This window comes from Hoyosella subflava DQS3-9A1 (assembly GCF_000214175.1).
Classification (GTDB): Bacteria; Actinomycetota; Actinomycetes; order Mycobacteriales; family Mycobacteriaceae; genus Hoyosella; species Hoyosella subflava.
This window is the reverse complement of sequence record NC_015564.1, coordinates 2,015,408-2,071,280: the sequence shown is the minus strand read 5'-3', so window position 1 is coordinate 2,071,280 and position 55,873 is coordinate 2,015,408. Positions and strand designations below refer to the sequence as shown.

61 protein-coding genes and 1 tRNA gene (2 of these 62 cut by a window edge) are annotated in these 55,873 nt (G+C 62.2%); 17 read left to right on the top strand and 45 right to left on the bottom strand.

Annotated features, from left to right (window positions below):
- The 3 genes in view from AS9A_RS22680 to AS9A_RS09685 are tightly spaced (at most 34 nt apart) and all read right to left on the bottom strand, a layout consistent with a single transcriptional unit that may run on beyond the window.
- Positions 1–101, bottom strand: partial view of a hypothetical protein gene (locus tag AS9A_RS22680; RefSeq protein ID WP_013806799.1) — the 5' portion only. It extends 604 nt beyond the left edge of the window; only the first 101 of its 705 coding nucleotides appear in the window; the start codon lies at positions 99–101; its stop codon lies off the left edge, out of view.
- 2 nt (positions 102–103) lie between these two features.
- Positions 104–826, bottom strand: a complete 723-nt coding sequence (locus tag AS9A_RS09690; RefSeq protein WP_013806798.1) for a PP2C family protein-serine/threonine phosphatase — start codon at positions 824–826, stop codon at positions 104–106.
- Between the two features lie 34 nt (positions 827–860).
- A complete protein-coding gene (locus tag AS9A_RS09685; protein ID WP_148262436.1) occupies positions 861–3,071 on the bottom strand; it encodes a DEAD/DEAH box helicase in 2,211 nt (736 codons plus the stop codon).
- An 82-nt stretch (positions 3,072–3,153) separates the two neighbouring features.
- On the opposite strand from AS9A_RS09685, the gene AS9A_RS09680 reads away from it, so the two are divergent.
- On the top strand, positions 3,154–3,843 hold the full coding sequence (locus tag AS9A_RS09680) for an arsenate reductase/protein-tyrosine-phosphatase family protein (RefSeq protein WP_041450998.1): 690 nt from the start codon (positions 3,154–3,156) through the stop codon (positions 3,841–3,843).
- 8 nt (positions 3,844–3,851) lie between these two features.
- Positions 3,852–4,523: an arsenate reductase ArsC gene (locus AS9A_RS09675; protein ID WP_013806795.1), complete on the top strand. Its 672-nt coding sequence runs from the start codon at positions 3,852–3,854 to the stop codon at positions 4,521–4,523.
- 89 nt (positions 4,524–4,612) lie between these two features.
- Here AS9A_RS09675 and AS9A_RS09670 read toward each other — a convergent pair whose 3' ends face one another.
- Genes AS9A_RS09670 through AS9A_RS09660 form a run of 3 tightly spaced genes read right to left on the bottom strand, consistent with a single transcriptional unit; the run spans position 4,613 to position 7,697 of the window.
- The gene (locus AS9A_RS09670; protein WP_041450997.1) at positions 4,613–5,863 is read right to left on the bottom strand and encodes an APC family permease; all 1,251 of its coding nucleotides are present in this window, start codon (positions 5,861–5,863) and stop codon (positions 4,613–4,615) included.
- A 38-nt stretch (positions 5,864–5,901) separates the two neighbouring features.
- Positions 5,902–6,858 (bottom strand): patatin-like phospholipase family protein, encoded by a 957-nt coding sequence (locus tag AS9A_RS09665; RefSeq protein ID WP_013806793.1) that lies wholly within the window; start codon positions 6,856–6,858, stop codon positions 5,902–5,904.
- 11 nt (positions 6,859–6,869) lie between these two features.
- Complete coding sequence (locus AS9A_RS09660; protein WP_013806792.1) at positions 6,870–7,697, bottom strand: tRNA (adenine-N1)-methyltransferase; 828 nt, start codon at positions 7,695–7,697, stop codon at positions 6,870–6,872.
- Between the two features lie 186 nt (positions 7,698–7,883).
- Between AS9A_RS09660 and AS9A_RS09655 the strand changes: the two genes are divergently transcribed.
- Positions 7,884–8,711 carry a RecB family exonuclease gene (locus AS9A_RS09655; RefSeq protein ID WP_049793877.1) on the top strand — a complete coding sequence of 276 codons (828 nt, stop codon included), beginning with the start codon at positions 7,884–7,886 and terminating at the stop codon, positions 8,709–8,711.
- Positions 8,712–8,738: 27 nt separating this feature from the next.
- On the top strand, positions 8,739–9,560 hold the full coding sequence (locus AS9A_RS09650; RefSeq protein WP_041451761.1) for a thioesterase family protein: 822 nt from the start codon (positions 8,739–8,741) through the stop codon (positions 9,558–9,560).
- On the opposite strand, the gene AS9A_RS09645 is transcribed toward AS9A_RS09650, so the two are convergent.
- Positions 9,547–9,981: a VOC family protein gene (locus AS9A_RS09645; RefSeq protein WP_013806789.1), complete on the bottom strand. Its 435-nt coding sequence runs from the start codon at positions 9,979–9,981 to the stop codon at positions 9,547–9,549. The genes AS9A_RS09650 and AS9A_RS09645 overlap by 14 nt on opposite strands.
- 171 nt (positions 9,982–10,152) lie before the next feature.
- On the opposite strand from AS9A_RS09645, the gene AS9A_RS09640 reads away from it, so the two are divergent.
- Positions 10,153–10,797 (top strand): TetR/AcrR family transcriptional regulator, encoded by a 645-nt coding sequence (locus tag AS9A_RS09640; protein WP_013806788.1) that lies wholly within the window; start codon positions 10,153–10,155, stop codon positions 10,795–10,797.
- A 4-nt stretch (positions 10,798–10,801) separates the two neighbouring features.
- On the opposite strand, the gene hisG is transcribed toward AS9A_RS09640, so the two are convergent.
- Together hisG and AS9A_RS09630 are read right to left on the bottom strand one after the other, a co-directional pair.
- Entirely contained in the window at positions 10,802–11,650 is an 849-nt protein-coding gene (gene hisG, locus AS9A_RS09635) for an ATP phosphoribosyltransferase (RefSeq protein ID WP_041451760.1), read from the bottom strand.
- Positions 11,651–11,712: 62 nt separating this feature from the next.
- Positions 11,713–11,976, bottom strand: coding sequence for a phosphoribosyl-ATP diphosphatase (locus tag AS9A_RS09630; RefSeq protein ID WP_041451759.1), 264 nt, complete (start codon positions 11,974–11,976; stop codon positions 11,713–11,715).
- Positions 11,977–12,116: 140 nt separating this feature from the next.
- On the opposite strand from AS9A_RS09630, the gene AS9A_RS09625 reads away from it, so the two are divergent.
- Both AS9A_RS09625 and AS9A_RS24090 read left to right on the top strand, forming a co-directional pair.
- Positions 12,117–12,713 (top strand): TetR family transcriptional regulator, encoded by a 597-nt coding sequence (locus AS9A_RS09625; RefSeq protein WP_013806785.1) that lies wholly within the window; start codon positions 12,117–12,119, stop codon positions 12,711–12,713.
- Between the two features lie 169 nt (positions 12,714–12,882).
- The gene (locus AS9A_RS24090; protein WP_013806784.1) at positions 12,883–13,047 is read left to right on the top strand and encodes a hypothetical protein; all 165 of its coding nucleotides are present in this window, start codon (positions 12,883–12,885) and stop codon (positions 13,045–13,047) included.
- Between the two features lie 6 nt (positions 13,048–13,053).
- On the opposite strand, the gene AS9A_RS09620 is transcribed toward AS9A_RS24090, so the two are convergent.
- From AS9A_RS09620 to AS9A_RS09540, 17 genes are all read right to left on the bottom strand, one after another.
- The gene (locus AS9A_RS09620) at positions 13,054–13,791 is read right to left on the bottom strand and encodes a DUF6390 family protein (RefSeq protein WP_013806783.1); all 738 of its coding nucleotides are present in this window, start codon (positions 13,789–13,791) and stop codon (positions 13,054–13,056) included.
- Positions 13,792–13,798: 7 nt separating this feature from the next.
- Positions 13,799–14,839 (bottom strand): hydrogenase expression/formation protein HypE, encoded by a 1,041-nt coding sequence (hypE, locus tag AS9A_RS09615; protein WP_041451757.1) that lies wholly within the window; start codon positions 14,837–14,839, stop codon positions 13,799–13,801.
- A gap of 31 nt (positions 14,840–14,870) precedes the next feature.
- Complete coding sequence (gene hypD / locus AS9A_RS09610; RefSeq protein WP_013806781.1) at positions 14,871–15,980, bottom strand: hydrogenase formation protein HypD; 1,110 nt, start codon at positions 15,978–15,980, stop codon at positions 14,871–14,873.
- A complete protein-coding gene (locus tag AS9A_RS09605) occupies positions 15,977–16,276 on the bottom strand; it encodes a HypC/HybG/HupF family hydrogenase formation chaperone (RefSeq protein WP_041450996.1) in 300 nt (99 codons plus the stop codon). The genes hypD and AS9A_RS09605 overlap by 4 nt, the downstream gene beginning before the upstream one ends.
- A gap of 63 nt (positions 16,277–16,339) precedes the next feature.
- Positions 16,340–18,616, bottom strand: coding sequence for a carbamoyltransferase HypF (gene hypF / locus AS9A_RS09600; RefSeq protein WP_013806779.1), 2,277 nt, complete (start codon positions 18,614–18,616; stop codon positions 16,340–16,342).
- A complete protein-coding gene (locus AS9A_RS09595; protein WP_013806778.1) occupies positions 18,613–18,891 on the bottom strand; it encodes a HypC/HybG/HupF family hydrogenase formation chaperone in 279 nt (92 codons plus the stop codon). Before AS9A_RS09595 ends, hypF begins: the two co-directional genes overlap by 4 nt.
- A gap of 3 nt (positions 18,892–18,894) precedes the next feature.
- Positions 18,895–19,476, bottom strand: coding sequence for a hydrogenase maturation protease (locus AS9A_RS09590; RefSeq protein ID WP_013806777.1), 582 nt, complete (start codon positions 19,474–19,476; stop codon positions 18,895–18,897).
- A 9-nt stretch (positions 19,477–19,485) separates the two neighbouring features.
- Positions 19,486–19,605, bottom strand: a complete 120-nt coding sequence (locus tag AS9A_RS24965) for a DUF6893 family small protein (protein ID WP_013806776.1) — start codon at positions 19,603–19,605, stop codon at positions 19,486–19,488.
- Positions 19,602–21,029: a hypothetical protein gene (locus tag AS9A_RS09580; protein ID WP_013806775.1), complete on the bottom strand. Its 1,428-nt coding sequence runs from the start codon at positions 21,027–21,029 to the stop codon at positions 19,602–19,604. Before AS9A_RS09580 ends, AS9A_RS24965 begins: the two co-directional genes overlap by 4 nt.
- Positions 21,026–21,703, bottom strand: coding sequence for a DUF6084 family protein (locus AS9A_RS09575; protein WP_013806774.1), 678 nt, complete (start codon positions 21,701–21,703; stop codon positions 21,026–21,028). Before AS9A_RS09575 ends, AS9A_RS09580 begins: the two co-directional genes overlap by 4 nt.
- Entirely contained in the window at positions 21,700–22,278 is a 579-nt protein-coding gene (locus AS9A_RS09570) for a DUF5947 family protein (protein WP_013806773.1), read from the bottom strand. The genes AS9A_RS09575 and AS9A_RS09570 overlap by 4 nt, the downstream gene beginning before the upstream one ends.
- Positions 22,279–22,376: 98 nt before the next feature.
- Positions 22,377–23,285 carry a NifU family protein gene (locus tag AS9A_RS09565; protein ID WP_013806772.1) on the bottom strand — a complete coding sequence of 303 codons (909 nt, stop codon included), beginning with the start codon at positions 23,283–23,285 and terminating at the stop codon, positions 22,377–22,379.
- An 8-nt stretch (positions 23,286–23,293) separates the two neighbouring features.
- Positions 23,294–25,030 carry a nickel-dependent hydrogenase large subunit gene (locus AS9A_RS09560; RefSeq protein WP_085930614.1) on the bottom strand — a complete coding sequence of 579 codons (1,737 nt, stop codon included), beginning with the start codon at positions 25,028–25,030 and terminating at the stop codon, positions 23,294–23,296.
- Between the two features lie 94 nt (positions 25,031–25,124).
- Positions 25,125–26,177: an NADH-quinone oxidoreductase subunit B family protein gene (locus tag AS9A_RS09555; protein WP_013806770.1), complete on the bottom strand. Its 1,053-nt coding sequence runs from the start codon at positions 26,175–26,177 to the stop codon at positions 25,125–25,127.
- A 182-nt stretch (positions 26,178–26,359) separates the two neighbouring features.
- Positions 26,360–26,809 (bottom strand): cupin domain-containing protein, encoded by a 450-nt coding sequence (locus AS9A_RS09550; protein ID WP_013806769.1) that lies wholly within the window; start codon positions 26,807–26,809, stop codon positions 26,360–26,362.
- A 19-nt stretch (positions 26,810–26,828) separates the two neighbouring features.
- Positions 26,829–27,668, bottom strand: coding sequence for a hydrogenase nickel incorporation protein HypB (hypB, locus tag AS9A_RS09545; protein ID WP_013806768.1), 840 nt, complete (start codon positions 27,666–27,668; stop codon positions 26,829–26,831).
- Positions 27,669–27,672: 4 nt separating this feature from the next.
- Positions 27,673–28,002 carry a hydrogenase maturation nickel metallochaperone HypA/HybF gene (locus AS9A_RS09540; RefSeq protein ID WP_013806767.1) on the bottom strand — a complete coding sequence of 110 codons (330 nt, stop codon included), beginning with the start codon at positions 28,000–28,002 and terminating at the stop codon, positions 27,673–27,675.
- A 169-nt stretch (positions 28,003–28,171) separates the two neighbouring features.
- On the opposite strand from AS9A_RS09540, the gene AS9A_RS09535 reads away from it, so the two are divergent.
- Positions 28,172–29,296, top strand: coding sequence for a glycosyltransferase (locus AS9A_RS09535; RefSeq protein ID WP_041450995.1), 1,125 nt, complete (start codon positions 28,172–28,174; stop codon positions 29,294–29,296).
- A gap of 32 nt (positions 29,297–29,328) precedes the next feature.
- Positions 29,329–30,147: a (2Fe-2S)-binding protein gene (locus AS9A_RS09530; protein WP_083826507.1), complete on the top strand. Its 819-nt coding sequence runs from the start codon at positions 29,329–29,331 to the stop codon at positions 30,145–30,147.
- 4 nt (positions 30,148–30,151) lie between these two features.
- On the opposite strand, the gene AS9A_RS09525 is transcribed toward AS9A_RS09530, so the two are convergent.
- From AS9A_RS09525 to metH, 4 genes are read right to left on the bottom strand one after another with little or no spacing between them, the layout of a single operon-like run.
- On the bottom strand, positions 30,152–30,805 hold the full coding sequence (locus tag AS9A_RS09525; RefSeq protein WP_041450994.1) for a pentapeptide repeat-containing protein: 654 nt from the start codon (positions 30,803–30,805) through the stop codon (positions 30,152–30,154).
- The gene (locus AS9A_RS09520) at positions 30,795–31,169 is read right to left on the bottom strand and encodes an MmcQ/YjbR family DNA-binding protein (protein ID WP_083826677.1); all 375 of its coding nucleotides are present in this window, start codon (positions 31,167–31,169) and stop codon (positions 30,795–30,797) included. The genes AS9A_RS09525 and AS9A_RS09520 overlap by 11 nt, the downstream gene beginning before the upstream one ends.
- A 13-nt stretch (positions 31,170–31,182) precedes the next feature.
- Positions 31,183–31,851, bottom strand: coding sequence for an HAD family hydrolase (locus tag AS9A_RS09515; protein ID WP_041450992.1), 669 nt, complete (start codon positions 31,849–31,851; stop codon positions 31,183–31,185).
- Positions 31,844–35,413, bottom strand: a complete 3,570-nt coding sequence (metH, locus tag AS9A_RS09510) for a methionine synthase (protein WP_041451753.1) — start codon at positions 35,411–35,413, stop codon at positions 31,844–31,846. Before metH ends, AS9A_RS09515 begins: the two co-directional genes overlap by 8 nt.
- 149 nt (positions 35,414–35,562) lie before the next feature.
- Between metH and AS9A_RS09505 the strand changes: the two genes are divergently transcribed.
- Positions 35,563–36,477 carry a PAC2 family protein gene (locus tag AS9A_RS09505; RefSeq protein ID WP_013806760.1) on the top strand — a complete coding sequence of 305 codons (915 nt, stop codon included), beginning with the start codon at positions 35,563–35,565 and terminating at the stop codon, positions 36,475–36,477.
- A gap of 3 nt (positions 36,478–36,480) precedes the next feature.
- On the opposite strand, the gene AS9A_RS09500 is transcribed toward AS9A_RS09505, so the two are convergent.
- The 7 genes from AS9A_RS09500 to AS9A_RS09470 form a co-directional block, all read right to left on the bottom strand.
- Complete coding sequence (locus AS9A_RS09500; RefSeq protein WP_148262435.1) at positions 36,481–36,813, bottom strand: hypothetical protein; 333 nt, start codon at positions 36,811–36,813, stop codon at positions 36,481–36,483.
- Between the two features lie 140 nt (positions 36,814–36,953).
- Positions 36,954–38,216, bottom strand: coding sequence for a cysteine--1-D-myo-inosityl 2-amino-2-deoxy-alpha-D-glucopyranoside ligase (mshC, locus tag AS9A_RS09495; protein ID WP_041450991.1), 1,263 nt, complete (start codon positions 38,214–38,216; stop codon positions 36,954–36,956).
- Between the two features lie 18 nt (positions 38,217–38,234).
- Entirely contained in the window at positions 38,235–39,056 is an 822-nt protein-coding gene (locus AS9A_RS09490; protein WP_407636573.1) for an SCO1664 family protein, read from the bottom strand.
- A gap of 21 nt (positions 39,057–39,077) precedes the next feature.
- Positions 39,078–39,725: a DUF3090 domain-containing protein gene (locus AS9A_RS09485; protein ID WP_013806756.1), complete on the bottom strand. Its 648-nt coding sequence runs from the start codon at positions 39,723–39,725 to the stop codon at positions 39,078–39,080.
- Between the two features lie 87 nt (positions 39,726–39,812).
- Positions 39,813–40,496, bottom strand: a complete 684-nt coding sequence (locus AS9A_RS09480) for a histidine phosphatase family protein (protein ID WP_041450989.1) — start codon at positions 40,494–40,496, stop codon at positions 39,813–39,815.
- Positions 40,497–40,514: 18 nt separating this feature from the next.
- The gene (locus AS9A_RS09475; RefSeq protein ID WP_041451751.1) at positions 40,515–41,348 is read right to left on the bottom strand and encodes an undecaprenyl-diphosphate phosphatase; all 834 of its coding nucleotides are present in this window, start codon (positions 41,346–41,348) and stop codon (positions 40,515–40,517) included.
- 176 nt (positions 41,349–41,524) lie between these two features.
- A complete protein-coding gene (locus AS9A_RS09470) occupies positions 41,525–42,187 on the bottom strand; it encodes a neocarzinostatin apoprotein domain-containing protein (RefSeq protein ID WP_013806753.1) in 663 nt (220 codons plus the stop codon).
- Positions 42,188–42,278: 91 nt separating this feature from the next.
- On the opposite strand from AS9A_RS09470, the gene AS9A_RS09465 reads away from it, so the two are divergent.
- Positions 42,279–42,923 (top strand): biliverdin-producing heme oxygenase, encoded by a 645-nt coding sequence (locus AS9A_RS09465; protein WP_013806752.1) that lies wholly within the window; start codon positions 42,279–42,281, stop codon positions 42,921–42,923.
- On the opposite strand, the gene AS9A_RS09460 is transcribed toward AS9A_RS09465, so the two are convergent.
- Positions 42,916–43,278, bottom strand: coding sequence for a hypothetical protein (locus tag AS9A_RS09460; protein WP_041451750.1), 363 nt, complete (start codon positions 43,276–43,278; stop codon positions 42,916–42,918). The two genes, AS9A_RS09465 and AS9A_RS09460, sit on opposite strands and share 8 nt — an antisense overlap.
- Before the next feature lie 172 nt (positions 43,279–43,450).
- Here AS9A_RS09460 and AS9A_RS09455 point away from each other — a divergent pair, with 172 nt between their 5' ends.
- Both AS9A_RS09455 and AS9A_RS09450 read left to right on the top strand, forming a co-directional pair.
- Positions 43,451–44,485: a YncE family protein gene (locus AS9A_RS09455; RefSeq protein ID WP_013806750.1), complete on the top strand. Its 1,035-nt coding sequence runs from the start codon at positions 43,451–43,453 to the stop codon at positions 44,483–44,485.
- Between the two features lie 20 nt (positions 44,486–44,505).
- On the top strand, positions 44,506–45,591 hold the full coding sequence (locus tag AS9A_RS09450; RefSeq protein WP_013806749.1) for a quinone-dependent dihydroorotate dehydrogenase: 1,086 nt from the start codon (positions 44,506–44,508) through the stop codon (positions 45,589–45,591).
- A gap of 52 nt (positions 45,592–45,643) precedes the next feature.
- Here the strand turns inward: AS9A_RS09450 and AS9A_RS09445 are convergent, their stop codons facing one another.
- Together AS9A_RS09445 and AS9A_RS09440 are read right to left on the bottom strand one after the other, a co-directional pair.
- Positions 45,644–46,174, bottom strand: a complete 531-nt coding sequence (locus tag AS9A_RS09445) for a YbhB/YbcL family Raf kinase inhibitor-like protein (RefSeq protein WP_013806748.1) — start codon at positions 46,172–46,174, stop codon at positions 45,644–45,646.
- A gap of 33 nt (positions 46,175–46,207) precedes the next feature.
- Entirely contained in the window at positions 46,208–47,536 is a 1,329-nt protein-coding gene (locus AS9A_RS09440) for a M20/M25/M40 family metallo-hydrolase (RefSeq protein WP_041451749.1), read from the bottom strand.
- Positions 47,537–47,784: 248 nt separating this feature from the next.
- Here AS9A_RS09440 and AS9A_RS09435 point away from each other — a divergent pair.
- A tRNA-Leu gene (locus tag AS9A_RS09435) sits at positions 47,785–47,869 on the top strand.
- A 58-nt stretch (positions 47,870–47,927) separates the two neighbouring features.
- On the opposite strand, the gene AS9A_RS09430 is transcribed toward AS9A_RS09435, so the two are convergent.
- Positions 47,928–48,269: a hypothetical protein gene (locus AS9A_RS09430; RefSeq protein ID WP_013806746.1), complete on the bottom strand. Its 342-nt coding sequence runs from the start codon at positions 48,267–48,269 to the stop codon at positions 47,928–47,930.
- Between the two features lie 98 nt (positions 48,270–48,367).
- Here AS9A_RS09430 and AS9A_RS09425 point away from each other — a divergent pair, with 98 nt between their 5' ends.
- The 3 genes from AS9A_RS09425 to AS9A_RS09415 all read left to right on the top strand — a co-directional run bounded on the left by AS9A_RS09425 (position 48,368) and on the right by AS9A_RS09415 (position 51,549).
- A complete protein-coding gene (locus AS9A_RS09425) occupies positions 48,368–49,804 on the top strand; it encodes an SDR family NAD(P)-dependent oxidoreductase (protein WP_041450987.1) in 1,437 nt (478 codons plus the stop codon).
- 87 nt (positions 49,805–49,891) lie between these two features.
- Positions 49,892–50,302, top strand: coding sequence for a DUF2784 domain-containing protein (locus tag AS9A_RS09420; protein WP_013806744.1), 411 nt, complete (start codon positions 49,892–49,894; stop codon positions 50,300–50,302).
- Entirely contained in the window at positions 50,299–51,549 is a 1,251-nt protein-coding gene (locus AS9A_RS09415) for a CoA transferase (RefSeq protein WP_013806743.1), read from the top strand. The genes AS9A_RS09420 and AS9A_RS09415 overlap by 4 nt, the downstream gene beginning before the upstream one ends.
- Here AS9A_RS09415 and AS9A_RS09410 read toward each other — a convergent pair.
- The 4 genes from AS9A_RS09410 to AS9A_RS09395 form a co-directional block, all read right to left on the bottom strand.
- Positions 51,530–52,150: an FHA domain-containing protein gene (locus AS9A_RS09410; protein WP_013806742.1), complete on the bottom strand. Its 621-nt coding sequence runs from the start codon at positions 52,148–52,150 to the stop codon at positions 51,530–51,532. The genes AS9A_RS09415 and AS9A_RS09410 overlap by 20 nt on opposite strands.
- Before the next feature lie 70 nt (positions 52,151–52,220).
- A complete protein-coding gene (locus AS9A_RS22675; protein ID WP_013806741.1) occupies positions 52,221–52,724 on the bottom strand; it encodes a DUF4333 domain-containing protein in 504 nt (167 codons plus the stop codon).
- A 93-nt stretch (positions 52,725–52,817) separates the two neighbouring features.
- Positions 52,818–55,229, bottom strand: coding sequence for a serine/threonine-protein kinase (locus AS9A_RS09400; protein ID WP_013806740.1), 2,412 nt, complete (start codon positions 55,227–55,229; stop codon positions 52,818–52,820).
- A 97-nt stretch (positions 55,230–55,326) separates the two neighbouring features.
- Positions 55,327–55,873: the 3' portion of a nitroreductase family protein gene (locus AS9A_RS09395; RefSeq protein WP_013806739.1), read on the bottom strand. Its footprint extends 377 nt past the window's final position; 547 of the gene's 924 nt are visible here — the last part of the coding sequence; its start codon lies off the right edge, out of view; it ends in the stop codon at positions 55,327–55,329.

The window sequence follows — 55,873 nt, the reverse complement described above, 5'->3', positions numbered from 1 at the left end:
AATGGACGCACCGTCGCTGGTGCCTCGAACACGAAGGAACCGGCGGGCCGTTCGTAGGGGTAACCGAACGCCCGCGCCACGATAGATTCTTCGTGCAGCAAAGTCACTCCATGATGTCGACAAGAAGCGCTGAGTAATTGTCCGGAGCGCCACTGCTGAGCACGAGGGCGATGATCCCGCTGAGTGCATCAGCGGGCGAGCTTTCCCGGCAAACTTGGACGATGTCGGCTGGATTCGTGAAGCCCGACACACCATCTGAGCAGATCAGGTATCGCCCTATCGCTGGCTGCACCTCTGAAATGTGCGGCACCGGAGGCTGGCTGCTCCCCACGACTTGCGTGATTGCATGGGTCGGTCGCCCCGCCGCATCCAGCGCCGCATCGTCTATTGACACTAACGTCAGGTCATCCTGCTCGATCTTGAAGATTGGGCTATCACCGACGTTGACGCAGTAGACGGTGTTCTGGGTGATAACAAGCGCGGCGAACGTGGTGCCCATTCCGCGGAACTCGGCCGATGTGCTCGCTGCCCGCCGCACCGCAGTGTGCAGCATTGCGACCCCTTTGCTGATGTCGCCCGGCGTTTCCCACGCTGCTGACGACTCCACCAGTTCGGTGACTGTCAGCCAGCTTGCGACGTTCCCAGCTGGGTGACCGCCAAGCCCGTCAGCGACTGCGAGCACCACCGGCCGGTCGAGCGGAAGCCCGACAGTTGCGATAGTCCCCGATTCCACCTGACTGACGAGCGGCCCGACGGCGATCGCGTCTTCGTTGCGTGCGCGCAGCAGACCGCGATCAGTAATCGCACTGACCTGAAGAGACCTCATGCCACCATCGTGGCACTTCCGGCGGCGACTTCGTCTATTTGATGCCGAGCCGCTGCCGCTCCGCCTCGACAATCCGCTGCTCATCGTCTGCGACGTCTACATCGACTGATCGAGCATCCGCTTCCTTTGAGGCACTCTTGCGGGCGTATTCATCAAACAGCTCCCGCTTACGTGCAACGATCTGACGCATATGGTCATCGACTGTATCTTTCGCGAGCAGGCGGTGAACCTGGACGGCGCGGACCTGGCCCATCCGGTGCGCTCGAGCGATGGCTTGTTCCTCGGTGCTCGGCTTCCACTGCGGCTCCGTGAGAATAACGATTGACGCCGCCTGAATGTTGAGACCCACTCCCCCTGCCTGGATCTGACTCAGCAGCACCGTCGGCCCCTGGTATGCGGTAAATGCATCTACGAGACGCTGGCGCTCCGGCGCAGGCACCGACCCTGTAATCGTGCCTGCCACCTTACTTCCCAGCGCGCTTCCGATTCTCTCGAGCACGTCGAGGAAGTAGGAGAAGATGAGCACTTTGAAACCGTCCTCATTCGCCTCGTCAACGATTTCCAGCAGTCGTTCCAGCTTCGCTGACTCCGACGAACTGTAGGCTGCGCGACGCATCCACATGAAGTTGCCGCTCCGGACCGCGTCTCGGTATTCACGGGTGTCGCCAGGGCTGAGATACACCCATTCTTCGATGTCGATGCGCTCAGGAAGCTCAGTCAGCACGTCCTCCTGATTTCGCCGAAGATACACGGGAGCAACCGTTCTGCGGAACTTCCGGGCGCCAGCAAGGGCATCGGCTGCCGTCACCCGATCCGCAACATCTGGCCGCAGGTAAGCGACGAGGTTGCGAAATTCGCTGACGCGGTTCTCCATCGGGGTTCCGGTGAGGAAGAGCGCGCGCTCTGCCTGGCCGATCATCCGCCCGACGAACCAGGCGCGCTGTGTCTCAGGGTTCTTCACATAGTGCGCTTCATCAACGATGAGCATCGACAGCGCGATGGTCTCGGGCAGCGAGACGCCACCCACCGTTCCGAAGGTCGTCACAGCAACGCCCCCGGACCTTTGCCACGCGAACAGCGCTTCGTCACGATCTCTGCCGTGCACGCTGTGGGCATCGAGGACGGTATGCCGCTGAATCTCGTTAAGCCAGTTCACCTGCACGCTAGCTGGACAGATGACGAGAAACCACCGGTGGCCAGCGGCTGCAAGGTGCGCCACCGCGGCGAGGGCCTGCACCGTCTTCCCGAGTCCCATCTCGTCGCCGAGGATGGCATACCGGCGCTGCAGCGCGAACTGCGCGCCGAACTTCTGGTAGCCGCGCAGCGTCGCGGTAAGCAAGCTGGTGTCGAGTTCAGTTTCGGCGACGCTGCGCGCGTCGTCGTCACCCAGGAACCCGCGTGCGGCCTCTCCGTCCAGCTCTCGGCCGACACCGAGAGACTCGAGAATGGCGTAGAACGCTGCGGCATTGTGTTCAAAGTCCCGCCAAAGTTGGTCTGGCAGATATGCGCCTGGGTCCAGCCCGGGTCCCGTTGACGTCAGCGTCTGCTGAAGCGCGAGCACCTCCGGATCGACGAGAAGCGTTTCAAGTTCCCGCAACGCTGAAAGCGTCGCATGTTTTGTGGCGCGGGACGCGAAAAACATCCGGAACCGGCTCGTTGCACGGGCAGCGGCATCGGCCGTGGGAACGATGTGGGCAGCCAGGTCACTCAGCACGGGCCCCACCGCAGCTACCGTGGCGTCGGCGTGTCGCAGCGCAGCGAGCAGTGCCAGCAGCTCTGTCTGCAGGTGCGGACGCATGACGGTGTCGAAACGTATTTGTGTCTGGCTGGTGAGCCGATCTGCGACGCTGCGTGCAGCTGCGCACACCTGGCCAGCAGTGTGTGCCCCGACGCCAGGCAGGCGAGTAAGTTGGGCCGCCGGTTTATCCGCTACATCGGCGACTGTCTGGTACCCGGCGTTCTCCAATGCTGCGAGCCGCGTCCGCGAGTCCACGAGCGGTTTGAGCTCGCTCAGCGCAGTCCGCCGCAACTGTTCACCGACGGTATCGCCAGTCACGATCTCAATCTGGTTCAGTGCCGCTGCACGGAGCGTCTCCGGAGCAGCGAGCAGCACTGCTGAGCTATCGACGATCCACCGGGCGAGTTCGAGCATCTGCTGCGCTGGCGGGCCGATGCGAGATTTCGCCGCTGCGTACTCGTCTGGGCCCAGCGCCGCAGGAGTTGGCGACGGCGACTGGATACGCATGCTGGGATCGTAGCGCTGCCGCTCTGGCGTGCGTCGAAACCGGACTAGCCATTCACAGATCAGGTCAGTATTATTTGAGTCAATGTCCACTGACTTACCTCCCCCAGTGCGAGCGGCCATCCACGCCGCTCTCGGCGACCCTGCCCGCGTGGAACTCGCAGACCTCGTCGCCGAGGGTGACCGGTCGCCATCCGAACTGCAGACCGCGCTCGAAATGAAGTCAAACCTGCTCGCCCACCATCTCGGCGTGCTCGAACGCGCCAATATCGTGCGGAAACGGCGCTCTGAAGCAGATCGCCGACGGACCTACTGGACACTGGTACCCGGCACCTTGGAAGCACTGCTCCCGCGAACCGTCCGGACTGTCCCCCGTGTGGTCTTCGTCTGCACGCACAACTCGGCGCGATCGCAACTCGCTACGGCGCTCTGGTCGCAGAACAGCACTGTGCCCGCGACCTCAGCGGGAACAGATCCAGCCCGCACAATTCATCCCCGGGCTCTCGCTGCGGCGCGACGGCATGCCCTGCCCCTCACCCCAATGACTCCGCGGCGACTCGACGAAGTGCGTGCGCCTGGCGACGTCCTTATCGCCGTGTGCGACAACGCGCACGAGCAACTCAGCCCCAACGAGCAGCGGCTGCACTGGTCAGTGCCTGATCCCGCTCGGGACGACACCGACGCGGCGTTCGACCAGGCCGTCGATGAGCTGTCTCGCCGTATCGCGCGCGTCGCGCCCACATTCCAGCAACCGATCGACCCATCTACGAAATAGGAGTCTCCATGTCAGCCCCGTCTTTCGGCGCCACTGAATTCGGCCGCAATGACCTTTCCATCGACCACCAGATTGCCCTCAGGACCGCATCAACCCGTCTCGCAGAAGCCTTTACGGGAGTCTTCGGTCCGGAGACGATCGAACGCTTCCTGCACTCGTCGTACGACCAGTTCGCAAGCACCGCAACAGTGCCCAACTTTATTCCGCTCCTCGCTGAACGTTTCGCCAGGCAGCGGCTGAAAGCCCTCGCACGCGTGGAGGGTCTGCATCACGATGGCAAACCGACCGTGTTGTTTCTTTGCACCCACAACGCGGGGCGCTCTCAGATGGCGCTTGGCTTCTTCGAACAACTCGCCGGCGAGAACGCCGTTGCGTGGTCGGGAGGCTCGGAACCCGGAAACGCAATCAACCAAGCCGCCATCCACGCGATGGCGGAACGCGGCATCGATATCTCAGGCGAGTATCCGAAACCGTGGACCGATGAAATTGTCCAAGCAGCAGATGTGGTCATCACAATGGGATGTGGCGACGCCTGCCCAATCTTCCCCGGCCGCCGGTACGAAGAATGGTCTCTCGACGACCCGGCAGGACGCACGATCGACGATATTCGGCCAATTCGCGACGAAATAGAACGGCGCGTTCGCTCCCTGCTCGACGACCTCGGCGTAGCAACGGCCTGATTGCGGCCGCCGCCACTCGCAAATCCATCTGCGGGTGTCAAAGAAAACCTGGCCTTTGCGGGTGTTTCTTTTGACCTGCACGGATGGATTTAGCTGAGTGGCTGGCGCTCACCGGCTATTCGCCTGCGCCCCGCATAGAGCGTCGCCCCAGCCAGGAGTACGACTGCCCCAGCTACAACGGAGGCAGTGGGCAGCGTGCACGCCAAGACAACGCACCCGATCGCACCCAGTGCGGGCACGATCCGCGACCGGACGCGACGGGAGAGAGTCCATGCCGACAGGTTCGCGATGAGGTAATACGTCAGGACAGCGAATGACGAGAAGCCGATCGCGCCGCGCAAGTCCGTCGCCAGGACCAGGACAATCACGATGGCCCCTACGGCCAGTTCCACACGATGCGGCACGCGGAACCGCGGGTGCACGACCGCCAGCGGCTGGGGCAGGTGACCGTCGCGCGCCATTGCGAACGTCGTTCGTGACACGCCGAGTACAAGCGAGAGCAGGGCTCCTGTGGCGGCGACAACGGCACCCACACGCACGACTTGTTCCGCGCCGGTGACTGCAGCGACTGCACGGGCGAGCGGGTCTGTCGCGTCAGCGAGCCCGTCTGCGCCCAGAACTGACAGCACCGCGAACGCGACGACGGCGTACACACCGAGCGCAATACCCAGCGCGATACCGATGGCCCTGGGAATCGTCGTTTCTGGGTTGCGGACTTCTTCGCCTAATGTTGCGATCCGCGCGTACCCAGCGAATGCAAAAAATAGCAGGCCCGCAGCCTGCAGGACTCCCGCGACTCCGATCGTCGCCGTGCTCGCGGGCAGGTGCGGTCCTCCCGCTTCGAGGAAGGCGATGACGACCACTCCAAGGAGCACGAGGAGCACCAGCGCAACAATGATCCGCGCAGCACGGGCGGACTTCTGAACACCCGCATAGTTGACCCCGGTGACAGCGAGGACGGTTACCACTGCGATGGGCTTTTCGTGGCCGGGCCACGCGTACGTGCCGACAGTCAGTGCCATCGCCGCGCACGACGCGGTTTTTCCGACTACGAAACCCCATCCGGCGAGGTAGCCCCAGAACTCACCGAGCCGTTCGCGGCCGTAGACGTAGGTTCCGCCGGAGCTCGGGTAGATCGCTGCTAGCCGCGCCGAGGAGTTGGCGTTGCAGTACGCGACCGCCGCGGCGATCGCGAGTGCGGCGAGGAGGTACTGTCCGGCGGCTTGCGCGGCGGGCGCAAGCGCTGCGAAAATACCTGCACCGATCATCGCGGCGAGGCCGATTACCACTGAATCGCTGAGGCTCAGACTTCTGCTTAATGGCGCATCGGACCGCGTCACGGTTGCACGCTATCTCACTCGGCCCCACCGCGCGCGACTTAACTATCTGGAAGCGATCCCACAGCATTCAGCACCGCGCGATGCCCAATGTCGACTGCCGCCCGCATCCCGGCTAGATCGCGGAAGCCACGTATTCCGCCCGCGGCGCCGTCAGGAGGCCGGATCTGCAGTATTGCGGGGCAAGCACCGTTCGCCTCATGCCTCTCGATCACGTCCTCGTCTGCCGTCTCCCGCTCGTAGCGAGCGAGCCAGGTATCGACGGTGCCGGGTGCGCGCCTTTGCAGCCACGCACGCATGAACCAACGCTGGTGCCGGGGTATCGGTTCGGGCCGGACTGTAGCCGGATTTGTTCGCAGCACAAGGACGTGTGTGGCCTGCCATTGAAGAGCACGGTGGACAGGCACCGGTTCGCTGACTCCGGCGTCGACGAACCGTCTTCCGCCGAGTTTCACCGGTGGGCCGCCGAGTAGCGGCAGCGTGGAGGTTGCCTCGAGCGCCAGTTTCAACGACTCGACGTCGGAGACCAGTGGGCACAGGTCCACGCTTTCACCAGTGTCTGCGTCGGTGGCGACGGGGTGAAATGAAATGGGGTGGTCAAGTACAGCTTGGAAGTTCATCCGCACCTGACGGGTGTACACAGTGCGGACCAAATGGGTGGAGTCGACAATGGGTCGGCCGCGCAACACATTACGCCCACGGAAGGTTTGGGAGGTGACAGCCGGATCTGACCATAGGGAGGCGCCCAGCGCGGATTGGCCTGCAAGCACCCAGGCCGCGTTGAATGCTCCCGCAGATACACCGAACAGCGCATCTGCAGCATCGATCAATCCGAGTGCTTTAAGTGCTGTGAGCATCCCGGCGGAGTAGGCGCCGCGCGGCCCACCACCTTCAACGACAAAGGCCACGCGGTGGCCGTCACGCCGCTCCCCTGGTGAGCTCTGCGCTGATCGCCGCGCACGCAGGACATCCACTACCGGATGTTCGGAGAATGTCATTCAGCGGATCATCATCCCTTCGAAGGGCGCCGCTGGGGCTTTGGCGCGATCACACCTTCGGCGAGTCGCCGCGCGGACACCAGGAACGCGGTGTGGCCTTGCATCCGGTGCCCAGGACGGACGGCGAGCCCGACGACGTTCCAGTCCCGCACCAGAGACTCCCAGGCACGGGGTTCAGTCCAGCATTGCAATTCCCGCAGTCCTTCGACGACGCGTGACAGCTGTGTTGTCGTGGCGACATAGACGATAAGGACGCCGCCTGGAATCAGGGCCTTCGACACGGCAGGGAGCACCTCCCATGGCGACAGCATGTCGAGCACGACCCGGTCGACCTGACCTTCGTACTCCGCGACATCCCCGACTGTGAGGTTCCAGTTTGTGGGCCGTTCCCCGTAGAAGTTTTCGACGTTGCGAACGGCGTGTTCGGCGTGGTCCTCGCGGACCTCATACGAAATGACGGTCCCTGTCGGGCCGACGGCGCGCAGCAGTGAGCACGTGAGGGCACCCGAACCCGCGCCCGCTTCGAGCACTCGTGCACCGGGAAAGATGTCACCTTCGTGGACGATCTGTGCCGCGTCCTTCGGGTAGATGACCTGCGCTCCGCGTGGCATTTTGAGCACGTAATCCGTGAGTAGCGGCCGCAGCGCGAGGTACGCGGTGCCGTTTCCGGATTTCACGACACTGCCTTCGTCCGATCCGATCAGATCGTCATGGGGAATCGATCCCCGGTGGGTGTGGAACTCACCGCCCGCGGTAAGCAGAAGGGTGTAGCGGCGGCCCTTCGCGTCGGTGAGCTGCACTCGGTCACCCTCACGAAATGGCCCGCTTTGCGCTGTCATGCCTCTGCAATTCCCTTCGTTCAACTCGGCCCGGGCTACCTAAAGTTGTCAGACGGTGCGCATACGCTGCCATATGTGAGGTCAGACGTGATGAATCCAGCAACTGCCAACGATGATGCCGACGCAGCACCACCCGTAACCCGCACCGTCAACGGTACTGGCAGTTCATCCGACGGATCATCCGAGGTGTCGGCAGCGGCGTCGGACAGGGTACGCAGACCCCTGGCTCTCTCACCGTCGCGTGCGAATGACTTCAAACAGTGTCCGCTGCTCTACCGTTTCCGAGCCATCGACCGGCTACCTGAAGCGCCCAGCCGCGCGCAAGTCCGCGGCACGGTTGTGCACGCGACTCTCGAAGCGCTCTACGAGCTACCTGCTGCGCAGCGCCAGCGGGGCACAGCAACATCGCTTATCCAGCCAGTGTGGGAGCAAGCATGCGCGGAAACGCCGGAGCTTGCTGAACTCATCGGTGACGAACGCAGCACGTTCTTCGGTGAGGTCGAGCAGCTCGTACAACGCTACTTCGAAATGGAAGATCCCACCCGGTTTGATCCTGAGTCGTGCGAGTTGCTCGTGGAGGCGCAGACTGAGGACGGTGTGGCGCTCCGCGGGTTCGTGGACCGTATTGACGTTGCCCCAACCGGCGAGGTCCGCGTCGTGGATTACAAGACTGGCCGCAGCCCAAGCGAGATGAGTACCGGCCAGGCTCTTTTTCAGATGAAGTTCTATGCGCTGGTGATCTACCGGGTTCGCGGAGTCGTCCCAACGCAGCTGAAGCTGATCTATCTCGGTGATGGACGCACGCTTACTTACGCGCCCGAAGCCGGTGAACTCCTTCGCTTCGAGCGCACACTGTCCGCCATCTGGAGCGCGATTCGCGCCGCTGGTGATTCGGGCGACTTTCGGCCCAGCCCCGGCCGATTGTGCGATTGGTGCGACCACAAGTCCCACTGCCCATCGTTCGGTGGGACACCCCCCGCATACCCTGGGTGGCCAGAGGCCGTAACCGCGTGACGCGGATGGACGATTGGGGCGGTGGCGATGAGTAGCAGCAATGGTCCTTTTTATAAACGTGGACCTGAGGCTGACGGCTGGCAGAGCTTCACAGCAACACAGGCCACAGTGGGTGTCTGGTCAGCTTCCACCCAGCATGGTTCACCGCCCGCAGCACTGCTCGTCAAGGCTCTCGAGGAGTTTGAGCCGCGCGCGAACACCCGGATCTCACGGGTGGTTGTCGAAATTCTTGGCCCCCTACCGGTTTCCGAGTGCCGTCTCCGGACGTGGGTCGAACGTCCGGGCCGCCGTATTCAGCTGCTTGGCGCGGAACTCCAGGCCGAAGGCGCAGACGGTGCCTTCCGAACCGTCGCGAAAGCCTACGGTTGGCGGCTGGAAACTAGCGATACTTCCCATGTCGCCGATGCGCCCGGAGTTGTGCATGACCCGCTGCTTCCGCCCCATGAAGGCGAGCCGTGGGATCCGGCGCACACCTTCGGCCCCGGCTACATCAGCGCAATCGAATGGTCGTCGATTCGTCGGCCCAGCCGCTCTGGGAAACCAGGGCAGACATGGGGGCGCCCACGCGTGCTACTTGTGGACGACGAACCGCTGACTCCGCTGCAACGGCTGTTCACAGTCGTCGATTCGGCCAACGGCATCGGCGCGAAACTCGACATCCGCGAGTGGACCTACCTCAACACCGATCTCACAGTGCACATCCACCGCCTCCCCGAAGGTGAGTGGATCGGGCTATCAGCCAAGACGACCGCCGGGCCCGACGGAATCGGCATGTGCAGCGCTGTGATCTACGACGAGAAAGGGCCGGTGGGAAGATCCGCTCAAACGCTGCTAATCAGCCCGCGGTAGCCACTTCAGCGGGTGCCTCGCCCGCAGCGACCGCCGGGTCCATCCACATCACTTCCCAGACGTGATTGTCGGGGTCACGGAACGCGCGACCATACATGAAGCCGTGATCCTGCGGTTCCATCCATTTGGTCCCGCCCTGACCTAGGGCGGTCTCCACGATGCGGTCGACGTCAGCACGGGTGTCCGCGGAGATGCACAACAATGCCTCACGCGCCTTCGCGGTGTCACACATGTCGTCAGCGATGAAGCCCTGGAATCGGTCCGGCGTCATCAGCATGACGCACGTCAGCTCATTCACGATCATACAAATCGTAGTTTCGTCGCTGAACTGATCATTAAACGTGAAACCCAGCGCCCCGAAGAACTCCTTCGCGGCCACAACGTCGTTCACGTACGTATTGACAAAAAGCATTCTTGTCATGGGTTTATCCTTCTCTAGATGCCGTCCCGTCCCCGACAAACTTTCCGGGTTCATAGGACAGACTCGGCCGAGATGGTGGAATTCATCGCTTAGCGTCAATCCCATTGGCAACATTCGTATCTCGACGCGTCCAGCGGACATTTGCACGTTCGAGGACTAAGGTCACTCCCTATGGCGGCGACGAAAAGCGGGAAGAAGACTGGACGTCCACGGTCCCTTCACGAACCAGACATCATCAATGCGGCTCTGGAAATCGGGCTGTCAGACGCGTCGATGCCGACGGTCGCGCGGCGCCTCGGAGTGACGCATTCCGCCCTGTACCGGTATTATGCTGACCGGAATGCGCTGCTGGTGGCCAGCATCGGCACCGCGATAGAGCGGACACAGTGGCCGGATGGCTCGGAGTGCTGGCGCGACACGCTCACGGGGCTGGCCGATTCGATGTGGCACATGTTCAGCGAATACCCCGGACTCGCCGAAGCGATGCTGACCGTCCAAGGCACCCCGCCAGAGGGCACAGCTTTGGTGGCGCGCATCGTTGAAGGACTCCACCGTCAGGGATTCAGCGTGCATGACGCGATGCTGGCTGTGGACTTCGTTTCTGACCTAACGCTCACCGGCTTCTCCACGATGGCCCGGCTCGATCAGCCCACAGACGACGGGGCCACCACTCGAGAACGTTTCAGGGCGGACTGGTCACGACCCGAAATACTGAGCGAGGTCGTCGCAGACGACTCCGGCTGGTACGGGCGCGGATGGCTCGACGAGAAGATCGCCGTGATGCTGGACGGCCTCGAAAGGCGCATCACCAGCTGACGCGTTACAGCCTGCAGGACCTGATGTCCGACGCAAGGATGGCCTTGGCGCCCAGCGCGGAGAGGTCATCCATCACCTGGTTGACGCTGCGCCGCGACACCATTGCGCGGACGGCGACCCAGCCGGGCTCGGCCAGCGGTGCCACAGTCGGCGACTCGATCCCCGGCGTGATGGCAGTTGCTGCCTCGAGGAGGCTCTGTGAGCAGTCATAGTCCAGCATCATGTACTGCTGAGCGAACACGACACCCTGGATGCGAGCGACAAGCTGGTCGCGAGCAGGTGTGCTCGGCTCCTCGCCGTCGCGTTCCAGGAGAACGGCTTCTGAATCACACAGCGAATCACCGAACGCCGCGAGGTTATGCTGACGCAATGTGCGGCCTGAACCAACGACGTCGGCGATAGCGTCCGCCACTCCGAGCTGGATCGAAATCTCGACAGCCCCATCAAGCCGGATGACAGTCGCATCGACACCCCGACGGGAAAGGTCGGCGCGGACAAGGTTCGGGTAGGAGGTGGCGATACGAAGCCCCTGCAGATCTTCGACCGTCCACTCACGCCCCTGCGGTGCCGCGTACCGGAACGTCGAACGCCCGAACCCCATGGCAAGACGTTCGCGGACCGGAGCACCCGAATCAGTAGCCAGATCCCGGCCAGTTATTCCAAGATCTAGTTCCCCCGAACCGACGTAGATCGCAATATCTTTCGGGCGCAGGAAGAAGAACTCAACCTGATTCGCCGGATCCAGAACGGTCAAGTCCTTGCTATCCGAACGGGTTCGGTATCCGGCTTCAGAGAGAATCTCCGCGGCCGATTCTGACAATGCGCCCTTGTTTGGTACGGCAACTCGCAACATATGAACTTCCTCAGAGGTCTTCAGCGTGTGATGGTGAGTAGTGGTGATGGCGCGGCGCATCATCACAGATGTCGGTAGACATCCTCGAGCGACAGTCCCCGCCCCACCATGAGAACCTGCACCCAGTACAGGAGCTGCGAAATCTCCTCGGAGAGCTCTGCGTCCCCCTGGTACTCAGCAGCGAGCCACACCTCCCCGGCCTCTTCCAGAATCTTCTTGCCCTGCGCGTGCACGCCAGCGTCGAGCGCCTTCACGGTGCCTGACCCGTCCGGGCGTGTGGCGGCGCGGTCCTGCAGTTCAGCGAACAGGGTCTCGAAAGTCTTCACGGGCGTCCATTCTGTCACGAAGTGACACGTCCTCGAATTTCGCCCAACGCGGTGATCTCGATCCTGTCGCTACAGGACGGCACAACCAGGAGAGTCGCACCGGCCGGACCGCCACCGCACACCCGTCGTAGGATCAGGGTATGGAGCAGTCCCGCACATTTCAGGCCGAGGTGCGTCAGATGCTGCGCGACAGAATCCTCGACGCGGCAAGCGATATCACTACTGAACGCGGCTGGGGTGCGGTAACAATGTCGGAGATCGCTCAGCGGGTGGGTGTCAGCCGCCAAGTCCTCTATCGGGAGACCGGGGCCAAACATGCGCTTGGCGAGGCACTGGTGACGCGTGAGGCGGATCGCGTGGTCTCTCGTGCGGCCGAGCAATTCCGGATACACCCCGCTTCGCTGGCCGACGGAATAGGCGCGGCTGCCGAAGCAACGCTGATCAGCGACGTCGGGAACCCACTGATTCGGGCAATTGCGGCGGGGAGTGCGGGCGGAGATACGGAACTGCTGCCCCTGCTTTCGGGTGGGACTGGTCCCGTATTGGCTCGTGCGATCGGAGCGATCAGCGAGGTCGCCGCTGCTGTCTATTCGGGCCTTGAACTACCGCAATCTGACATCAAATGCGCCATCGAGGTGGGTGTTCGCCTCACTTTGAGCCATCTGCTTTCGCCGCTGGGAAATCCCGAGGACGCGGCGCAGCAGGTCCGTCTCGTTGCTCGGCGATTACTCGCCTGAGCACGTCTCGCTGATACATCGCCTTCACCCGCGCCCACGGGTTACTACGCATCTTCATCGCCGTCCACACAATGAGCACATTAGTGTCTTCTATTGACACTATCCTTCAGGGCGTCCTACGCTGTTACACATCTTGAGAGTCTGTCCGCAACGTAAGGATTAACACACCATGGACCCATTCTGGATGCACCTCATCGGTATATTCGTCCTCATCCTCTCTCCCGCCTTCATGCCGGCCATCGTGCCAATGGTGTCCTGGGTGTCCGACCGGCTCGCTCCGCCCGCGCCGCGCAAAGCGAACGCCCGAGTCAAATTGAAGCCTGCTTCTGCCTGAAAGCTGCTAGCCGTGGCGCCTTAGCAGTTCATTCACCCACTGCAGCGTCATCTCCGTGTACGTTTGCAGCTGCGCGGTTTGTCCAGGCTCTAACCGGTCACATATCCAGTCCCAGTGCAGCGCAACACTTTCCCCGACCACTGGGCGTCCCGCCAGTTGCTGTCCCGCGACTCGCCACCGCGCGGTTTCAGCGGTCGGCGCCCCGAGGCTCAGCTCACCGTTGTACTCGAGGGGGCGCGACAGCACCGTCACTTCTTCGTCCGAGACTTCGGTGACTTTTCCCCACCGTATTCGGCAATTCTGGAGAACTGAGAGCGCAGCCGGACCCTTATCGAGCATGCGCGCCCATGGGTACACCACGAAGACATGGAAGCTGTGGTGCGCACATGCGCTTCGTGCGGATGCGAGGAGGTTGCCAGCCTGCCCACGAAAGGAGTCCTTTAGTCGGCTCAGCAGGCGACCGGGATCAATCTCTTTGAGAAGCGGGGTGCCCACCCAGTACGCCTCCACCACATCGGCACGCAACGGGTCAGCGCTCCCGGATGCGGCGGCAATCTCCATCAGATACGGCCATGCGCCATCAAAGCTGCGTGCCCACGCCCTGGCCTGCGCCGGTGAAGGCGCCCCGGACAACTGCTGCACCGTGGCTGTGACGCCGGGGGGACCGCAGTATCCGAGTTCGTTCGGCGGGTACGCGTAACGCGCGAACACGGCAGCGCCCGAGGCAACCTCTGCGGCCTTCATGCCTGCCTCAGCAGATCCGCGGCAGTTGCTCACCGGCAGGCAGGTCGACTACCCGCGTACCACCGAGTCCTGTTTTCGCCACCACCATTCCCGGGTGCTCGGCGACCACCTCGCCGATTATCGAGGCGTTACCGCCCAGCGGGTTGTCCCGCATGGCCGCAAGTACCCTGTCCGCATCAGCCGGGTCGACAAAAGCGAGCAGCTTCCCTTCATTAGCCACGTACAACGGATCGAGCCCTAGTAGGCCGCACGCATCCCGCACTCCCGGGGGAATCGGCAGCGCGCGCTCAGAGAGTGACACCCCCACGCCCGCGGAACGCGCGATCTCGTTCAATGATGCCGCGACACCGCCCCGGGTCGGGTCGCGCAGAACGTGCAGATCGGCGCCCGTAGCGATCATGTCTGCGACGAGCCCGTTGAGCGCCGCCGTATCGCTGCGGATGGTCGTTCCGAATTCGAGACCTTCCCGGCAGCTGAGTATTGCCACGCCGTGCACACCGATATCACCGCTGACAATCACCACGTCCCCCGGCCGCGCACGTTCTGGCCGTATATCAACGCCTTCGTCGATGATTCCGATTCCACTCGTGTTGATGTACACGCCGTCTCCGTGCCCGGAGTCCACCACTTTGGTGTCGCCAGTGACAAGCCTGACACCGGCTATCTGCGCTGCAGCACCGACTGCCTCAGCGACGTGCGCGATCGAGGCGAGAGTGGTGCCTTCTTCGAGAATGAACGCCGTAGACAAGACGAGCGGACGGGCACCCGACATTGCGACATCATTGACGGTGCCGTTGACCGCGAGATCACCGATGCTGCCGCCCGGAAACGTCATAGGTTTTACAACAAAGGAATCTGTCGAGAACGCCAGCCGGATGCCGCCGACGGAAACAACAGCGGAATCGGACAGTCCACCTGCCGCCGAAGCACCGAAAGCGGGGAGAAACAGGTGCTCGACCAGTTCACCCGACATCGCACCGCCGCCACCGTGTCCCATGACGATGTTCGGAGAGTCGCGCAGCGGCACCGGACACACCCAGCTGTCCATGTCGACAGCGGCGCGCTCAGACAACTTCAGATCAGACACCACTGACCTCCCTGAGTTCGAGACGGCGGTACAAGTAGTACGCGGCACACGCGCCTTCGGACGACACCATGGTCGCGCCCAATGGAGTTCGCGGCGTGCACTGTTTGCCGAACGCGGAGCACTCGTGAGGTTTGATGAGTCCCTGCAGGACCTCGCCCGAGCGGCAGATCGGAGACTCGTCGGTATGAAGATCGGTGACCTCGAACCGATGCTCCGCGTCGTACGCACGATATTTCGGCGCGAGGCGCCAGCCGCTGTCCGGGATCACACCGATGCCGCGCCAGCCCCGGTCCGTTCGTTCGAAGACATCGTCGAGCATCTGCTTGGCTGCGAGATTTCCTTCCGCCTGAACCGCGCGGCGATACGCGTTCTCGAGCTCGTAGCGTCCGTTCTCGAGCTGCAGAACGGTCCGCCGGATCCCCTCGAGAATGTCAAGAGGCTCGAACCCCGTGACGACGATGGGGACCTGATACTTCTCGCACAGCGGCGGATACTCTTCGGTTCCCATCACACTGCACACGTGGCCCGCGGCGAGGAAGGCCTGAACCCGGCACGTTGGTGATTCCATGATCGCGGCGACCGCCGGTGGCACGAGTACATGGGAAACTAGCAATGAGAAGTTCGTTATCCCAAGACGCTGCGCTTGATAGACGGTCATCGCGTTGGCGGGGGCCGTTGTCTCGAATCCGATACCGAAGAAAACAACCTGCCGATCGGGGTTCTGGCGAGCGATCGTCAGCGCATCTAGCGGTGAATACACAACGCGGATATCGCCACCGTTGCTTTTGATTCGGAAAAGATCGGACTCGCTGCCTGGCACCCGCAGCATATCCCCAAAGGAGCAGAAAATAACGTCTGGCCGTGCCGCGATCGCGAGAGCCTTGTCGATGATCTCCAGGGGTGTAACACAGACTGGACAGCCTGGGCCGTGGATCATTTCAATCTGCTTCGGGAGCAGCTGGTCAATTCCGTGGCGGATGATCGAATGCGTCTGACCACCGCAAACTTCCATGATCGCCCAGGGCTTCGTGGTGGCCGCATGAATCTGGTCGAGCAGCTTCTTCGCCAGTTCGGGATTGCTGAACTCGTCGAGGTATTTCATGATTTTTCCGTCCCTGTGCTCAGCCCGGCCTGTTTCGCGGCGAGCGCGAATTGATCACCGAACTCTTCCTCCAGAATTCCGAGTTGCTCGAACTCGGCAAGGGTTTTCATCGCGGATTCCTCATCAAGACGCTGAATAGCGAAACCCACATGAACGATGACGTAGTCACCCACCGCGGCATCGGGAATGTACTGCAGGCACACGTCTTTGTGGACGCCCCCAAAATCCACCTCTGCCATCATCGTGCCGTCGCGTTCTTCCATTTCGAGGATCTTCCCCGGGACCGCTAAGCACATCGCTCCTCCTAGAATCGCATTACTTCGTAAGGCTGATTGGGGTTGTTTTTGTTGCTGCGACGTTCATTGCGAGCACCCCACAAGCAACTGGCCGAGTGCAATGCCCCCGTCGTTTGGCGGCACACGATGGTGCGAGTACGCCGTGAAGCCGAGGTTCGCCAGCTTCACGCGCACCAGACTGTGCAGCAGCGAATTCTGGAAGACTCCACCCGTCAGTGCGAACGCTTCCAGAGCGGTCTCGTCATGGGCGGCCAGCGCCCACCGCAACGTCAGATCGGCGACAGCGGCGTGGAAACGAGCACCCACGACACCTGCCGGAACGCCTTCGCGAAGATCCTCGAGGAGTGCCCGCAGCATCGGAGCGGGATCCGCCACGTCGTCAACGAGGGCGAAGCGGTACCCCTCGCCACCATCGATGCCACGCGAGAGGCCTTCCAGCTCAATCGCCGCTTCTGCTTCATAGTCGACCCTCTGGCGCACCCCGCACAATGCTGCGATCGCATCAAATAGTCGTCCGAAACTCGAGGTGGGAGTGCAACCGAAACCAGTTTGGAGCTGGTGCCACAGAACCTGACGTTCCTGCACTGGGCACGCCTGGACGGGAGCAAGATCGTCCGCCCACGGTATTCCCGCAGCGTAGAGGTGGGCGAGCGCCATTCGGTAGGGGCGCTCCACACTCAGATCCCCACCTGGAAGCGGCACATACTTCAGATGAGCGAACCGCCTGAACTCCTTGTAACCGCCAATGAGGACTTCGCCTCCCCAGATCGCCCCATCAGTTCCATACCCGGTGCCGTCATAGGCAAATCCGACGACGCTCTCATGCGCACCGAGTCCATGCTCGCCCATGACGGCGGCGAGGTGCGCGTGGTGGTGCTGCACAGAGCGGAGCGGTCGCCCGCTGGCGTGGCGGCGCGCCCAGGCCACTGAGCGGTAATCAGGATGTGCGTCGGCAATGACCTGCTGCGGCTCGACTCCTGTGAGGTGCTGTAGATGCCGCTCGGTGTTGCTGAACGCCTCGAGGGTGGCGAGGTCATCCATGTCGCCCACGTGCTGGCTGAGCCATGCGTAGCGACCTTCGGCGACCGCGCACGTATTTTTGACATCCGCTCCCACAGCGAGTGCAGGCGGGACCCGTACCGGCAGCGCTAGCGGCATCGGGGCGTACCCGCGCGAACGCCGGAGCGGCATCTCGGCACCGTCCACGACACGCACCACCGAGTCATCGCACGGAACCAATATCGGCCTGTCGTGCATGAGCCATGCGTCCGCGATTTCCCTCAGACGCTCCACCGCATCATCGTTCCGGAACGCAATCGGCTCACCCCCGAGGTTGCCTGACGTCATGACAAGCGCATCGGGACCGTCCGGGTCGCCCGGCAATCCGAGAAGCAGGTGATGCAATGGGGTGTACGCGAGCATCACACCGAGATCAGGGATGCCTGGTGCGACGCCGTCGGCGAGGCGACCGGCACTGTTCTTTCGCAGTAGGAGGATTGGCCGCTGTGGGCTCGTCAGCACCCGCTCTTCGCTGGCATCCACATGAGCGACGTGACGTGCGGTCGATAGGTCGCGCACCATGACGGCGAACGGCTTGGCGCGGCGCCGTTTCCGCTCCCGCAGTTTCGCCACCGCCTCCGGACTGCGCGCGTCACACGCGAGATGGACGCCTCCGATACCTTTCACCGCGACTATGCCACCGGCCGCGATCACCGACCGCGCACGTTCAAGGGCACGCTCTCCGGCGAGCGGCTGTCGTTGAGGCTCAACAAACTCAAGTACCGGACCACAATCCGGGCAGGCGATGGGCTGAGCATGGAAACGGCGATCCGCAGGATCCCGGTACTCCGCGGTACAGCGTTCACACATCGGGAATTGCGCCATCGTGGTGGAGCGCCGGTCGTAAGGCAGCTCGCGGATGATCGTGAAACGTGGACCGCAGTTGGTGCAAGTAATGAAGGCGTGGCGGTAGCGGCGATCGTGTGGGTCGCACAGTTCGCTCAGGCAGTCGGCGCAGATCGCGACATCAGGCGAGGCGAGTGTGCGACCACCGTCGTGGTGGGAGGTATCGGCGATGCGGAAGCCAGTTCCGCCACGAACGGGTGCCGATTCCACCCTCAGCGACTCCACGACCGCGAGGGGCGGCGGTTCGTGTTCGACGCGCCGCGCAAATTCGAGCACGGCCGTTGCTTCACCCTCAACCTCGATGCGGACGCCACTGCTGTCGTTGCTGACTTCACCGGTGAGCGCGAGTTCCGACGCGGTCGCGTAGACGAACGGACGGAATCCGACGCCTTGTACCACCCCATTGACCACCAGACGGTGCCGCACCCGCGTCATGGTGGGTCACCCCGTGTTTGCGGCGGCGCTCCGCGGCCGAGCAATTCCAGTCCCGCTCTCGCTTGCGCCGCGCCCTCAGGTGTCGCGCGCTCGACCGCAAAACCCATGTGGATGATCACCCATTCGCCGGGTGAGACGGGCGGTCCAGCGGCGGGCACGTCAGACAGCAGGCCGATGTTGACCTTCCGCAGCTCCCCTTCGACATCGACGAGCGCGAGCTGATCACCGTACCCCTCCAGCATTCGCTGTACCTGGCCAGGAATTCCTAGGCACATGGATCAGCCCTCCTTTCCCGCGCCAGCTGGTTCGAGCGTCGCGACAAGTTCGGCGATCCTGCGGGCGGCAACGGGCACGGCAGCCTCGACAGCTGGCGACAGGCCGATGCCCTCAGCGGTCGTGTCTGCCTCGCAGCCGACAACGAGGGTCCGGGGGAGGCTGCCACCCAAAGCATCGAGGCTTGCAAAGACGGCGGCCGGATCCATCGCGTGACCGTCGATTTGCGCTGCGTTCCTGGGCACCTCGGTGGAGCGCAACTCAATGATGTCGCGCGCATCGACCTCAAGCACGTGAACTGTCCCGGGGGCGCCGCGGCCGGGCAGCGCGTCGACGAGGATCAGGCCGCCCCACTTTTCGAGCAAGTCGTAGGCAAGGTGCATGCCCCGGATTCCGTAATCAACGCACCGCACCGATGGTGGCACCGCAATACTGCCGCCGTTAAGTGCGCGCAGAACCGCCGGCCCGAAACCATCATCGCCGAGGAAAATGTTCCCGATACCGGCGACGAGAACACGAGTCGGAGTCGGAGCGCCCGGCGCTTCTGGCAGTTCCGGACCACCTGGTGCCGCTGCATCGTCCGTCATCGCGCGCCGCTACATCTGACGCATACGCATGTAGCGCTTAATATCTGGAACGGATTTGACTCCAACGACCAGCCCTACCGCTACGAGTAGCGACAGGAACACCGTTGTGGCGACTCCGAGTTCCTTCATGATGCACTCTCCTTCCTGGGTGACGTGCCATCAGCGCCGAGTGGCTCGAGTTCACTCGGCGCGAAGTACAAGTAGCGGCCAAACCAGTCGTGCAGATCGGCTGCGGGATCATCGACGAGGACTACGCCGATATGCGTGCCACCGTCCACGTCGGTATGCACCATCGTCACTCGCGCAACCTGATCCCTGAAGAACAGGTCCTGTGCGTCCGCGCTGCGACAAGGGTGTACCCGCACAAGACTTCCTTTACCGACGGAGACGCCGCAGATCGTCACGGTGTCGGTTTCCGGGTCGACGCGTGAATCCACGGCGGGGTCCCACCAGGGCTTGTCCTCCCCCGGTTCGGTGAAGACCGGTACGTGATCGAGGCCGGCAGACCTGTCGTTCGAGCCGTTTCTGATCGTTCCATGCAGCGCACCAAGCGAATCCGCGGTGCTCTGGTCTGCACGGTCGATAATCTCGGCCGCGAGCGGATCAGTCGCGCGGGCCATTGCTTTCTCGTCCTCCGTCATGGCCATGACGCGTAGCGTGAGGATCTCGTCAATTTCTGTGGCATCGAACATGGGACCGCTGCTCTCCCCGGCGATTTCTGGGTAGTCATAGAGAATGATCGGCGAGATCAGAACAATATGACGTTCGCCGGGCAGACCCGCGAGAACCGGAAAGCACCGGTGATGAACGCATGAACTCGCTGCTCTCACTTCGTCCGCTGCTTTTTCGGTGTCGTCGGTGCGTTCGCCAGGCTCAAGCAGAGATACAAATTCCGCATTCGCGCAGGTCAGTATGACGTGAGCGCCCAACAGTGAACTGCGTATGGCATCGGTTTTCGGGTCGCTCGAGCCCGTCGTCGTACTGGTGTTGCGCACGGCGACATTGACTGTGAGCAGGTCGCTGACGCCGGTCGCGTGCACTGACAGTTCCGCTCGCAGCGGCCAGCGTGTCCGGCGGACTCGACCAGCGATGTCACCGTTGTCGGTGAGCATCTCGACGACCTCAGCGCCGCTGACCTCCGTTACCACAGCGTGCGGTGACCGAAGCGCGAGGTCTCCAAGATCGACGTCATGCGCGACTGCTTCGTCCCAAGCGAGGTATCGTTGCTGCCCCACCGTCATTTCGGGTACTGAAACGAAGCGACCTTCGCGTAACTCTTCGACCTCGCGTCGCTGCAATTGCAGAAACCGCACGCTGACGCCTATCTTGGCGTCCGAACCACAACGGACCAGACATTGCGCGCTGAGGTGCGATTCCTCTCCTGCGAAGCGTTCTGCCGCTCCCGGTGGGCCGAGAACACCAAACTGCCAGCGCGTCTGGTTCTTCCGGGAATCCGCGCGGTACGGATACAGCAAATACCCCTCGTACAGCACCGCGTCCGCGACGGCGCGAGCGCGTTCCAGGCTTGCAGGGTTCACCGCGAGATCACTCACTTCGGCACCTCCCCCGCGTCACGCTCGTGCAGGAGCAGAAGCGACACCGCGGCATCGAGTGTGGTGAGTCCCTTAGCCGCTTTGAAACGTAGAAGCGCGTTCATCGTGTCCGTATCCAGACGCAGCCAGCCACTGTTCGGGTAGTGCTGCGCGATGAGGTCATGCCAGACCTTCACTGGCATGTCATAGCTCGCTTCACAGTGCCAGGGGACGCGTTCGACGTGGATCCCAGCGCCGCTCTTGGTGAAGACGGAGCCGCTGAAAAGAAAGACGAGGGGCACTTTGCCTTGTGATCCGTTCTCGTCATTCTCCGCTCGATCGAGCGCGTGCAGATACTTCGCCGCGGTGACCTCGAAATCGTACGTGCAGGGTATGGGCAGTGTCGCGTCGTACGAGCCGACGAAACCTGGCACTGTGGTTGCCGTGTGAAGCCACTGAAATGCCCGCACCGCTGACGCCCATTGCTCACGAGGGCCGAACAGGTCACGTAGGCCCGCAGCTTCATCGTCACTGTAACGGCGGCGCTGTGGCTCGATGCGGATCTGACAGTTCAGGACTATCGCATGCACCTGCGCTGCGCTTTGTTCCGTAATGCGTAAGGTCACGAGAAGATTCGGGGTAACAGCAAACTGTTCCGGCTCAATGGAGAGAACCTCAAACTGAAGGGCGGTCATCTCCCACCGCCCGCGGAATTGGCAACAGCGGGCTTGCTTCGCGCGGCTACCTGGCTGAAGAACGCATCGATGCGGCGCCTCGCATCCTGGCCTCCGTCGAACCCGCGCCAGACAGCACGCAACTGTCCGACCAGTTCGTAACACGCGTCAATCGGAACGAGGAAGCATTCGGGCTGCCCCTGGCCCTGCTCGGGGACACGGATCAGCAGCGCCTCCACGTCCGGAAGCATCAGCGTGAGGTGCGGTATCGCGTCGATGATCTGTGTCCACTGGTCGACCGCGAGCTCTGACTCCGTAGCGCCAGCTGGCCCCGGATAGAACGTCACCATCCGATCGAGCACGGAGTTCCGGAAGAAGAAGGCGAGCCCCACCGGAATGTCGAGTGCGTTCCACTGGTCCAGGGTGAGTGCGTCCGCACCGAACCGCACGTACCGATCGGGTACGGCACGGAAGCGCAGATTTGCTTTCGTCTCGGTGAAAAGCAGATAACACGGTCTGCAGACGCACATCAGCTGTCGGCCCTGCACGTCCACGACGTGTGAGTGGGCCTCCCCATCAATCGGCACCGCACACATGTCGCAGCGTTCGCCGGGCGGTGTTCGCGGCCTGGTGCCACGAATGCGCCGCAGAACCTCGAACGGCGAATCTCCCCCGGAGCTGTTCGATGCCCCGTTCACTGCCCGGCTCCCGCCGGGAGCGCGACGGAGAGCGTTCCATTTCTCGGCAGCACGGGCAGTGGTGTCAAGTGCTCGCTGGTGTCGTCCATTCCGGCGCCTGCATGACGGACGTCGTAGTGAGTGCGGCATTGTGGACACCTCAGTACCGCCGCACCTGCTTTCGCGCCCGCCATGCGGTGGAGCACGGCGCCGGCCATCGAGTTCAGGCAGTGGGGGCAACGGTCGATGAACGCGAACGTGTCCACGCCACTTCGACACACGAGCACGGTGGTGCCACCAAGCGCGTATCCCCCAACTTCCCCATCAGCAAGATCAGCGAGCTCAGGCAGTGCAACCCAGTTCGCGTGCTGGTGGACCTTCGAGAACAGGGAATCTGGGGCGATGACCGCAGCACCACCGCTAGCTTGCCCAGTCCCCGCGGGGGCTGTTTCCGCCTCGATCGATGTCACTTCCGGAGCAGCGGCTTTGATGGCGCCTTCCACCGCAAGTTCGAGGGTGGCGGTCGAGGAGGGGCAACTCTTACATGTGCCCTGAAAGCGTAGATGAACGACGCCGTCCTCGATGCCGATGAGGTCGACGTCGCCACCGTGTGATCCAAGGTAAGGCCGCACGCTGTCAAGCGCGCGACGCACCCTGGTTTCCTCGTCGTCCGGATGAAGGCCGTGGACAAGCAGCAAACTCGCGACGAGGTCATCGTCCGCGAGCTTGCGCAGCAACTGTTTGTCATCACTCTCGCCGACGAGTGCCTGTATCTGCTCGAGCGCGGCTCCGTAGAGCCCGACGACTTCCCGGACCAGATGTTCGGCGCGCTCACGCACGATCGGCCCGCTCGACGCCATCGCGTCGAGCAACGCATCAATGCGCTCACCCGCAGTCCGCCACTGTTCGGGGCCCCGGGAAGTCATGGTGCTCGTCACTCGCCGGTCAGTGACTGTGTCGGAGAGTGAAGCTTCTCCAGTGTCTTTCCGCCACCGAGGTACATGTGCACCCCGCAGGGCAGGCACGGATCGAAGCTGCGAACAGTCCGCATCACGTCGATCCCCTTGAAATTCTCGCGCGTGTTCTCCTCGAAAATCGGCTGGCCCTGCACCGCATCCTCATAGGGACCGGGCGTTCCGTAGCTGTCGCGCGGATTGGCGTTCCACGGTGTCGGCGGGTACGGATGGTAGTTCGCGATCTTGCCGTCACGAATAACCATGTGATGACTCAGCACGCCGCGCACAGCCTCGGTGAAGCCGCATCCAATTCCCTCGTCGGGGACCTCGAACTTCTCCCATGTCTTCGTTCTGCCAGCCCGGATTTCTTCCAGCGCCTTCTCGCAGAAGTGCAGCGCGCATCCAGCCGCGTACGCCTGGAAGTACGTGCGCGCGCGGTCGCGTTCGATGGTGTTCGATCCGTGCTTCGGGATCTTCCATTCGAAGCTGACTGGCCCCTTGAGCGCTGTCTTCGGCAGATTGATCTGCACGCTGCTGCCTGTGGCCTTCACGTAGCCGCAATCCACGAGACCGGCGAGCGCCGTGGTCCAGAGCCGCGCGAGCGGGCCGCCACCTGTATCGAGCGCCAAATGATCTTTTCCGTCATACCAGCGGGGCGACATGACCCACGAGTACTTATCGTCCATGTCCCGCTTCTGCGGGCGCGGGTTGGTGTGCTGATTCCAGGGGTGGCGCCTGTCGACGGGATTGCCCAGCGGATCGTGAGTCACGAACATTTCCTGGTCAGTCCAGTCGTCGTAGTACGAGCTGCCCAGCAGGATCCGGATACCGAGATTGATGTCGACCAGCGACGTCGTCACCAGCTTTCCATCGACGACGACCCCTGGGGTGACAAACATCTTCCGACCCCAGTCCTCCATGTCCCGGTACGCGAAGTTGCACACTTCAGGATCCTGGAACGATCCCCAGCAGCCGAGCAGCGTCCGTCGCAGGCCGACCTTCTCATAGCCCGGCAGCGCGTCATAGAAGAAATCGAAGAGATCGTCGTGCATCGGCACGACCTTCTTCATGAATTCGACGTAGCGCATCAGCCGACTCATATAGTCGGTCATCAACTGGATGGTGGCGACTGTTCCCACACCGCCTGGATAGAGAGTCGACGGGTGAACGTGACGGCCTTCCATGAGACAGAACATCTCGCGTGTGGACCGGCTGACGGCGAGAGCCTCACGATAGAACTCACCCGAGAACGGGTTGAGCGACCGCATGATGTCGCCGATAGTCTTGTATCCGTGCTCGCCGGCATGCGGCGACTCGGTCTTGTTCGCTTTGTCGAGTACTCCGGGGTTGGTCTCGGCGACCATCTTCTCGCAGAAGTCCACCCCAACCAGGTTCTCCTGGAAGATATTGTGATCGAACATATACTCGGCGGCCTCGCCTAGATTGACGATCCATTCGCCAATGTGCGGGGGTTTGACCCCGTACGCCATGTTCTGCGTGTAGCACGAGCACGTCGCGTGGTTGTCACCACAAATGCCGCAGATACGGCTGGTGATGAAATGCGCGTCTCGCGGGTCTTTCCCTTTCATGAAGATGGAGTAGCCACGGAAGATCGACGACGTGCTGTGACACTCGACGACCTCCCTCTTCTTGAAATCAATTTTCGTGTAGATACCCAGGCTTCCCACAATTCTCGTGATGGGATCCCAGTTCATCTCCACCAGGCCGTCGGGGCCTTCTTGAGCCAGCGGCGGGGTGGGAAGCGGGCCAGGGCCGTGAATAGTCGATGTCATCGCATGCCTCTTTGCTCTACCAAGTGCGGGTGGCGCCGGTCGTAAGGGACTGGCTCGGTGTACGCCAGGCAGGTTCACGATCGACTGTGTGTCCGGTGATTTTTCGCAGGCTGCGGATGACCGATCCGTACACTCCTACCGCTGTGGTGGAGAGCTTGCCGCCTGGAGGTTCATCCATGAACGGCATGAACTTGTCCGGGAAACCTGGCATGGTGCAGCCGATGCAGATTCCGCCTACGTTGGGGCAGCCACCGACTCCGTTGATCCAGCCACGTTTGGGAACATTGCATTTGACGACGGGGCCCCAGCATCCGAGTTTGACAATGCACTTCGGGGAGCCGTACTCGGTAGCGAAGTCCGCCTCTTCGTAGTAGCCCGCGCGGTCACATCCTTCGTGCACCGTCGCACCGAAAAGCCAGGTCGGCCGCAATGCCTCGTCCAGGGGAATCATCGGGGCCTGGCCTGTTGCCTGGTACAGCAGGTAGGTGAGTGTTTCCGAGAGGTTGTCCGGCTGGATCGGACAGCCCGGCACGCACACAATTGGCAGTCCAGCTTTAGATTTCCAGTCCCAGCCCAGGTAGTCGGGGACGCCCATCGCCCCAGTGGGGTTGCCTGCCATGGCGTGAATACCGCCGTATGTCGCGCACGTGCCGACCGCTACCACCGCTGTTGCTTTCGGGGTGAGACGGTCCAGCCATTCGCTCGTCGTTATCGGCTGACCATCGGGATTGTTGCCGAATCCGCACCAGTATCCGTCGCTGTCGTGGATCTTCTCATTGGGTATTGATCCCTCGACCACAAGAACGAAAGGTTCGAGTTCGCCGCGGTCAGCTTTGCGGAACCACTCGAGGAAGTCGTCAGCTCCCCCTTCGGGTCCACATTCGAAATCGATGAGCGGCCAGTGCACAGCTATCTTGGGGAGTCCCGGTAAGGCGCCGAGTGCGATTTCTTCGATCGTTGGCTGGGTAGCTGCCGTAAGCGCTACCGAGTCTCCGTCGCAACTCAATCCGGCGTTGATCCACAGAACGTGGATCAAAGTCTCTTCTGCTGTAGCCGCCGTGTCAGACATGGTTGCCACTTTCCGGGGCGGGACAGTGCCTCGAAGCCCCTTCGTCACAGGAGTCGACCCTCGGCCCACTTGCGTGACGCAAATCACATCTTACGCGATCATGAATTGCTGGGTCAAAGCCCAGTTGGTGTGACTGACCTGCACTAACACGACCCGTTCTGGTCACCCGGCTGGTAAACGTGTCACGTGCAGTCGGACGCCTCCGCGTCAACGGAAAGTGGCTGGCCCGACGGCATCAGATAAGCGACGAAAAGGACTGTGGGCACGTCACCCTGGTTGACGCCGTTGTGCCGCTGACTTCGTCCGACCACTTCTTCGACCACGGCCCCGGTCGGTGAGACGACTTCCGTGCAATCCGCCAGCACGCGAGTCAGTGTCCCGCCTGCGACAAGCGCATACACGGGACCCTCATGCCAGTGCCAGCCCGTGTATCCGCCGGGCGCAATCTCGATACGGCGAAACGTTACATCCGTGCCACCTGCTGGCGCACTGGGGAGACTGACGGGCACATCAATCGTGCCGAGCAGTTCTGACTGCACTCCAGATGACGGAGTCGCCGAGGCGATCGCCGGCATGAGCACAACACCGACAGCGGCAGTCACAGTTGCCTGCCATGCGCGCACGAGTTTCATCGGGACCCCATTCTGATCATTAGGCAACAACTGGCATGACACGATCGAGTTCGCTGAGCCATGTCTCCAGGCCTTCGCCACTGCGAGCGGAGAGCGCGATAATCCGGACATCGGGATTGACGGAATGCGCGTTTCTTTCACACACCGCCATATCGAAGTCCACGTAGGGCAGAAGGTCGGTCTTGTTGACCACGACCAGGTCGGCAGCCGCAAAGATATGCGGATACTTCAGGGGCTTGTCGTCCCCCTCAGTTACCGAGATGATGACCACTTTCATCTGCTCCCCCAGATCGAATAGTGCGGGGCACACGAGGTTTCCCACATTTTCGATCAACAGCAACGTGTTGTCCTCAGCCAACAGCTGATCGAGCGCGCGCTGCAGCATGGAGGCATCAAGGTGGCAACCTGCTCCCGTATTGACCTGGACGACGCGCGCGCCCGTCGCCGCAATCCGGTCCGCGTCCAGGAGGGTCTCCTGATCGCCCTCGATCACCGCCACCCGATGGTTCGTGCTGCGAATTGTTCGTTCCAGCAAAGTCGTTTTACCCGCTCCAGGAGAGCTCATCAGGTTGATGGCGACGATGCCGTGCTGGGCCATGTGTACGCGGTTGTGGTCCGCAAGCAGGTCGTTCTTGGCGAGTACCTTTTGTTCGAGGACGATCGTTTCTTCCGATTCTTGCGGGTCGGACCGGACTGCCGTCCCGGCCGAGTGCACGTGGTCGTGGGTGTGCTCACCCGGTCCGTGGCCGTGGCCGTGGCCGTGGCCGTGGCCGTGGTCATCGCTGTGCTCATGGTGGCGCTGGTGGGGTACCGAAATCATCGGCCCGTCAGCATTGCCGCATCCGCATGTTGAACACATCGCCCTACCCCACCTTCATGGATTTGATGCACAATTCGCGCCCCGACAGGACCACCACGTCAGCACTTCCGCACGAACAAAGAAGAATCAGATCGGGCAGAAGGAACTCCTGACCGCACGTCTGGCACCGGGCGTGCGCGTCTATCACATCGAGATCGAGAGATGCACCTTCCGCAACCGTCCCGGACGTCGCGAGTTCAAAACAAAACTGCATGGCGTCAGGAACCACCGCGCACAGCGCCCCTACCTGAACCTGGACCGAACGCACACGCCTGCCAGCCGCGTGCTCGCACACCGCATCCACGATGCTCTCCGTCAAAGCGAGTTCATGCATCGGCCGGCCCCTCTCGGCCCAGAGCTGATGATCTCAAGGCTAGGGCCGCTAGTGTGATCTACGCAATACTGCCGCGTCGTCGAACAAACTGACCACGAGAGCGTGGCGCACGGGCACCTCCACCTGTTGACCCGTTAGCGTTCTGCTGAACACGCGAAAGAGGTGACACATGGCAAGGATCGGTATCTGCATGATCGTCAAGAATGAGGCCCACGTCATTCGCCGATGCCTCACCAGCGTGGAGCCTCTCGCCGACTACATTCTGATCGTCGATACCGGCTCGACTGACGGCACGCAGGACATCGTCCTTGAATACCTCACCGAGTCAGGACGGCAGGGAAAGGTAATAGAGGAACCGTGGCGAGACTTTGCGTACAACCGCAGTTACGCAATGCAGAAGCTGCGCGAAGTCCGCACCGTCGATTACGGGCTGATGATCGACGCAGATGCGGTCCTTGTGCCCGACGCTACTTTCGATGCCGCAGGATTTCGCGACTCCCTGGAATACGACCTCTACGACATACCGATGATCACAGGAAAGGTGAGCTATCGACTGCCTTTGCTGTTCAGCAATCGTCCCGCGTTTCACTATCGCGGCGTTCTGCACGAATTCCTTGACACTTCCCTCGCCGAGTCGCGCGGCACCGTTTCCGGGTTCGTCATCAAGCAGTTCCAGGACAGCGCACGGAACAGGAACCCGCGAAAGTACCTCGACGACGCGGATGTCCTGGCGGATGCGCTGAAGACCGAAACCGATCCCCTCATGCGCGCGCGCTATACGTTCTACCGAGCCCAGTCACTGAAAGACGGTGGAGCACAGCGTGATGCGCTCGCTGCGTATCTCGAACGGGCTCAGCAGGGTTATTGGGAGCAAGAGGTGTTCGTCAGTCTGTACCGGGCGGCGCAACTCAAAGAGGCCCTTGAGTTCGACGGCGCGGACGTCGTGCAGAGCTACCTTGCAGCCTTCGAGATATGCCAGCGCGTCGAGGCCCTCCATGGCGCGATCCGGATGTGCCGCCTGCTCGGCAAGAATCACGAGGGCTACATTCTCGCCAAGTATGCCGTCGACACGTCATGGAGCAGAACCGGCCTATTCGTCGAGGAATGGATCCACGATTACGGTCTCCTCGACGAATACGCGCTCGTCGCCTACTGGTCAGGGCATTATCGTGAATCCCACGACGCGTGGCGGCAGCTTCTGTCCACTGATTCACTCCCCGCCGACGCGCGAAACCGAATCGAGCGAAACGCTGAATTCGCCGTGGCGAAACTCGCGGACGCTGGAGCGTCGTAGGCGACCATGTCCCACCACCCTTTCCCTCCCCTATGACCCACCCGTTGACGCACACAGTTGCGCAGATCAATAAAAGAGTGGCGTGGGCGTCGATCACGACCGGCCAGCCCAGTACCGGCGAATGGGCACTCTGCAGCCAGTCCGGACCCGAATTCATCGCCGAATGGGAGGCCCGCGTCACGCATATGCTGCGGCGCGACTTCCACCGGCACCACCCTATGGCTTCAGCGGCGTACGTCCTCGACTGGTATGCCAGTATCTCGGGCTGCATCGGGGGGATGAGCTTCGGACTTGCCCGCCGGGTTCCCCGCCTCGACCGTCAGTCGCTGGCCTTCCACCGGCACAACGAGCACGCATATCCTGACGGTATCGCCCTGCTCTCCCCCAGGTTCTGGTGCCTCCCGTCAGACCCCGATGCGACACACCGCGACGCGGACGTCGTCAGCACCGAACGAGATCTGGCACGCATCCTGCGCACCGAAATCCGGCTACATGCCGATGACTTCCTCTCGAACTACCGTGGCGGCGCCCAGTTGCCACGGCGGCACCTCCTCGGCGTGTTCTTCGACAGTCTTGACACTGGGATGGCGATGCAGACCGGAGCGGCGCCCGCCCAGATTTTGGCCGACGCGAAATCGGTTCTGCCAGGCGGGAGTCGCGAATTCGAACATGCCTCAACGATTTCCGTCGTCCACGATTCGAAACAGCGCGAGCACGTGACACGGAAACGGATCAGCTGCTGCTATTACTTCAAGGTCGCTGACGGTGGCGTCGCCTGCGCGACGTGTCCGCGAACGACCGACGAGGAACGCCTCGCCCGGCTCGAACGCTTCGCGGACCAGCAGCATTGAGAGTTCATTCGCGCACCGACACCCCAAGCGCTCGAGCAAACGCTGGAGCGAGCTCTACTAGCTGCAGTGGCGTGATCGTCGCTCCTTCCAGGCGTTCAGTTCCCGAAGCGATCGAGAGACGCGTCGCACCCCGTAGATCCACGTCCTTGAGGGTCACGTGATCCATTTTGATCCCTGTGAGTTCGCTGCCCGTCGCAGACACGCGTTCAAGCGAGGCGCCACCGAAGTCGGCGTCCCGGAGAACGCAATCCGCGAACGTCACGTCCCGCATCCGTGCGCTGCGAAAGTTCACGGAATCGAACTTGCAGTTGTGAAAAGTCACGCGGCGCAACGTCACACCATGCATCTCGACCCCTGCGAACGACGAGGTGACCACCTCGGAATTCTGCCAGCTGGTGTCCGCGAGTGTTCCGCTCACGAACTGTGAACCGTGTACCCACACCTCGCTGAACTGTGAACCCTGGAAGGAACTCGCGATAATTCTCAGCGTGTCAAAAGCGCATTCGGTGAACCTCACACCTTTCACCGCAAGGTCTGTCGCTTCTACGCCGTCGAACAGTGCGCAATCAGCCGAATCGTCGCATTCCGGCAATGCACTACGACGTTCCAAGTACTGCGCGTACGGGAGGTCGGCCAGTGCTCTGGGGCTATCGCTCATCGAGCGCCCTGATCATCCGTTTCAGTGCTCCGAGCCGATACGACGCCTCAAGCAACTCGGCGATCTCCTGGAGATCCGGCGTCTCCACAAGGAGGTCGAGCGCGAGCCAACCGTAAGCGCCCGTATACGGTGGCACAAAGATCCGCGGATCCTGCCGCAGGGCTTCCGATTCCGAGAGCTCCGGACGGAACTCAAGGCTCAATCGATCGCTGAGACTCCCGTTGTAGATCCCGAACATCTTCTTCGCCCGGAAGGTTGGTCTTCCCCACGCCTCAACTTCTGCCGCCTCAGGCAGACTCAGCGCGATGTCACGGATCTCGCTCAGCCAAGGGTCCGAGTCGGTATACATCCGGGGGTGCGCCACCACGCCAGACTACTCATCGGCGCCAGACAGCATGAAGATCTTCCCAGGACAGTCCTTCGAGACTTTCCCGCAGAACTCGTCCCGGCGCCGGTGACATCGGCACCGCACACGGCACGACAAGCAGCGCACATCCTGCGGATTCAGCCGCCGCGCTGCCGGTCGGTGAATCCTCGATGGCGACGCAGTCTCCCGGGGCGAAACCGAGTTCGGCGGCGGCCTTGAGATATGGCTCCGGTGACGGCTTGCCGCGCTCAACCTCATCTCCGCAGATGATGGCATCGAAGCGGCTCCGCCCAAGCGTGCCGAGAGCCCGCTCAGTAAGCACGCGCTCGGTGTTTGTCACCAGCGCCATCGGGACACCAGCCGCCGCGACCATGTCAAGCGCCTCCCGCGCTCCTGGACGCCAGTCAATCCCCTGGTCGAACAGCTCCGATGTCTTATTACGCAACCATTTTCCCGCCTGAATCAGATCTTCGGGTTCGTAGGCCAGACCGAGGTCGCTGAACAGGATCGTCAGACTGTGCGCCATGTTTGAACCCACCATGGCTTCACGGCCGGCGTGAGAGAGTTCACCGCCCAGATGCTCTGCAAGCAGATCGAGTGAAATATCCCAGATCTTCTCGCTATCGAGAAGCGTGCCGTCCATGTCCCAGAGAACGGCGCGCAGACCCAGATCAGACATTGAAATATTTCGCTTCTGGATGGTGGAGAACAAACGCATCGGTCGACTGCTCCGGATGCAGCTGTAGCTCCTCCGAGAGCGCCACACCGATCCGGCCTGGCTCAAGCAGCTCTACGAGCTTCACCCGGTCTTCTAGGTTCGGGCAGGCGCCGTAGCCAAACGAGTAGCGCGCGCCGCGATAACCAAGCCGGAAGAATTCTTGCACGTCCGCCGGGTCTTCACGAGCGACAGCGGCCCCGCTGGGCATGATCAGTTCTTCACGGACTCGCTGATGCCAGTATTCGGCGAGCGCCTCCGTAAGCTGCACGCCGATACCGTGCACTTCCAGGTAGTCGCGGTACTGGTCCTCCGCGAACAGCTCATTCGCGAAGTCCGCGATCGGCTGCCCCATGGTTACCAGCTGGAACGGCAGCACATCGACCTGGTTTGTCGCACGCGCCCTGGCCCGGGACCGAACGAAATCAGAGACGCACAGGAACCGGTCGCGCTGCTGGCGCGGGAACTCGAACTCGAACCGCACGGGAGCGTCCGGCTCTGGTGATTCGAGAACGAAGACGCTGTCGCCCTCCGAGACGGCCGGGAAGTAGCCGTACACGACAGCTGCATGAGCGAGAATCCCCTCCGTACTCAGGCGATCGAGCCAGTAACGCAGGCGTGGGCGGCCCTCGGATTCCACAAGCTCCTCATAGGAAGGCCCCTCGCCACCCCGAACTCCGCGCAAACCCCACTGCCCGAGGAACAGGGCACGTTCGTCTAGCGTCGTCGAGTACTCCGCAAGACTGATGCCCTTCACGATCCTAGTGCCCCAGAAGGGGGGCACAGGGACGTCGAGGTCCTCAGCGACGTCGGACCGCTCAGGAACAACTACCGGCGCCTGTTCCGCTTTCCGCTTCTCGGCGATCCGTTTCGATCGCTCGTGACGCGCCTTGCGTTCCTCTTCCTTTTCGCGCGCGGCGACCGCTTCCGGGCTGTTGGGGTCGGGACCCTCACCACGCTTCTCTGCCATGATGGTGTCCATCAGCCGCAGGCCCTCGAACGCGTCACGTGCATACAGCACATCACCGTGATAGACCGCAGTCAGGTCATTCTCGACATAGGAACGGGTGAGCGCGGCGCCACCGAGAAGGACGGGAAACTTGTCCGCGAACCCGCGGGAATTGAGCTCCTCGAGATTCTCTTTCATCACGACTGTGGACTTCACTAGAAGACCTGACATCCCGATGACGTCGGCCTTCTTCTCGACAGCCGCGTCGAGGATGTTTGCGATGGGCTGCTTGATGCCGAGGTTGATGACCTCGTATCCGTTGTTCGACAGAATGATGTCGACCAGGTTCTTACCGATGTCGTGAACGTCGCCCTTGACAGTCGCGAGAACTATCCGCCCCTTGCCGGAATCCCCCGTTGCCTCCATATGGGGTTCGAGATGCGCGACAGCAGTCTTCATGACCTCCGCGGAGGTCAGCACGAACGGCAACTGCATCTGTCCGGAACCGAAAAGCTCGCCGACGACCTTCATGCCGGCAAGGAGGTTCTCATTGATAATCGCGAGCGGCGGCTTCTCCTTCATTGCCTCTTCGAGGTCAGTGTCGAGGCCGTTCCGTTCACCGTCGATAATGCGTCGTTCAAGCCGTTCAAAGAGCGGCAGCGCAGCAAGTTGCTGTGCCCGGGATTCCCGTGCTGACGCAGCTGACACGCCCTCGAACAGGTCCATGAACTTCTGGAGCGGGTCATATCCCTCACGGCGACGGTCATATACAAGGTCGAGCGCCACTTCACGCTGTTCTTCACCGATCTTCGACATCGGCAAGATCTTCGATGCGTGCACGATGGCCGTGTCGAGGCCAGCCTCGACACACTCGTGCAGGAATACAGAATTGAGCACCTGCCGCGCTGCGGGGTTGAGACCGAACGAAATGTTCGATAGCCCTAGGGTCGTATGGACCCGGGGCCGCCGCTCCTTCAGCTGCCGGATCGCCTCGATCGTGGCAGCCCCGTCTTTGCGGCTTTCTTCCATCCCTGTGCCGATAGTGAAGGTGAGGCAGTCGACGATGATGTCCTCGTCCCGCAAGCCCCAGTTGCCGGTGATGTCATCGATGAGGCGCTCAGCCACACGGACTTTGTCTTCGGCGGTACGAGCCTGTCCGTTTTCGTCGATGCACAGTGCGACCACAGCGGCGCCGTGTTCCTTGACCAGGCGCATGATGCGGTAGAAACGGGAGTCCGGGCCATCACCGTCCTCGTAGTTAACCGAGTTGATCGCGCAGCGACCCCCGAGGTGTTCGAGTCCCGCGCGCAGAACCTCCGGCTCTGTTGAATCGAGCATGATCGGCAGGGTTGACGACGTCGCGAGACGGCTTGCAAGTTCTGACATGTCCTCGGCGCCGTTGCGCCCGACGTAGTCGATGCACAGGTCGAGCATGTGCGCCCCGTCGCGCGTCTGATCTTTCGCGATATCAAGGCACTTCTGGAAGTCGCCTGCGAGCATGGCTTCACGGAACGCTTTCGAGCCGTTCGCGTTGGTGCGCTCACCGATCATCAAGATCGAACTGTCCTGCTTGAACGGCACGTGCGAATACAGCGACGCCACCCCTGGCTCTGGCCGCGGATGGCGCTCAGCTTGTCGCGTCTCGAGGACAGCGGCACGCAGCTGGCGGATGTGCTCCGGTGTAGTGCCACAGCAGCCACCGACAAGCGCGAGCCCGAATTCCCGCACGAATCCGCTCAGCGCGACGCCAAGTTCCTCGGCTGTCAACGGGTACTCCGCACCGTTCGCACCGAGGACTGGCAGGCCAGCGTTCGGCATTACCGACACAGGCAGCCTGGAGTGCTTCGAAAGATGGCGCAGGTGCTCGCTCATCTCCTCTGGACCTGTCGCGCAGTTCAGACCAATCAGATCGATACCGAGCGGTTCCAGCGCTGTCAGCGCTGCCCCGATCTCGCTGCCAAGCAGCATCGTTCCGGTCGTCTCGACGGTGACATGGGTGATGATAGGCAAACGCGTGTTCGCCTGATCCATGGCATGCTGCGCGCCGATGATCGCTGCCTTTACCTGCAGCAAGTCTTGGCACGTTTCGATGAGGATGGCATCTGCTCCCCCGTCGATCATGCCTAGCGCGCACTCAGCATATGCGTCCCGCAGCGATGCGAACGGTGCGTGGCCGAGGGTGGGAAGTTTGGTGCCCGGTCCAACCGACCCGAGTATGAACCGTGGCATCCCGTCGGCACTCGGACCGGTCTCGTCGGCCGCCTCGCGCGCAATGCGCGTGCCCTTCTCCGCTAGCTCGCGAATCCGATCGGCGATGTCGTAATCGGCGAGGTTCGGCAAGTTACAGCCGAACGTGTTCGTCTCGATCGCGTCGGCACCGGCTTCGAGATACGCGAGGTGGATCTCACGGAGCACATCAGGACGCGTGTCGTTGAGGATCTCGTTGCAGCCCTCGAGCTCACGGAAATCATCAAGCGTAAGGTGCGCGGCCTGCAACATTGTTCCCATGGCCCCGTCGCCGATGACAACACGCTGAGTGAGCGCATCAAGCAGGGACGTACGAACAGACACAGGCATGAACTCCAGGGTAGTGCGACAGTCGGGGTACTTCGGCAGGTTATCCCACTCACTGAGCCTATTCGGAATCGGCGCGAATCCAGTTTGGCGCAACACCCGTGTTTCGTGCCGCATACACACAGATCGCCTAGCGGTCGTAGGCTGCGAGGGTGACCCTCCGCAATCTGACCCGTGAATCGCGCCCCCTGCGCGATCCGATCCTCATCGCCGCTTTTGAGGGGTGGAACGATGCCGGTGACGCTGCTAGCGATGCCGTTGAGTATCTCGAGCTGATCTGGGATGCGGAGCCCCTCGCCGAGATTGACCCAGACGACTATTACGACTACCAGGTGAATCGGCCCACAGTCCGGCTCGTCAGCGGGGTCTCCCGCGAGCTTGACTGGCCGACGACACGACTTTCGGTGTGCCGGCCTCCGGGCTCTGAGCGTGATGTCATCCTGCTGCGCGGCATCGAGCCAAACCTGCGGTGGAAAGCCTTCTGCCGCGAACTGATCGATGCGACGGACGACCTGGGCGTGGCCACTGTCATCATGCTCGGGGCGTTGCTCGCCGACACTCCCCATACCCGGCCGGTACCCGTGAGCGGGACCGCCTACAGCGCCGAGGCAGCAAAAATCTATAGCCTCGAGCAGACCAAGTACGAGGGTCCTACGGGGATTATCGGAGTACTGCAGGATGAATGCGTGCGGCATGGCATCCCTGCCGTGTCGTTCTGGGCGGCAATCCCGCACTACGTCTCGCAGCCACCAAATCCTAAGGGCACTGTTGCGCTGCTGCGGCGCGTTGAGGATGTCCTTGATATCGAAGTCCCACTTGGCGAGCTGCCCAGCCAGGCGGAAGAGTGGGAGCAGTCGATCACGGAGATGGCGAGCGAGGACGAGGAGATTGCTGACTACGTGCGTGCGCTAGAAGAGCGAGGTGACGCGGAGGATGACCTTGGTGAGCTGATGTCAAAGATCGACGGCGAGCAGATCGCGCACGAGTTCGAGCGATACCTCCGGCGCCGGGGCCCGCGCGGGCATGGGGGCCACGGTGGCGGCAATCCGGGTGGCTTCAGCCGGTAGCAATCACGCGACGAAGCCGGCGCCGGCACGCTTGCGCGACGGCGCGAGTGAGACAGCGACACGGCCTGAACCGACGCCCATCACTTCGACCGAATACACGGGCGGGGCCCACACATCGATTCCGCAGCTGTCACCAATACCGTGAGCGTCGTCGGCGACCTGGATGAACACCGGGCGATCGGGGTCACCGCCGATCAGGAATGTGACGCTATGACTCTCCCGCGCTGAGAATCGCGCGGCCGCGTGCCCTGGAATCGCACGCGGCGCAGCTTCGGCCCAGTTCAGCGCGGCATTCTCATGCCCAGCCCCGTCTAGCTCGAGCGTTTCCTCAGTCATATTTGTCACACTCAGGGTGACGATACCGCCGGTCATCCGGATCAACTCCCACGCACATGTAGTTCGCTCCCCACACCCGCCAGCTAACTCAGCAGATGTTGCTTCTATGGGTGTATCGGCAGTTGACCCGTCAACGTTTCCTATTGAAGCGAGATTCCCAGAAGCGCATCCGTGATGAGCGCCACATCCCGTGGTGCCGATCGCGAGGATCCACCTCTCGCAACCGCTTCGTCTGCCCAGAAATCAAGTGCAGCAATCGCTTTAGGCGTGTCAAGGTCATCGGCAAGGTGCTGTCGAACTCGGGCTAGAACATCGTCAGCGGGCGGCCCCGACGGCCTCGCCGCCGCTGCGCGCCACAGTGCGAGACGCCGCTCTGCCTGATGCAGCAGTTCCGCTGTCCAGGACCGGTCAGCACGATAGTGCCCGTCGAGTAGCGCGAGTCGGATCGCCGCAGGATTCACACCTTCGCCGCGCAGTTTCGATACGAAAACAAGATTGCCGCGGCTCTTCGACATCTTCGCACCGTCGAGTCCGATCATTCCGGTGTGAATGTAATGCCGGGCCATCCGCTCCGAACCTGTCGCGGCTTCCGCGTGTGCTGCTGAAAACTCATGGTGCGGGAAGATCAAGTCACTCCCGCCACCCTGGATGTCGAACCCTGTACCGATTCGGTTGAGCGCGATTGCCGAACACTCGATATGCCAGCCGGGCCGCCCCGCGCCGAACGGAGATTCCCAGCTCGGCTCGCCCTCACGGGCTGCTCTCCAGATCAGCGCGTCGAGGGGGTGCCGCTTCCCGGGACGGTCCGGGTCGCCCCCGCGTTCCGCGAAGAACTTCCGCATCGTGACATCGTCATACCCGGACTCATAGCCGAACTGAACCGTCGCGTCGATCGGGAAGTACACGTCCGGGAAATCTGGGTCGTCAACGACGTATGCGGCGCCAGATGCCATGAGCTTCTCCACCATCTCGATGACCTCACCCATTGACTCCACCGCACCGATATAGTCACGCGGCGGCAGCACGCGCAATGCTTCCATGTCCTCGCGGAACAGTGCCGTCTCGCGCATACCGAGCACAACCCAATCCTCGCCGTCGCGGTTCGCGCGCTCGAAAAGTGGGTCGTCCACGTCGGTGACGTTCTGAACGTAGTGAACGTCGTGCCCCTGCGCACGCAGGATTCTGTTGATGACGTCGAAGGTCAAATAGGTGGCAGCGTGACCAAGGTGTGTCGCGTCGTACGGGGTGATGCCACAGACATACATCGTGGCGGTCTGCCCGGGATTCACTGGGCGTATCGCGCGGTCTGCTGTGTCGTACAGACGCAATACGGGACCGGACTCGCGCAATCCTCCAGGCAGATCGCCGACGCTCGGAAGTTCAGGTGCAGACCAGGAGAGCATGGCAACCACTGTATGTGTTCAGAACGGTGGCCAGGGAATGGGGCTAACCGGACCAAGTCCTGATACTGGACGCGGAAAGTACGGTCCGTCCAGTATGCGCCGGATCCGCCTCACCGTCGCGGTCACTTCCTCATCGGTGATCAATGTCCGTAACTCATCACCAAACACGCCCGCGATGGCCTTACCGAGGCGCTGCAAGTCCGCAAGATGATCGTCGCTGATCGCCCGGCCAGCCCAGCCCCACAGTACCGTTCGCAACTTATCCTCGCGGTGCAGACAAATACCATGGTCGATTCCATAGACCGCGCCGTCAGAATCTGCGAGAACGTGACCCCCTTTCCGGTCCGCGTTGTTCACAACGAGGTCGAAGACAGCAATCCGGGCCAGCCGGGCATCGTCTGCGTGCGCGAGCACGACTTCCTCGTCATCACTGGTCACAGCACGAAGCACCGGCAGCCAGCCCGACGGGAGTGCGTCAACGGGGAAGAGTCCGAGGAGCGCCTGGCCCACCGCGTCCTCGTCGAGTTCGGTAATCCATTCTTGGACCGCCCCCAGCCCGAAGGGGCCCTCCCGGACCAGTGTGGTCGGTACGATTCCCCACCCCAGTTCGCTGGAGATCCGGAATGCAGCCAGTTCACGCGCTGCCAGAGTCCCGTCAGGAAAGTCCCAGAGCGGGCGCTCGCCTCGGATCGGCTTATAGATGCACCGGACGACGGTGGCATCCTTGGAGGCGTCACAGAGAAAGCTTGCGTTGCTCGCGGCACGCAGCTGCCCGAGGACTGTCAATTCGCCGTCACGAAGCACCTCGTCCACCGCCACCCGTTCGGGAGGGCTATTCAAGGGGCCTGTCACGGCGTCGGTCTACGAGTCGGGATCGTCGAGATCATCAGGGTCGTCACTGGGGTTGTCCGGGTCATCGAGGACGTCGATGTCGATGTCAGACGGATCGATCTCCGCCCCTCTCCGGTAGCCGTTCAGCCGGATACACAGATGCCCCTCGGGATCGAGCGGGGAGGCACACAGTGGACACAGAGGCCGTCCGGCTGAAACAACGCGTTCAGCCCGGGCCACGAACTGTCTGGCTTGCGCAGGGGAAAGAAAAACCCGAACGGCGTCCGGCCCCTCCTCGCTGTCACCCAGGACGACGGATTCGTCTATCTCGCCCTCCGTAAATGCGAGCAATTCCACGACGACTGTGCTCGCTTCAGAGTCCCAGCCCAGCCCCATTGTTCCCACTCTGAACTCGGGTTCGATCGGTGTCTCCAGCGGACTTGCGTCAGTCAGAGCAGTCTCCGGCGGCGGGATTGCCGCCCCGAAGCGCCGCTGGACCTCGTCCAGCATCGCACCGATACGCTCAGCAAGAACCTTGACTTGCTGCTTCTCCAGCATGACGCTGATTACCCGCTTTACGTGCACAGCCTGCAGGTAGAAAGTGCGCTCGCCGGGTTCACCGACTGTTCCTGCGATAAAACGGTCGGGAGTCCGGAAAACGTGTATGACGCGAGACATGGCACCTCCCACATTAACTGGCCCGAGTTCTGGTGAAGAATCGGCTAACCGGCTCGGCCTATCGGACACGGGATGAGTCGCACACATTCACCGGGGCACATCACCGCCCACGACCGCATCAGACGTTCCCTCATTGCCAGACTCGCGCGGCTTCAGGTGCGCGAAGTCCGCGCCCGTGTCATTGAGATGATGCAGGAAGGGCCTCGTCTCGGTGTAGCGCACGACGCTGATGGACGCGGGCTCGACGATGATGCGCTGAAAACCGTCGAGGTGCAGCCCAAGCGCGTCGGCGACAATGGACTTGATCACGTCTCCGTGTGTGCACACCACCCAGAGTCCATCGCCACCGTCGGCCGCCAACCGCTTGTCATGCTCGCGAATCGCCGCCACCGCACGCGACTGCACCTGCGCTAAAGACTCACCGCCAGGAAAAACAACCGCAGATGGATGCTGCTGCACCACCGCCCATAACGGTTCTTTCACAAGCTCCGATAGCGGCTTGCCCGTCCAGTCCCCATAGTCCACCTCGAGCAGCCGAGTATCAGGAAGCGGCTCGAGGCCGAGTTTCTGTGCCAGCGGGTCGACAGTTTGCTGACAGCGAAGTAGTGGCGAGCACACGATACCGCGAATCGGAAGGCTGGCCAGGCGCCCAGCAAGGGACAGCGCCTGCTCCTGACCACGCTCGTCTAGGCTCACCCCCGCCGTCCGGCCTGCAAGGAGGCCCGACGTATTCGCATGGGAGCGGCCATGGCGCACCAACAACACCGTCATAAGGCCCCAGGGTAGCCGTCAGGTCGCGCTGATAACGCCGCCAGCGAGCAAACCCATGATGAGCAGACCCACAACGACGCGATAGCCAACGAACCAGTACATCGAATAGTGCTGAACGAACTTCAGGAACCACGCGATACATGCGTAGCCAACAATGAAGGTGATGACTGTCGTCACCACGAGCTGCATGCCGCTTGCCGCTAATCCGTCCCCAGCGGGATTGAAGGCATCCGGCAGGCTGAACACTCCCGAGGCGACCACTGCGGGGATCGCGAGCAGAAAGGAGAACCGTGCGGCGGCGTAGCGGGATAGCCCCATCGCGAGGCCAGCGGTGATCGTGCCTCCGGAACGGGACACGCCGGGGACCAGCGCGCCAGCCTGGGCCACACCCATAACCACGGCATCCCGCATGCGCAACTCGGTCATATGTCGTTTTTTGCGGCCCCAGTACTCCGCCGCAGCGAGCAGGAGCCCAGCAAAGATGAACATCGATGAAATGATCCACAGGTTGCGCGCGCCAGTCCGGACTTCGTCGCGGAAGATGAAGCCCAGCACGCCAATCGGCAGCGACGCTATGATGACGTACCAGCCGAGCTTGTACTCGAAAACATCACGCTCAGCGCGATTGAAGAGGCCGCGGAACCAGGCAACCACGATGTTGTAGATGTCCCTCGCGAAGAACACAATTACCGCTGCTTCAGTACCGATCTGGCTGACGGCGGTGAACGAAGCACCCGCATCTGCGCCAAAGAGCAGCTCATCCGCTAGCCGAAGATGCCCAGAAGACGAAATAGGCAGAAATTCAGTAAGGCCCTGGATGATCGCCAACACAATCACCTGAAGCCACGTCATATGCTCGATAGCTGCATCGCCGCCCTGGGCAAGTGCGAACGTCACCGCGCGACTCCGAATGTCAGGCCGAGCTCCATGAGGTAGTACCGTACCTTCCTGCGAGCGACGGCGCGGGCGAGAGCGCCGAGGTGTTCCTCAACTGTGCGCAGCATCGCACAGAGCCAGTCTCCGGCGGCCTAACCCCGCGCACGACGGCGCGTGAGAATCGCGATACCACCGGCAACTATCAAGATCGAAGCCGCAGCAAGCGCTGTCCACGCGAGCGGAGAGCTGTCGTCAGCGGCCTCAGTCGCGGATCTACCCGTACCGCCTCCGTTTACTCCTAGCGGTTCGCGAACTGTCGTCCCTGGCGGTTTCGCGGTAGTTGGGGCGCCAGCCGCGGTGAATTCGAGGGGACTTTCGAACACGGTACCGAAGCCATTCACATAGTCGTAGTAGACGGTGACGGCACACTCGTCTTCCCTGCAGTCCACGCCGTTGCCGGTCGTTTCCACAGTGAGGTCGGTCTCAAAGGTTCCGGCATCGCTGAGGGGAATCGCTGTCCCGGGCGCTTCCGGATTGTTCGTGACCCACATGAAGGTGCCCTGCTGCGGCGAGCCACCCACACATCGAGGTCCTGCGGGTCCCGCCGATCCAGCGATACAGGTGGACACGTAGTAACCCGCGTCCGGGTCGAATCCGCTGCCTGCCACAGTGACGACGTCGCCACTGCGGAGCGCCGTGCCCGGCGACACGTCGACACGTGGTGCCGCTGACGCAGCTCCCGCGGCAGCGACAAGTGTGCCTACGGTACAGACAGCGGCGGATACAGCACGGACGCTGTGGGCCCACGCCGTCATGGAACCCCCTGATTCTCGTCCTCAGCAGATATGGTCAAAGGCAGGCTAGCCTACGCAGATTGGTTTAGCGCGAGAACATTGTGGGGGCGAGATGGCATTTCACACCCGGCTCAAATCTGAAACGAGCGCAGCGCACCGCGCTGCCGAGGAGTCACCGTTCGTTGACGCGCTCGTCCGCGGGGACCTGCCGCTCGACGCCTACACACAGCTTCTGGGGCAGCTTTATCTCGTGTACCAAAGCCTCGAAGACGCTGAATCAGCACACCGCGACAATCCTGTCGTGCGCCCGTTTCTCGACGAGGCGCTCCTGCGCGTGCCCGAACTGGAAAAGGACCTGCGGTTTCTCAGTGGGCCGGCCTGGCTAGACCAGATCGACCCGGTACCCGCGACGCTGGACTACACCCACCGCATCCGGGATGTGGCTTATGAGTCGAACGCCGCCTTCATCGCACATCACTACATCCGGTATATGGGCGACCTGTCCGGTGGCCAGATCATCCGTCGCGCACTTGAGCGCGCATATGGCTTCACCCATGACGGGGTGCGTTTCTATCGATTCGATGCCATTCCCAAGGTCAAGCCGTTCAAAGACGCCTACCGCCGCAGCCTCGACGACGCTCCCTTGACCCCCGCCGACCGCGACGCCCTCATTGCGGAAGCGATCAGCTCGTTCGCTCTCAATGCGGCGATATTTGCTGATCTTGAAGCTATGTTTCTGACTGGTTCAGCTAACTGATCGCTGAGGTGATGCGACTCAACAACGCGCGAACGGTGTTGCCTTCGCTGGCATGAGCCGCTATGGATTCAGCCTCAGCAACGGCGTCACGCACTGCCGCGGAAATGCTGCGTTCGTCGCACAGGTCGACATCGACCACCGAACGATCCACGAATGCTTCAATGTCAGAGGTGTCAGGTACGGTGGTCTCGAGATCCGCCCGGTACACCTCGACGTGAAGTGTTCTGCGGTGGAGGGTGCTATCGCGCACCTGAAATGCGAAAGTCCGGCCATCTCGTGTCTGGCCGAAGCCGTGCGCATACGGACCGATGGAAAGGTCATCGATGACGAACACAGGGGCATTGTGAGCTGTCATAGCGATCTCCGGGTGCACATAAGTAACCACCTCGATCTTCGGACGGCGCACAAAGCGAAGCCTGGAGGCCAGCGCGACCGCCGTGGGCGCGTACTTCACAGTTGCGTATTCAACGATACAACCTCCAATCATTTATTGGGGCGAATCGGGAGGAATGGCGGAGTTGTCACCAATGCGTTGTAAGGGACGTCGGCACCCTGGGCGCTTCGCGGCTGTTTCCGTCGCCTTCGCATCGGCCCTGGCGCTCGCGCTTACGGGATGCTCGTCAGATGAGCAGCCCGACGTACAGGTCGTGCCCCCGGCTACGGCCGCGGAGTCTCCTGTTACGTCGGTTGAACCCGACGGAGAGGTCCTTCCCCTTGACCTGTCGGTGACCGCGACCGCCTTTGACGAGGCCACCAATTCGATTGTTGTGCTCGTGGATGACGAGCTCCTTTATTTTCCGGGGTCGACCCAAGACCCGATGAGTGAAGCGACTCGGGTCCCCCTCCCTGGTCCTGGGACCAGCCTGACTCTCGATGGTTCCGGCAACGCAATTACGGCGGCAGGAAGCGATATCGCGGTCGTCAGCCTCGAGAACGGCGAGGTGCGGCTGGCATCCCCAAGTGGAATCACCGCAGACTGGACAGCAGCGGTCTCCCGGCCTGACGGGACAATCGCGGCAGGAACAGCTCGCGGCCAGGTTTTCGCTGGAGAAGACGGCGAACGCCCGGTCACCGGCCTCGTTTCGGCGGATGTCCTGATTGCCTCCGGTGAGAATCTGGCGGCGATCGACCGGCGGCAGAGCATGATCATCGAGGTGTTTCCCGAACGCGACACACTCGGTTTCGCGCTTCGTGCCGGCAACGGTGCCAGCAACGCCGTCACCGACGGTGAAGATCGCGTTTTCGTGGCCAACACCCGTGATGGTGAGTTACTCGTCTACACCCTGGACCGACTCGTGCTTCGTCAACGGTATCCGGTGCCTGATTCTCCGTTCGGTATTGCCTACGATGCTCAGAGGGACCGCGTCTGGGTTACGCAAACCGGACTCAACGAGGTCGCCGCCTATGCTCTGGACACGGGGATTCCGGTCGAAGTAGCCCGGTTCGCGACCGTGCAACAACCCGACTCGGTCGCGGTAGACAGCACAGGCGGGTACGTGTACGTGTCATCCGCGACGGGTGGCGGTGTGCAGCGCATCGCGCTGACCACCCCAGACGAATAAGCATGATCAGGGAGAACTAGGTGTACCGCATTCTGCTGAGGGTGATGTTCCTCCTTCCACCGGAGGCGATCCATCGGTTCGCTTTCGGCATGATCAAAACGATCGGCTTTCTCCCGCCACTGCGCTGGCTGACGGGCAAGCTGCTCAGCCAGCATGATCCGATTCTCCGTACGACGACGTTCGGTGTCGCATTTCCCGCACCTCTCGGCCTCGCAGCCGGGTTCGACAAAAACGCAGCCGCGATCAACGCATGGGGGCCGCTTGGATTCGGCTACGCGGAAATCGGCACCGTCACCGCACATCCGCAGCCCGGGAACCCGTCCCCACGGCTGTACCGGCTCCCCGCGGATCACGCCCTGATCAACAGGATGGGGTTCAACAACCACGGCGCGGGCTTCGCCGCGAACAAGCTTCGCACCCGGCGCACATCGATTCCGGTAGGCGCCAACATCGGCAAAACAAAGATCGTGCCACCGGAGGAAGCGGCGAACGACTACATCGCGAGTGCGCAACTACTGGGGCCGCTGTCCGATTTTCTCGTCGTCAACGTCAGCTCGCCCAATACGCCCGGTCTCCGCGACCTTCAAGCAGTCGAGTCGCTTCGCCCCCTCCTTGCGGCAATCACTGCTGCCGTCACTGTCCCAGTGCTGGTGAAGATCGCACCTGATCTCTCTGACGACGACATTGACGCCATCGCGGACCTCGCTGTCGAACTGGGGCTGGCGGGCATCGTCGCCACCAACACGACGATCGCGCGCAACGGCCTGAACACCCCCGGCGAAGAGGTGGCCGAAATGGGCGCCGGTGGGCTATCAGGCGTGCCCGTTGCGGACCGGTCGCTGGAAGTTCTGCGGCGCCTCTACCGCCGCGTCGGCGGCAAGATCGCGCTGGTTTCCGCGGGCGGAATCGAAACTGTAGACCAGGCGTGGCAACGCATTGAAGCAGGCGCGACTCTCCTCCAGGGCTACACGGGATACATCTACGGCGGTCCCCTGTGGCCTCGGCGTATCAACAAAGGGATCGCGCAACGCCTCCGCGCTCAGGGATACTCGTCGCTCGCAGAAGCTGTGGGCGCTGAACATCGCTCGCCACTCGCTGGATCGTGAAGCATCTTCCCTCCCCTGGAGGGTCGATGCTTCACGATTCGGCGTTGGTCGCTCACTCCTGACTGTAGGTACCCACGATCACCGCACGCGCGATGGCCTGCGAGAAGAGGTTGAAGCCCAGGAAGCCGGGGGTCGCAGTTTCAGGAAGATCGATCCGCTCCGTGGCGACCGCATGCACAGCGATGTAGTAGTGGTGCGTGCCATGTCCCGCCGGCGGCGCGGCGCCCACATACCCGCGGAAGCCTGCGTCGTTCCGCAACTGAACCGCCCCTTCCGGAAGTGCGGAATTGTCCTCCTGACCTGCGCCGGCCGGCAACTCCGTCACCGAGGCGGGAATATTGGCCACCGCCCAGTGCCAGAAACCCGACCCGGTCGGCGCGTCCGGATCGAGCACCGACACCGTGAAGCTTTTCGTTTCCGGCGGGAACCCTGACCAGCTCAGTTGCGGCGAGACGTCACTTCCACCTGCGCCGAAAACGCCGGAAACCTGAGGGTTCGCCAGTCTTTCACCGTCCTTCACATCGGACGACGTCAGCTCGAAAGTCGGCAGGACGGGCAATGACGCATACGGATTATTGCTCACAGCAAGAGTCCCTTTCTGTTGGTGTTGCGGAGGTCAGCAATTACGAAGGAAATGCTCCAGAACCCTGGTCCCGAAGCGCAGAGCGTCCACCGGCACCCGTTCGTCGACGCCATGAAACAGCGCGGCGAAATCGAGATCCGGCGGCAACCGGAGCGGAGCGAAGCCGAAGCACCGGATTCCCAGCTTCGCCAGCGCTTTCGCATCGGTGCCACCCGAGAGCATGTACGGAACAGTACGAGCCTCCGGGTCTTGTGACAGCAGGGCTTCATTCATTGCGTCGACGAGATCTCCGTCGAACGTCGTCTCGTACGTGTCCAGCTTCGTCACCCATTCGCGCTCGACGTGCGGGCCGATGAGTTCATCAACTTCACGTTCGAACGCGGCGAGTCGTCCCGGCAGCACACGACAGTCCACTACCGCTTCCGCGGTCTGCGGGATGACATTGGCCTTATATCCGGCCCGCAGCATCGTGGGGTTCGCTGTATCGCGCAGCGTCGCCCCAATGATCCTGGCGATACTCCCCAGCTTCGCCAGGGTTCCGTCAAGGTCCGGCGAAGCTGGATCAAAATCCAGGCCAGTTTCCTCGCCCACCGCTCCCAGGAACTGGGCCACCGATTCGGTCAAAACCAGTGGGAACTGATGTCGGCCGAGCTTCGCAACAGCTTCAGCGAGGTACGTAACGGCATTGTCTTCGTGCAGGAAAGAGCCGTGACCAGCGCGTGCTTTCGCAGTCAGTTTCATCCACGCGATGCCCTTTTCCGCTGTTTCCAATAGATACAGGCGACGCTCCGAACCGTCTGGTCGCGGAACAGTCAGCGAGAAGCCGCCCACCTCTCCGACAGCTTCAGTGACGCCTTCAAACAGGTCAGGGCGATTGTCGACCAGCCAGTGCGAGCCGTACTTGCCGCCCGCTTCCTCATCCGCGAGGAAAGCAAACACCAAGTCGCGCGGCGGAACAATGCCCTCCCTTTTGAACTGGCGGGCGAGGGCGAGGGTCATTCCGACCATGTCTTTCATGTCGATCGCGCCGCGTCCCCAGACGTAGTCGTCTTCGATGGCGCCCGCGAAGGGATGGACGCTCCAGTCGGCCGGTTCGGCTGGCACCACGTCAAGGTGTCCGTGGATCAGCAGCGCCCCACGCGCGGGGTCGGCTCCCGCGAGCCGTGCGAACACGTTTGCGCGGCCAGGAGCGCCCGACTCGACCAGGGTGGTCTCATAACCGGCTTCCTGAAGCTGAGCAGCCACCCATTCGGCACATTCCCGCTCGCCCTTGGTGGTGGCCGGGTCGCCCGTATTCGACGTATCGAATTGGATGAGGCGGCAGACTAGGTCGACGACTTCACTTTCCGCTTGTGACGCCACCGCCTGTTCACCACTGCCTGATGCGCTAGCAGCAGGCGTCGGAGGATTCGGGCCGGAGTTCCTGTCAGACGTCACAACACTTTCCTACCATCGTGTGCCGGTGGTGTCCCGCTTCCGCGGCCACGAGGGGGGAATCCCCAGCCCTAGGAAACCGGGACAGACCACAAACGCGGTGCTTGAGCTGCGGATTTTGGGTTCGCCCCAATTATGGGCTAGCCTGTTCCGGCACACGCATTACAAGCGTGGATGTCCGAGTGGCGGAATGGCAGACGCGCTAGCTTGAGGTGCTAGTGTCCGGTATAGGACGTGGGGGTTCAAGTCCCCCCTCGGACACCTCAAAACAAAAGGTCAGGAACTCCCAGAGTTCCTGACCTTTGTTCGTGGTGCAGAGTCAGCGATTACGTGCTGTCTCTGATTTGGTCACCTCACGGTTTATCTGATTCCACAGATCGTCCCGAACCTCGACGAGGCCTTTGTCGATTTCGCTCTCTGTCGAAGTCGCCACGAACTTCGGCATTCCGCTGATCCAGCACTCGAGGACCATCCGCTGCGAGTGTGTGCCGCGTTCCTTCACTGACAGTTCGAGTTCCACCTGACTTGGTTCCCACCGGGCGAGCCGACTGTTGAGCCGCCCGAACAGCACGTCACGGACCTTCTCCGTCTCATTCTCCCGAAACTCGGCGATAACGCGAAGGCGATCCCGGAATTCGCTCACTAGCTTCCTCTCGTCCATTGTGTTTCCCGCCGATGCTACGCCGCTGGCTACTCGCACGATGCAACCGTTAGAATCGACGCCCGGGCACGGGGGTTGCCCACTCCCTGGACAAAGAAATGGCTGGCGCGCGACTTATGATCGACCCGGATGACCTTGCGGTCTGCCTGCGAGTCCTGGACCAGGCAGCGGAACTCGACAAGGAGCACCCCGATTCGGTGGTCGTCCAGCGTGCTGTCGGCCGCATGTTCAAAACCCTCAAACGCCGTCGGCGCGTCGAGGCCCGGGATGCCAAGACGAGCCACGACGCGTCGATAATCGCCGCCACGGCGACAGGGTCGCCGAACCGGATTGATGACGAAACTCAGGGCGTCGCGCTGAAGTCTGCGACTTTCGGGGACTCCGCCGGGGAGCTGCTGCGTCCGCAGGGGTGTTACATCTGCAAGCAGGACTACACGCGGGTTGACTGGTTTTATCATCAGTTATGTCCGGAGTGCGCGGCATTCGGGCATAGCAAGCGCAACGCACGCGCGGATCTGGCAGGGCGCCGGGCGCTGCTCACTGGCGGTCGCGCCAAGATCGGGATGTATATCGCTCTGCGACTGCTGCGCGATGGTGCACACACCACCATCACCACCCGGTTCCCGCGGGACGCGATGCGGCGATTCGCCGCGATGGAGGATAGCGCCGACTGGCTGCACAGGCTTCGCGTAGTCGGGGTGGACTTGCGCGACCCTGCTCAAGTCGTCTCCCTCGCCGATATGATGGCCAGCGACGGTCCGCTCGATATTTTGATCAACAACGCTGCCCAGACCGTGCGCCGCTCCCCCGGTGCGTATAGCGCTCTCGCCGATGCAGAGTCAGCTCCGCTGCCGCCTGGGCAACTCCCTGAGCACGTGACGTTCGGTAAGCCGAGCCAGTTGCATCCAGCCGCGCTCTCCGGGGCCCTCGACGCCAGCAAACTTTCTGCCGAACAGGTGTCGTCGCTCGCCCTTGTCGCGGGTTCCGCGTCTCCTGAGCGCATCAGTAAGGGGATCGCGATTGACGCTGGCGGTCTCCTTCCTGACCTTGTCGATTCCAACAGCTGGATCCAGCGCGTGCATGAGGTCGACCCGCTCGAACTGCTCGAGGTTCAGCTCTGTAACTCTGTCGCACCATTCATTCTCGTGTCGCGGCTGCGCCACGTGCTTGCGGCGTCACCCGCTCGCCGCAAATATGTCGTGAACGTTTCTGCGATGGAGGGGCAGTTCTCACGCCGCTACAAGGGACCCGGGCATCCCCACACGAACATGGCGAAAGCCGCACTTAACATGCTGACCAGGACCAGCGCCGAAGACATGCTCGCTGAAGGCATCCTGATGACCGCCGTTGATACCGGGTGGATCACCGATGAGCGGCCACACCCGACCAAGATGCGCCTCGCGGAAGAAGGCTTCCACGCGCCACTCGATCTCGTCGATGGCGCTGCCCGTGTGTACGACCCGATTGTGCAAGGGGAAAACGGGACCGACCTCTACGGATGCTTCTTGAAGGACTATCGGCCGTCGCCCTGGTGACGTGATCGTCCGGCGGCAGTCGGCGAATCGGACATACCATGGAAAGCGGGGCTTCATAGGCGCCGCGTCAACCCGGGAGGTGTGCGCATGGTTTATCGCATCGTTGGCGAAGCGACCATGTTGCTGCACTTTGCCTTTATTGCCTATGTCATGTTCGGCGGGTTCCTTGCATGGCGATGGGCGCAGACTTTCGCATTCCACGTGATTTCCGTCGTCTGGGTCATCGGTCTCGTGATCGTCAACCTTCTGGGTGTTGCGCTGTACTGTCCGCTGACCTACGTCGAGAACTGGGCACGGGAACGCGCAGGGCAGGAAGGGCTTGATCAGGCTGGGTTCATCGACCACTATCTTTCGGGCGTCGTGTATCCGCAGGATCACCTCGGCCTCGCGCGAGCAGTGCTGCTAACGTGCGTCCTGATCTCGTGGGCTGGCTACTTCTGGATCCGGACGAGACGCGCGCGGGTGGATCAGGACACGGCAACCACGGTTCACACGTGAACCCGTACCTGGTGGCACGGCTCCCAGTCGGACAGCTTGCGGAGGACGCGGTCCGTGATGTTTCACGCGCACTGGGCGAATACAACGCCGTTGTCGGCGCTCGGCCGAAACACCTGCAAGCGTCGGCGGAACGCATCGCTGCGGCGTTCAGGTCCGAGCAGTTCTTTCAATGGCAGGGTAAACCGGTAAGCGCCTTCGCGCCGCACTCGGGATTCTTCCGGACCGTGGACGGCTGGGTACGGACCCATGCGAACTATCCGCACCACAGGGGTCGTCTTCTCACGGCGCTCGGTTTGCCAGACCGTGCAGACCGGGACAGCCTGGCTCGCGAACTGAGGCGTCGCGAATCTGCGGAAATCGAGTCGGCTGCCGTCGATGCCGGCGCGATCGCGGTGCAAGTCCGTCCCGAGTCCGTGTGGCGGACAAGTCCGCAAGGCAGTGTTGCGGCCGATGTTCAATCCAGGCGACGCGATGACCAGTTGCGCGCCCCTTCGCTGAACGGTCTCGCAGGCCTTCGAGTGGTCGACATGACGCGGGTCATCGCTGGCCCCGTCTGCACACGGACGCTAGCCCTGCTGGGGGCGACAGTCCTCCGTATCGACCCGCCCCACATGCCCGAGATTGGCTGGCAACATCTCGATACAGGACAAGGGAAATTCAGCACCGTAGCCGACCTGCGAACACACGCTGATCGCCACGCGGTTGCAGAAATTATCAGCGCCGCAGACGTTCTTGTCACTGGTTATCGGCCCGGTTCGCTGGCGGTCTTTGACCTTCCCTGTGTCCCGGGGATGGTTCGCGCCGAGATTTCCGCCTGGGGCTGGCACGGCCCGTGGCGAATGCGCCGCGGGTTCGACAGCATCGTGCAAGCAGCAAGCGGGATCTCACTGATCGAGTCTGCGGATGGTGCGACTCCCGGAGCACTACCAGCTCAAGCGCTCGATCATGCCTCAGGCTATTTCCTGGCCGCGGAGATAATCAGGGCACTCACGCAGCGCCTCGAAGATGGCCACGGCCGGGATGTGATGGTATCGCTGGCAGGTACTGCGAATCGGCTTCTTGATCTGCCGGGACGCCAGACCGAACGCGGTTTTCAGGCCGCACCCCCGCAGTCCACAACAATCGCGCACGGCGACTGTGTCTACGCACGCCCTGTGTTCACCGAGTTCTCCGATTATCGCTGGCCGGCCCGGCCCTGGGGCAAGGACGCTCTATCGTGGCCAGCCGTTACAGGTCCCGAACGGTGATGACCCCGAGCTGCATCGCCCGTTCCGCGAGCTGTGAGCGTTTCTGATTCTGCGGTAACTCCTCCACCTGAAACTTCGCGAACAGGGTGCGCAGGTGGGTCTTCACAGCGTCAACGCTGAGAAAGAGTTCATCGGCGATCTGCTGATTTGCGGCCGGCCGGGCAAATGAGGCGTTGTCCTTGTACGGACGGCACAGCGCGATGAGAACGTTTCGCTGTGTTTCCGTCAGGACCGGCAGCCCGCCACTCGAAGAGCCGACGCGCGTTGTGGTACCCGTAGACCCCAGCATGTCCTCGAAAGTGAGCGCTGTCTCGCCGACAAGGATCACGTCCTTGTGCCGCAGACGGCGACGGCCTGTGATGCGCTGACCGTTGACGAAGGTCCCGTTGCGGGACAATCCATCGTCAACAACTGTCCATTCACCCGCGATCGTCTCGAGCGCCGCGTGCAAGCGGGACACCTGGCTGTCACCTGCAAGCGAAATATCCGCTTGCTCAGAGCGCCCGATCGTCAATCGCGCTACGTTCGCCGGGAAGTCCCAGTACCGCCTTCTTCCTGCTGCGTCACCGACGTAAACACGCCACCGTCCGGGCTCTTCCACGTGACCTCATTTCGCTGTGACTTCGTTCACAGCCTAACCAAGGCACAGACACTCCGGCCATTCCTCCCGGTCACTCGTCGTCGTCGAGTGACCAGTACACCTCGCCATCAGCCTCCACCGTCGCGACAGCAGCGAACTCTTCGTCGTCATCCGGAGAAACCACGCACCGGACTGACGCATCGGCCGTGTTCTGCAGCTCGGATTCGCACGACACTTCAGTGGCGTCAAATCCAGTGATCCTTGAAAGGTCGAGCTCAAGGTCGGCCGCCCCATAGGTGACAATTTCCGCGACCTCCCACTCGAAGTCGACATCGTTGCCATCGACTTCGGCGGCACGGGCTTCGACGCGGTACTCGGTGTCGAGTGAGTCGACGAACGTGCAGCTCACTGTCGCCCCGACCTCGGCGTCGAGAGAATCAGGGCACTCCAGGGATGCGGGCGCCTCCCCCGTTTGCTCTTCTATCCCCGCGGAAATCTCCGCTTCCAGATCGCTTGTGGAAACGCTCGACGAACAACCCGCTACCAGCAGCGCGCCCGCCGCAAGAACAGCCCCCGTCGTGATTTCGCGCCGCATCGTATCTCCCCTGGTAAACGCCAGCGCGGCGAAGTACCGCTAGGGCGTGATGCCGAAAAGATTATCAATTTCCCACGGCTCAAGGAGGGAGGATCACAATCTCTCAGTGGGATGCGACGGCTCCGTTGTGCGCAGGCCCGAGGCGACCACCCGCTCGAGAGCGCGGAGGTCGTCTTCCATCAAGCGGTACAGCCAGTAGGCGACGACGAACGCAACGATGATGAACATGGCGGGCACGCTGAGTCCGGTAATCACTTCCTGCACGTCCTCCGGCGACAAGAACGTCACCGCATACACGCCGGCCAGCGGGACCAGCGCCGCGATTGGCAGATAAATCATGCAGCGCTTACGCAGTCCCCGCAGCCTCCGCGCATCGTCGACGGTTGGCTGACCGTGTTTGAGGAACATCGGATAGATGCAGCGCACCAGATAAAAATTGAGAAGAAAGAATGGATAGAGGACTGCCAGCGCCCCATGAACGGAAAGCGAACTGAGAAAGTGCAGATACGCACCGGCCGGAAGCGTTCCGCCCGACACCTCCAGGCCGATGGGGATGCTGAACGCGGCGGTCAGCCAGAACCCGAAGATCACCATTACGACGCGGTCCCCTAGCAACAGGGTATCCGCTCGCACATGCGCGAGAGTCTCTGGATCGTACTGCTTTCCCTTGCGAAGGCCCCGGGGAATAACCAGAAGCCGTCGGCCAAAGGTCAGTAGCAGCACAGCGCCGATCGGCCAGAGGATCCCATTTGTGAGCCCCACGGCTGTCCAGAAGGCGGCCTCCGTCGCGGCATCCGTTTTGCCGATAATGAGCGAGTGGTTGTGTGTGGTGTTGTACAACCCAGCGAGTGCATTCGGTGCGGCAATCGCAAGGAACGCGATCGGGAACAGCCAGCGCTCCATCCGTGCACGCCAGCTTCGCGGTGGCGGGTCGACGAGGTCGCGCGCATGTGGATCGAGGCAGAGCTCGAACTGCTGCGCGAGGATCGCGCCTGAGGACCAGCGGTCGTCACGGTCGCTCGCCAGGCACACACGCAGGACCCGCAGGAGCGTGGCCGGACAGTCAACCGGCACCGTCGCCTCAGCTTCCGGTGCAATTCCCTGTTCCCGCAGATCGAGCATATTGCCGAGCGCCACCTGCGTCTCCGCTGATAACGACTCTTCACCGAATGGGCGCTTCCCGGTGAGAAGCTCCCACAGGACAACTCCGAGGGAGTAGATGTCGCTCCGGGTGTCGAGGTCAGCCGGTGTCCGGCCATGTCCGGGATGGCACGCTTCGAGCTGTTCGGGAGACATGTAGGCGAGCGACCCGCCGAAGTAGGAGACGGGATTGTCACCCGCGATCTCGTTGCTGAAGCTGATATTGAAATCAGCGAGCTTAGGTACGCCATCGGTGGTCAGGAGGATGTTCGCGGGCTTCACGTCCCGGTGCAGCACGCCGTGCTCGGCCGCATAATCGAGCGCCAGGGCCAGACATCTCCCCAGCCAGGCAACCGCTTCCGGCCATGACATCGCGCTGATCATCATGCGCACGGGGGACTCGCTGGGACGGATCGCCGCCTTCTCGGCCAGAACGTCATCTATCGCGTCGAGCAGGAGCCGGCCGTTACGTTCGTCTGGTGGAGTCGACCGGACGCGCTGCAACACGCCCTGCAGCGTGCCGCCGGCGACATACTGCATGTACAGCAGCCGGGCATTATGGCTGCGCAGCACCCGTTGGTCGAAAACTCGGACGATGTAATCGTGGTCGAGCTGCGCGAGGGTTTGAGGCTCAGTCCCATGATCGTGCGAGACTTTCACGGCCACGAGCCGCTGCATGGATCGCTGCCGTGCGAGAAAGACACGCGCGAAAGCGCCACTGCCGAGCGACAGGAGAAGGTCGAAGTCGTCAAGCTGCTGGCCCGCCTCGACATCGTCGAGGGTCGGATGCGCCCCGCCCGGAGCTGTGGCGGTTCGGCTGCTGATAGACCGGTCGCTCTGTGGAGGGCTCGCGGCAGTGCGCGTAGCAGACTCGTCGAGCCAGCCCGTACCGGGCTGCTGCGTGGTTCGGTCGTCGGGAAGTTGCGTGGATTCGCCGAGCAGTTCCCCCAGCCGCACCGCATTCCCGGGATACCGCCGCTGATATTCGCCGAGCGAAACGTTTTCTCCGGCTTGTCTTCGGACAGTAAATTCAACGGCAATCAGATCGGCGGGCAAGGGTGCGGATTGCAGTTCTGGGAACTCCTCCACATACGCACTCAGCCGCTTTGGCTGGTGAAACTCCAGCCAGCGAAAATGCAGATCGACCTTAATGAGTTCGATCAGCGAGAGTCGGCGCAGCTCGGGAGAGGCGGACACAAAGCGGCGCAGCTCAGGTGGCTGTCTCTGAGACTCCCACTCGAGCGCGAAGCGCCGGGCTACATCCGCTGGTACCGAGAGCCCCTGCGTCACGCCCTGAGCCGCCCAGCTCAGGGCACCGCCGGACCCTGCCTCCGCTTCGGCCCGCGAACGACGTGATTCCTTCATCGTGCACCGACCGCCCAGTCGTCCTGGTCTAACTACTCGCCCAGGATACGCCCGGTTCGTTTCGGTTTAGGGCACTTGCGCGGCGTGGTGCCGTGCTTTAGCGGTATTGCAGGACGTCCCGAACATTGCGCCGGTGAGACCTGCGCAACGCCGGGTATCGGCGCAGTCCGATCCGGACGACTGCCTGTGCGTACTTCGGCGCGCTGGCCACCTGGTGCTGGTGATGTTGCTGTCTGCCGCACCGATCAGCTTCCGCGCTGATCATCGCCCGCTCCTCAATGTCCACCACGGGACACGTCGCCACATTCAGCGACGTCGCTAACAGCAAAGCCGCGGACAGCGCCTCACCAGCATGCAACCACGCTTCTGGGGTGTCTTCAGCCGTTGTCAGCACACACACGTCCGCGAAGTCGGGCTCTAGCCCCCATTTGGAAAGCCGCGCCGACCGGGTTGGCAGGCGTGCTGCTGAGGCGATGGAGTCAATACCCTGGCTATCGAGAACGGTAAGGGCCACACCACGCTGCTCCACGAAACGCGCGAGCTGTCGCGGCACGGGTGAGAGCGGACCGAGTGACGCGAGCGGGCGCGTCTCGGTACGTCGACTATCGAGTGCGAGGAACATCGCCAGTTCATCGCCGTTCTCA

Coding starts and splice junctions, on each gene's coding strand:
- AS9A_RS09465 (WP_013806752.1), top strand. CDS start 42,279: ATGGCATTTCACACCCGGCTCAAATCTGAAACGAGCGCAGCGCACCGC.
- AS9A_RS09575 (WP_013806774.1), bottom strand. CDS start 21,703: ATGACCGCCCTTCAGTTTGAGGTTCTCTCCATTGAGCCGGAACAGTTT.
- AS9A_RS09535 (WP_041450995.1), top strand. CDS start 28,172: ATGGCAAGGATCGGTATCTGCATGATCGTCAAGAATGAGGCCCACGTC.
- AS9A_RS09555 (WP_013806770.1), bottom strand. CDS start 26,177: ATGTCTGACACGGCGGCTACAGCAGAAGAGACTTTGATCCACGTTCTG.
- AS9A_RS22675 (WP_013806741.1), bottom strand. CDS start 52,724: ATGCGGCGCGAAATCACGACGGGGGCTGTTCTTGCGGCGGGCGCGCTG.
- AS9A_RS09500 (WP_148262435.1), bottom strand. CDS start 36,813: ATGACTGAGGAAACGCTCGAGCTAGACGGGGCTGGGCATGAGAATGCC.
- hypF (WP_013806779.1), bottom strand. CDS start 18,616: ATGACGCGGGTGCGGCACCGTCTGGTGGTCAATGGGGTGGTACAAGGC.
- AS9A_RS09660 (WP_013806792.1), bottom strand. CDS start 7,697: ATGACAGCGCAAAGCGGGCCATTTCGTGAGGGTGACCGAGTGCAGCTC.
- AS9A_RS09620 (WP_013806783.1), bottom strand. CDS start 13,791: ATGAAGGCCGCAGAGGTTGCCTCGGGCGCTGCCGTGTTCGCGCGTTAC.
- AS9A_RS24090 (WP_013806784.1), top strand. CDS start 12,883: ATGGACCCATTCTGGATGCACCTCATCGGTATATTCGTCCTCATCCTC.
- AS9A_RS09430 (WP_013806746.1), bottom strand. CDS start 48,269: ATGGACGAGAGGAAGCTAGTGAGCGAATTCCGGGATCGCCTTCGCGTT.
- AS9A_RS09570 (WP_013806773.1), bottom strand. CDS start 22,278: ATGTGTGCGGTGCCGATTGATGGGGAGGCCCACTCACACGTCGTGGAC.
- metH (WP_041451753.1), bottom strand. CDS start 35,413: ATGCCTGTGTCTGTTCGTACGTCCCTGCTTGATGCGCTCACTCAGCGT.
- AS9A_RS09480 (WP_041450989.1), bottom strand. CDS start 40,496: ATGACGGTGTTGTTGGTGCGCCATGGCCGCTCCCATGCGAATACGTCG.
- AS9A_RS09605 (WP_041450996.1), bottom strand. CDS start 16,276: ATGTGCTTAGCGGTCCCGGGGAAGATCCTCGAAATGGAAGAACGCGAC.
- AS9A_RS09625 (WP_013806785.1), top strand. CDS start 12,117: ATGGAGCAGTCCCGCACATTTCAGGCCGAGGTGCGTCAGATGCTGCGC.
- AS9A_RS09645 (WP_013806789.1), bottom strand. CDS start 9,981: ATGACAAGAATGCTTTTTGTCAATACGTACGTGAACGACGTTGTGGCC.
- AS9A_RS24965 (WP_013806776.1), bottom strand. CDS start 19,605: ATGAAGGAACTCGGAGTCGCCACAACGGTGTTCCTGTCGCTACTCGTA.
- AS9A_RS09425 (WP_041450987.1), top strand. CDS start 48,368: ATGGCTGGCGCGCGACTTATGATCGACCCGGATGACCTTGCGGTCTGC.
- hypE (WP_041451757.1), bottom strand. CDS start 14,839: ATGGACAGCTGGGTGTGTCCGGTGCCGCTGCGCGACTCTCCGAACATC.
- AS9A_RS09680 (WP_041450998.1), top strand. CDS start 3,154: ATGTCCACTGACTTACCTCCCCCAGTGCGAGCGGCCATCCACGCCGCT.
- AS9A_RS09420 (WP_013806744.1), top strand. CDS start 49,892: ATGGTTTATCGCATCGTTGGCGAAGCGACCATGTTGCTGCACTTTGCC.
- AS9A_RS09650 (WP_041451761.1), top strand. CDS start 8,739: ATGAGTAGCAGCAATGGTCCTTTTTATAAACGTGGACCTGAGGCTGAC.
- hypD (WP_013806781.1), bottom strand. CDS start 15,980: ATGAAATACCTCGACGAGTTCAGCAATCCCGAACTGGCGAAGAAGCTG.
- AS9A_RS09560 (WP_085930614.1), bottom strand. CDS start 25,030: ATGAACTGGGATCCCATCACGAGAATTGTGGGAAGCCTGGGTATCTAC.
- AS9A_RS09455 (WP_013806750.1), top strand. CDS start 43,451: ATGCGTTGTAAGGGACGTCGGCACCCTGGGCGCTTCGCGGCTGTTTCC.
- AS9A_RS09475 (WP_041451751.1), bottom strand. CDS start 41,348: ATGACGTGGCTTCAGGTGATTGTGTTGGCGATCATCCAGGGCCTTACT.
- AS9A_RS09525 (WP_041450994.1), bottom strand. CDS start 30,805: ATGAGCGATAGCCCCAGAGCACTGGCCGACCTCCCGTACGCGCAGTAC.
- AS9A_RS09550 (WP_013806769.1), bottom strand. CDS start 26,809: ATGAAACTCGTGCGCGCATGGCAGGCAACTGTGACTGCCGCTGTCGGT.
- mshC (WP_041450991.1), bottom strand. CDS start 38,216: ATGCTCTCCTGGTCTGCACCTGAACTTCCGAGCGTCGGCGATCTGCCT.
- hypB (WP_013806768.1), bottom strand. CDS start 27,668: ATGTGTTCAACATGCGGATGCGGCAATGCTGACGGGCCGATGATTTCG.
- AS9A_RS09530 (WP_083826507.1), top strand. CDS start 29,329: ATGACCCACCCGTTGACGCACACAGTTGCGCAGATCAATAAAAGAGTG.
- AS9A_RS09515 (WP_041450992.1), bottom strand. CDS start 31,851: ATGTCTGATCTGGGTCTGCGCGCCGTTCTCTGGGACATGGACGGCACG.
- AS9A_RS09540 (WP_013806767.1), bottom strand. CDS start 28,002: ATGCATGAACTCGCTTTGACGGAGAGCATCGTGGATGCGGTGTGCGAG.
- AS9A_RS09470 (WP_013806753.1), bottom strand. CDS start 42,187: ATGACGGCGTGGGCCCACAGCGTCCGTGCTGTATCCGCCGCTGTCTGT.
- AS9A_RS09485 (WP_013806756.1), bottom strand. CDS start 39,725: ATGTCTCGCGTCATACACGTTTTCCGGACTCCCGACCGTTTTATCGCA.
- AS9A_RS09565 (WP_013806772.1), bottom strand. CDS start 23,285: ATGACTTCCCGGGGCCCCGAACAGTGGCGGACTGCGGGTGAGCGCATT.
- AS9A_RS09690 (WP_013806798.1), bottom strand. CDS start 826: ATGAGGTCTCTTCAGGTCAGTGCGATTACTGATCGCGGTCTGCTGCGC.
- AS9A_RS09590 (WP_013806777.1), bottom strand. CDS start 19,476: ATGACGGACGATGCAGCGGCACCAGGTGGTCCGGAACTGCCAGAAGCG.
- AS9A_RS09675 (WP_013806795.1), top strand. CDS start 3,852: ATGTCAGCCCCGTCTTTCGGCGCCACTGAATTCGGCCGCAATGACCTT.
- AS9A_RS09640 (WP_013806788.1), top strand. CDS start 10,153: ATGGCGGCGACGAAAAGCGGGAAGAAGACTGGACGTCCACGGTCCCTT.
- AS9A_RS09685 (WP_148262436.1), bottom strand. CDS start 3,071: ATGCGTATCCAGTCGCCGTCGCCAACTCCTGCGGCGCTGGGCCCAGAC.
- AS9A_RS09665 (WP_013806793.1), bottom strand. CDS start 6,858: ATGACATTCTCCGAACATCCGGTAGTGGATGTCCTGCGTGCGCGGCGA.
- AS9A_RS09595 (WP_013806778.1), bottom strand. CDS start 18,891: ATGTGCCTAGGAATTCCTGGCCAGGTACAGCGAATGCTGGAGGGGTAC.
- AS9A_RS09460 (WP_041451750.1), bottom strand. CDS start 43,278: ATGACAGCTCACAATGCCCCTGTGTTCGTCATCGATGACCTTTCCATC.
- hisG (WP_041451760.1), bottom strand. CDS start 11,650: ATGTTGCGAGTTGCCGTACCAAACAAGGGCGCATTGTCAGAATCGGCC.
- AS9A_RS09400 (WP_013806740.1), bottom strand. CDS start 55,229: ATGAAGGAATCACGTCGTTCGCGGGCCGAAGCGGAGGCAGGGTCCGGC.